Source organism: Streptomyces sp. NPDC088124 (assembly GCF_040685895.1).
Lineage (GTDB): Bacteria > Actinomycetota > Actinomycetes > Streptomycetales > Streptomycetaceae > Streptomyces.
Genome location: NZ_JBFBJB010000010.1, coordinates 57672 through 115342, shown reverse-complemented (window position 1 = coordinate 115342; position 57671 = coordinate 57672). Strand labels below are relative to the sequence as shown.

Sequence of the window (57671 nt, the reverse complement as noted above, 5' to 3'; positions counted from 1 at the left end):
GCGACGAGCCGGGCCGTATGCCGCTCGTCCAGTTCGCGCTGACCGAACTGTGGCGGCGGCGCAGCCGCGCCATGCTCACGCACGCGGCCTACGACGACCTGGGCGGGGTCGCGGGCGCCCTCGTCGGCTACGCGGACGACGCCTACGCCGAGCTGTCGAAAACCGCACAGGGCCGCGCCCGGCGGCTCTTCGTCCAACTCGCCCGCCCGGGGGACGGCGACACCTTCACCCGCAGGCCCACCCGCACGGCCGATCTCGCCCCGGAACTCGTCGCGCTCGCACGCGACCTCGCTCGGGGCAAGCTCGTCGTCCTCTCCCACGCACCGGGCGACGACGAACACGAGGAGATCGTCGACCTGGCGCACGAGGCCCTGACCGTCCACTGGTCCCTGCTCCGGGGCTGGCTCGTCGACTCCCGCGACTTCCGCCTCCGGCAGGAACAGGTACGCGCCGACCTGAACCGCTGGCAGTCCCAGCAGCGCGAGCCCGCCCGCCTGCTCAGCGGCACGGACCTGGCCGAGGCGGAGCGCCTGCTGGACGCGCACCCCGAACCGGACGACATCTCCCCGGCCGAACGGGAGTACATCCACCTCAGCGGCAGACATACCCGCCGGGGCGCCCGTCGGTGGCGGACCGCGGTGGCGGGGCTGGGCGTACTGACCGTCCTCGCACTCGTCCTGACATTCACCACCTATCAGAACCTCCAGCGGGCGGAGAAGCAGCTCCGCGCCCAGGCGGCCGGTCTGCTCGCCCGGGCGGCGGAGGACCGCCCGCCCAACGCCCCTGGTACGGCCTTGCAGTTGGCCTTGGCGGCCTGGCACGCACAGGACACCCCGGGGACCCGGCAGGCACTGATGAACCAGTATGTGCGGAGCCAGGACGTCACGGGGACCTATCCGTCCCTGTGGCGGGGCAGGATCGACAGTCTGAGCGCGAGCGCTGACGGCCGGGTGCTGGTGGTGGAATCGGAGGTGTCGGGCGAGCAGTCGGTGCTGACCGTGGTCACGGGTGCTCCGGGGGAGAAGCGCCGAGCGAGGGAACTCGTCCATGTTCCCAAGGGTGATCCCCGGGTCGCGGTGAGCCCCGACGGGCGCTTCGTCGCCGCCACGGTCGGCACAGGGGGTGTCCGCCTGTGGCGTACGGGCGAGGGCGGCCCGAAGCAACCCGCGGCCCTGACGGGCAGCCCCTACACCGTCGACGGAGGGGTGACCACGCGGCTGGACTTCAGCAGCGACAGCAGGCGGCTCCTCTTCGCGGTTGCCCCTGCTCAGGGGTGCGTCACCGCGGGAAACCGGTGCGGTAAAGCGCTCGTGGACGTATGGGAGACCACCTCCGGCCACCGGTCGGGGCCCATTTCCCGGATGGTGCTCGAGAACGACATGAGCGATGTGGCGTTCACCGCCGACGCCGACTCCGTGGCGGTACTCCCTCCGCCGACGAAGGCCGGAGGAATCGTGGAAGTGCGGGACCTCGCCTCCGGGCGCCCGCTGTATTCCAGGAGCGTGACAACTTCCGGGTACGCGCGATTCCGGGAAGGCGGCGACATCGTCGTCCCCGACGAGGACGCGACGGGGAAGGCATGGGAGCTCGGCCGGACGCCAGGGCGTTCGTACGAGGTACCCCGCTCCTTCTTCTCCGACGCCACCGAGCGTTACACCTACGACCACGTGACCGTCGAACCGGGCACAGGTGCGGAGTTGGAATACACGGAGCACCTTCTCATCGATGTACGGAGCGGCCGCACGTACCGGACACGCATTCCCAGCGCGGGCTTCGGATACTGGCCGCAGATCGCGGTCGTCCCGGGTAGGGGAGAGGAACTGACGGTCCTGGCGGCTCTGGGGTCGACTCTGCTGGAGACACGGGCCGAACAGGTCGGCGGCGAGCGCTACCGGCCCGGCCGGCAGGGCAACAGCGTCGATGCGTTGTCTCCGGACGGCAGGCTCTCCGCCCGGGTGGCCGACGACCGGATCGATCTCCTGGACACGTCCCGCCGCGAGCCGCTCCAATCTTTCCGGCTACCGAAACCGGCCGGGTCGGCGGAGTGGACACCGGCATGGACCGCCGACTCCCGGCGACTCGTGGTGTGGGGGAAGAACGGCCGGCTTCTCCGATCGTATGCGGTGGGAAACGCCACGGCGGGATCCGTGCCTCTGACCAATTCACTGCCGGACTTCGGCCAGGTCGACGCCGTGGTCGGCGTCGGCGGCAGTGAGATCGCCGTCGTCTCCGCCGACGCCCTGCTGGCACGTATGGACGCCGCCACCGGGAAGGTGACCACGAGGCCCTTTCCGATCTACCGTGGCGAGGACGACGCCACGGACACCTACTTCGGAGGTATTCAGCTGGCCGCGAGACCGGAGCACCCCGGGCAGGTCGCGGCGGTCACGTTCGGCAACACCATCGGGCACAACGCGGTGCAGCTGTGGGATCTGCGGGGTCCCCGACGCGTCACCGTGCTGCGCGGCATGCCCATCAGTTCTTCTCCGCCTGCCGACCTCTACCCCGCGACGCTCGCTTTCGACCCGGCGGGCACGCACCTCGCGGTCGTCAACACCGATGCCCAGGCGCGCGTCTGGGAGGTTTCGAGCGGGAAGCGGTCCACGCCACCCGTGCCATGGAAACCGGACGACCAGCTCGTCGGCCTGACAGCGGACGGGCGCCTTGCCGTCATTCGTGACAAGCGACTGCATTTCATCGACCCCGAAGACAGCGGCAACAACATTTCGATGCCGGTGGAACTGGGCCTTTATCGCCTGGACGGCCACCGCCTGACGGTCGAATCGAGAGGCGTGAGACAGAACTTCGACCTGCGCCCCGAGGCGCAGTTCCGCGCACTCTGCGACGCCGCCGGCCGGGACTACACCGACGCCGAACGCAAACTGCTGCCCGACGGCACCCCCGACGGGCCACCGTGCTCCTGACATTGTCCGCGTGCGCGGCGGCTTCGTGACCGCACCCCTGTCGCTTTGTCCCCCGGTGTTCAGTTCGACGGATCCAGGGAGCGGAGAAGTCCGAGCAGCCCCTGCGCCGGCTGCAACTGGTCGTCGGTCACGGGGTCCGGGCTGAAGTGCATCAGGCTGTTGCGGAACTGCCGGCACTCCTCAAGGGCCGTCAGGAAGTACTCCTGGTCGATGGCCCAGCCCACAGCGGTCCAGTTCTCGGCCACCTTGAGCAGATGCCCGTACGCTCCGAAGGTCAGATTCGCCGCCGAGTTCACCCGGGAAGCCCGCCGCCCGGGAACCACCGCGCGGATCCGATCGAGCGGGATACACCGGTCGACCACCCGCCGCAGTCGTTGCTCGATCTCCTCGACGAGCACGAACGGACGGACACGGGTTCCGAACTGAACTGTCAGGTCGGCCGCGGTGACCAGACCGCAGACCTTGTGGTCGTGATCCCGTACGAGCACGTACCCGGACTGCTGGACGGTGCCGATCCAGTCCAGCAGGTCGTCCGAGCGGTCGGCCTCCTGGCCCCTGACCGTGGCGGATTCGAGGTTCGCGTGGGGATCGGCCATGTGGGCGCGCCCGATGGACTCCCAGCTGACGACGCCCCGCAGCCGTCCGTCCGCGTCGAGCACGGGCAACTGGCTGTAACCGCGCAGCGCCATGAGGGTCCTGGCGGTCTTGAGGTCGGCCCCCACCCGCACGAACTCGGGCATGCGGTTCGCGGAGTCCAGGTTGCTCACGTGGTAGGCGACGGTCTGTGTCTCGTCTTCGCCGTCGGTCTCCACGGCGCCGGGTGACATCGCGGCGGTGTCCGTGAAGCGGGTCAGGGCGCTGGTTCCCGACGCGTCGGGCTCGGAACCGCCCGCCAGTACGGCGATCCTGCTTTCGAGGCTGCCCTCCGTGAAGGGGGGCACGGTCACCAGACCGCGCTGGTCGAGATCGCTCCTGATCTGCTCGACGGCGGCCGGGTACCGGCGCTGGACACCCCAGACGGCGAGGAAGTCCCGGATGGACAGGGTCAGCGGCTCACCCTCGGGGCGGCGGCGTACCTCTTCGTGCAGTTTGGCCGGTTCCGTGAGGCCGGCCGCGACCTCGTCGGCATCGGGTCGTCCAGGATCGGGTTTGCCGTCGGCCAGGGCGGCCACGCGCTCCGCCGCCCCGAACCTGCTGAGCTCGAACACCGTCAGCCCCTCTCCGAGTTCGCCCCCGGCAACCACTACTACACCCAGGGCTACAAGCACCGTGTCACCGGACTGGACATCGGCAGCCCCGGCCGGCCTGCCTGGCTGTGGTGGCGCGTCTGCCCCGACTGCGGTCACGTCCGTACCCACCGTGCCGAGGAGGACACCTCGCCCTGCCCCCGCTGCCGGTCCGCGGCCATCGGGGACATCGGCTGCCTGCACAAGGTTCTCGTGCCGCGCCGCGTCACCTCCCGGGACGAACGCGACGATGTCCGCGTACGCGACGACAGCGATGAGCGGGAGCGGCGTCACTACACCGTCGTTCCCGCCGTGGACATCGACGCGCACGACATCGAGCAGGCCTGGAAGCACGAACACGCCACCTTCGGATGGGAGTTCACCCGGCAGGCGCACATCCGTCACCTCAACGTGGGAGCCACCCGGGTGGACGGCGGCACGGAGGCTCCCTTCGCCGGGCTGGAGGTCCGCCTCAACCCTTTCTGGGTCTGCGACACGTGCGGATTCGCCGATCCGGACGGCGGACCCGCCGCGCACGATGCCGACGACACGTCGGCACACGCCAAGTACCACCGGCCATGGTGTCCCAAGCGGCGCGCCGGGGCCGACGCCGCGCGACGGGGCGAGCGGGTGCTGCTCGCACACGAACTGCGCACCGACGCACTCCGCGTTCTCATCCCCGCCGTCACCGCACACACCCGGGAACGACTCGCTTCCTTCAAGGCACTGCTGCTGGCCGGTATCGCCCGCAGCTACGGCGGCGATCCCGACCATCTCGCGATCGTCACCGACTCCATGCCCGAGGAGCGCGGTGAGAGCCCGCTCCGCCGCCACTTCCTCGTCCTCTACGACACGCTTCCCGGCGGCACCGGATATCTGCACCGCCTCGCCGGCCAGGACGGTCTCAAAGGTGTCCTGGAGGACGCCCGACAGGTGATCGAGACGTGTGTGTGCGTCGGCCAGGGCCGGCCCGCGTGCCACCGCTGCCTGCTACGGCACGTCACCGGCAGCGAGTACGAACTCGTTTCCCGCGAGCACGCACTCGACATGCTCGGCGACCTGTTCGGCCGTACCACGGACCGCTGGAGCGTCGGACCGGTCGCCACCACGCGGGACATCACCCTGGTGCACCAGGTGGAGAGCGAACTGGAGGCGCTCTTCCGGCGCGGGCTGCTGGAATGGGCGGAACGGGTGGACGACGTCAGCGTGCGTACCGCGCTCACCGCCGACGGCACCAGGGACACCACCCTGCGCTTCACCGCACCCGACGGGACCGTCCGCGGCTGGCAGATGGAGACCCAGAGCCCGCTCGGCTTCACCCGGCCGGACGTGGTCTTCCGCAGTACCGACGACGACCGCCGGGTGGCCGTCTATCTCGACGGTTACCGGTACCACGCCAGCCCCGAGCACCTCACCGCCGAGGCCGACGCGGTGAAGCGCACCCGGCTGCGCGCGGAGGGCTGGCAGGTGTTCCAGCTCACCTGGGACGACGTACAGGCATGGACCGGAAGGACCAGGCCCCAGGCCGAGCCCGTGTGGAAGCCGTACCCGAACACCGCACAGAAGACCGCCATGGACGTCCACCGGGGCATGCACGCCGGAGACACCCGTGATCTGCCGCGGCTGGTGTGGGCCAACCCGGTCGACACCCTGATCGGCTACCTCACCGACCCGGACCCCGACGCGTGGCGGCGCCGCACCCAGAGCGCCCTCGCGGGGTTCGCCGCCGTGTCGGCGACCAGCAGGGCCCTGGCCGACGGCGAGGAGACCGGACGCAGGATCAGCGAGGCGCTGCACGGGCACCGGCTGGCCAAAGGACAGGGGGCCGTCCAGGTCATGGCGACCCGGGACGCGTCGGGCTGCCCGCTCACCATCGCGCTCGACCTGCGCAGGGGACAGAACGGAGCGGCCTGGACGGCACTGACCGTCCTCGACGACAGCGCGGACACGGTCACCGCCGACGAAGCCGCCCACCGCAGGCGCTGGCAGGCATGGCTCTACTGGAGCAACCTGCTCCAGTTCCTCGACGCGGGGGAAGGGGACGGGGTCCAGCTCACGACCGGCATGCTGCCCGGATTCGACCCGGCCGAGCTGGCGGTCACCGGCGGGGCCGGATGGCTCACCTCCCAGCGGAAACACGAACCCGCCGCGGACGGACAGCGGACGGCGGCGGAGCGGGAGAACGCGGGTGGCCGGCGGAACGAGGCGGAGGTACCGGCGGCCGTGCGCGACCCCGCCTGGGACGAGGTCATCGAGTTCCTCGTCGACGATCCCGGTCTGCCCGCCCTCGCCCGGAACCTCGCCCATCGTGGCCTGCCCGCACCGGAGGCCGGCTACGAGCTGGGAGAGCCCGCCTGGCCGGCCGAACTCGCCTGGCCCGCCCAGCGGGTCGGCGTCGTCCTCGGGCACCGTCCGGACCCGGTGACGAAACGGGACATCGACGCCGAACAACGGGACCGGGCCTACCGGGACGCGGGCTGGCAGGTCCGTACCGCGGCGCAATGGGGAGCCGACGAACTCGCCGCGCTGGTGGGCGGCGAGGCGGCCGAGGTGACGCACGATCACGAGGAGAACGAACGATGACGGTCAGCGGCGCCCCGAGGACGGGCGTGACACTGCGCCTGCTGGACAAGGCCGACAAGGAGATCGTGAAGCTGGACCGCGCGGTCCTGGGCGCCTTCTACAAGTTCCAGCACGACTTCCGCCGTAACCCCGACGCCGGCGGCTTCGACCTCAAGCGGCTGGAAGGCCACGACCGGCTCTGGTCCGCACGCGTCAACCGCGAGTGGCGGGCCCTGATGATCCGCCTCGGCGGCGACGACTGGCTGCTCGTCTCGGTCAAGCACCGCGGCCACGTCCACCAGAACCTGGACCGGTTCAACTACGGCATCAACCACATCACCGGCGCCATCGAGTACGTCGACCTCCAGGTCGTCGAGGAGAGCGTGCTGCGTCGCGGACTCACACCGCTCGCCGCGCCCGCCCCGGCTCCGACGCCCCACGCCGCTCCGGAACCGGCCCTGCCGCAGCAGGCGGAAGAGCCCCTCTTCGCCGTGTACACCGACGAACAACTCGCGGACCTCGGCGTCGTCGGATCCCTCATCCCGATCGTCCGGAAACTCACCACGGACGACGAACTGCTCGGTCTCGCCGAGTACGCTCCCCGCCACACCGGGGAAGTCCTCCTCCGCCTGCGCGACGGTGTTCCCTACGAAGCGGTCATGGAACAGGTCGCCGCGCCCGTCGCGGTGGCCGAAGCGGAGCAGGGCCCCGACTCCGACGACTGGCAGGCGGCCGTCGACCGCTCCCAGACGGTGGTGATCACCGACGACGAATTCCTGCAGAGCATTCTGGAGGAGGGCGACTTCGGGCGGTGGAAGATCTTCCTCCACCCCACCCAGGAAAAGCTGGTCCACCGGCGCTACTCCGGCCCGGCCCGGGTCGGCGGCGGGCCGGGGACGGGCAAGACGATCGTCGCCCTCCACCGCGTGTGCCATCTGGTACGCAAGCTCCCTCCCGGCCGCGACAAGCCCCTGCTGCTCACCACGTTCAACCGGAACCTCGCCGCCGACCTGCGGGCCCGGCTCCTCTCACTGGGCGGACCCGACGTGCTGGCCAGGGTCGACATCGCCCATGTCGACCAACTCGCCACCCGTATCGTCAGCGAGGCCGACCCGGGCAACGCGAAGCGGCGGATCGACGACACGGCCGCGCTCCGTGAGTGGAGGGAACTGCTGGTGGAGGCGGGGGAGAACCGCTGGAGCGCAGAGTTCCTCAGCGACGAGTGGAACCAGGTCATCCTCGGCCAGGCCGTGACCTCCCGGAGCGACTACTTCACCGCCCGGCGGGCCGGCCGTGGACGCAGCGTCACACGCGCCGAACGCGCCGGCATCTGGCAGCTCGCCGAACGTTTCACCCAACGGCTGGAGACCAAGGGACTGGAGACGCACCGCCAGGTTGCTGAGCGAGCCGCGCGGCTGGAGATGGCCCGCAAGGCCAGGATCGACAGACGGTCGGAGGAACGCGAGGAGCGCGGCGGCCTGGACAACCTCCACGTCGAGGCCGGTTCCGGAGCCTGGCTGCGCTACCGGTACCGGCACGTCGTGGTCGACGAGGCCCAGGACCTCAGCGCCGCACACTGGAAGATGCTGCGCGCCATGGTGCCGTCCGAACCCGACGACATCTTCCTCGTCGGCGACACGCACCAACGGATCTACGACAACCAGGTCACCCTCGGCAGCCTCGGCGTCCACATCCGCGGCCGGTCCTCCAGGTTGACACTCAGCTATCGCACGACCCGGGAGATCCTTCGCGACGCCATCCGGGTGCTTGGCGACGCCGACTACGACGACCTGGACGGTGACGCCGACACTCTCGCCGGGTACCGTTCGGTCCTCCACGGCCTGACACCCGCGCTGCGCGGTGCGCGGAGCTGGGACGAGGAGATGGACCTGGTTGTGGAGCAGTTGCGGGCCTGGCACGACGTGCCCCGTGAGTCCACGGCGATCTGCGTTCCGACCAACGACATGGTCACCCAGCTCGCAGGCCGCCTCGCGCGAAGCGGCATCACCCCGACGGAGATCACACAGGACGGGCCACGAGGTGACCAGGGCGTTCACATCGGCACCATGTACCGCTTCAAGGGCCTGGAGTACCGCTGTCTGATCATCGCCGGGGTGGCCGAGGGGCTTGTGCCCCGTACCTCCGTGGACGCCTGGGAACGCACGGACCCGAGCAGGCACCAGCGAGAGCTGCACCGGGCGCGCTCGCTGCTCTTCGTCGCGGCGACCCGCGCCCGCGACGCACTCGCCATCACGTGGCACGGTGACCCGAGTCGCTTCCTGGCACCGTTGCTTCCGCCCCGGTGAGAAGGGCGTCCCCGAGGGAAGGTGGAGGCGAGCAGCCGGAAATCTCACACACCGCACACGCGTGAGCACAGATCAGGAAGAATGGGCCGACGATGACTTCCCAGACGTCCGAGACCCCGCACCACTCCGACTACACCCCCTTCACTCACCTCACCACCCCCAACGCACCCCTCTACCGGCAGGTGATGCGCGCCTTCCTCACCGCGAAGGAGCGCTTCGCCGTACATCTGCGGCCCGAGGACGTGCACGTGGCTCTGGACGCGGGGAGCCGGCCCGCCGACGTCGACACGGTGACGCAGGCGCTGGACAGACTCGTGGGGTGGGGGAATCTGCGGGCCGACCCGGACCACGCGCGGGTCACGGCGGTCGAGGACTTCTACCGCAGGCGGTTCATCTACCAGCTCACCCGGGCCGGTGAGGCCACCGAGGCGGCACTGGGGACGTACGACGAGATACTGGGGCGCCGCGGGGAGCTGCAGGCGGTCGCGCTGCACGACATCGTGACCCAGTTGCGGGCGTTGCTGGTGATCGCCGCGGAGGACGAGCCGGACCCGGCCAAGGCGTACGTCGCCCTGTCCGTGCTGACGGCGCGGTTCACCGACCTCGCCGACAACGCCCGTGCCTTCATGGGTTCGCTCCAGCGGACCATCGATCTGCACGACATCGAGGTCGAGGCGTTCCTCGCGTACAAGGACCGGCTGATCCAGTACCTGGAGCGGTTCATCCAGGACCTCATCACGCTCGGCGGGCGGATCGCCCTGCTGATCGGGGAGCTGGAGGAGCAGGGCCGGGTGGGACCGCTGCTGGGTCTTGCCGCCGTCCGGGAGGCCGGGGACGCCGCTCCCGAGGAGGCCGGGCACGCGGAGTCGGTGGCGTACGAGAAGTGGGCGGCCCGGTGGTCCGGTCTCGCCCAGTGGTTCGTGTCGGGGGAGGGACATGAGGCGCAGGCCAGGCTGCTGCGCGGGCGGGCGCTCGGGGCGATCCCCCAGCTCCTCGCCGTTGTCCGGCAGTTGAACGAGCGACGGGCCGGACGGTCCGACCGTTCCACCGACTTCCGTACGCTGGCGCGCTGGTTCGCGCAGGCGCCGGACGACGCGGCACGGCACCGGCTGTGGCGGGTGGCGTTCGGGCTGCACTCCTCGCGGCATCTCACCGTCGACGCCGACACCCTCGCCGAGCGGACAGCCGCACCGGAGCCGGCCTCGACCCCATGGGGCGAGGCGCGTCCGCTGCGGATCAGCCCCCAGCTGCGGCGTACGGGCAGTTACGAGCGGCGGGGCAAGCCGCGCAGAGTGGCCGACCGGGGCGAGGCCAAGCGCAGGCTCGCCGAGATCGCCGAGCGGCAGGCCGGGGAAACCAGGCAGGCGTGGGACCGCCTCGTGACGGGCGGACCGGTGCGGCTGTCCCGGCTGGGCGAACTCGATCCGCTCGCCTTCCAGCTGTTCCTGCGTCTGCTGGGCGACGCGCTCGCCACCTGGCGGCCGGGCATGACGACCACCGTGGCCACCAGCGCGGACGGCTCCATGGAGATCCGGCTGACCGCCCTCGACGCCGGCTCGACGGCCGATGTGCACACCCCCGACGGGGTGTTCAGCGGGCCCGACCATCTGATCGACATCGTCGATCTCACCCAGGGCGAGGAAGGCGGCGGCGGGGGAGCCGGGTCCGACGGGCACCTCCCCGCATCGGGAGAGCCGGGTCCGCCGACAGCCGGGCCGGCCCAGGCACCCGTTCCCGTTGCCCGACAGGCCACCGCTCTCCGGCCCGCCCCGGTCGCCGGCCGTCTCCCGGAACACCGATGACCGGCGGCCTCCTCACCGAGGTCCTCGACGGCCAGCGCCAGGCCGACCTCCGGCGGGCCGCGCGAGCGCTCCTGAAGGAGCCGTTGCTCACCGCCGACGGGCCGTACGGCGACGAGTTCCGGCTGGTGCGCCGGCACGCCGCCGAGCTGCGGGAGTGGTTCGAGCGCAATACGGGCTGGGCGCTGCGCGTGGACGCCGACGCCGCGCGGCTGCGCAAGACACCGGGTACCCTCGGCGACGCCACGTACCCGGCCCGGGAGGCCGCCCGGACCGCCCAGCCCTTCACCCGCCGCCGCTACGTCCTGTTCTGCCTGACGCTGGCCGCACTGGAACGTGGCGAGTCGCAGGTGGCGCTCGGACGCCTCGCCGAACAGGTCGTCGTGGCCGCCGCCGATCCCGAACTGGTCGCCGCCGGGATCATGTTCACGCTGGAACGGCGTGACGAGCGACTCGACCTCGCGGCCGTCGTGCGGCTGCTGCTGCGGCTCGGTGTGCTGCGGCGGGTCGCCGGCGACGAGGAGGCGTACGTCAGCGGCGCGGGTGACGTGCTGTACGACGTGCGCCGGCGTGTACTGGCCGCACTGCCCGCGACGCTGCGCGGGCCCTCCATGGTCGAGGCCGAGGACTTCGAGGGACGCCTGGTGGAGATGACCGCCCGCACCGCGCTCGACAGCGACGAGCTGAGGTTCCGCGCGATCCGCTGGAAGCTGACCCGCGTCCTCCTCGACGATCCGGTGCTCTACTACGACGACCTGACCGACGGCGAACTCTCCTACCTCACCAGGCAGCGCGGGTTCATCACCGCGCGGATCAGCGAACTGACCGGGCTGGTCGCGGAGGTGCGGGCCGAGGGCGTCGCCATGGTGGATCCGCTGGACGACCTGACAGACGTACGGATGCCCGAGCAAGGCACGCACGGTCACATCACCCTGCTGCTGGCCGGGCACCTGGCACGGGCCGGGGGCCCCGTCGAACCGGCGGAGCTGGCGGCCCGCGTACGGGAACTGGCCGTGGAACACGGCGGTTTCTGGTCCAAGTCGGCGAGGGAGCCCGGCTCGGAACCCGAACTCGTGGAGCAGGCGCTGACCAAACTGGTGGCGCTGGGACTCGCCGAACGCACGGAACGGGGCGTCGAGCCCCGCCCCGCGCTCGCCCGGTACGCGGTCGGCGAGCCCGTCGTCAGGGAACCGGGCCCCGTCCGCCACCAGTCCCCCGCGCCGCACGGCCTCACCGTGAAGGACGAGAAGTGAACCAGCCCACGACCGCCCTGCCCATCCCCTCGCCCGGCCGGTGGCGGCCCCTGCGCATCGGGCTCGTCGATCTGTTCCACTACGACACCGAGGAGTTCTGGTTCCGTGACGGCCGACTGCTGTTGCGCGGGAACAACGGCACCGGCAAGTCCAAGGTGCTTGCCCTCACCCTGCCGTTCCTGCTGGACGGCGACCTCGCCGCCCGACGCGTGGAACCCGACGGCGACCCGGGCAAGCGGATGGAGTGGAATCTGCTCCTCGGCGGTGAGCACCCGCACCCCGAACGCCTCGGCTACACCTGGATCGAGTTCGGACGGTTCGACGAAACCACCGGCGAGGGGCATTTCCGTACGCTGCTGTGCGGGCTCAAGGCGGTCGCCGGACGCGGTATCGCCCGCCACTGGTTCGCTCTGACGGACCAGCGGGTCGGCGCCGGACTCGATCTGCTGGACGCGACCGGCACCGCACTGTCCCGGGACCGGCTCGCGGAGGCCATCGGCGGCCGGGGCATGGTGCACGACACGGCGAAGACGTACCGCAGAGCGGTCGACGAGGCTCTCTTCGGGCTCGGGGAGCGGCGCTACGGTGCTCTCGTCGACCTGCTGATCCAGCTACGTCAGCCGCAGCTGTCCAAACGCCCCAGCGAAGCCGTCCTCTCCCGCGCCCTGACCGAGGCGCTGCCACCGATGGACCAGGCGGTCATCGCCGACGCGGCGGAGGCGTTCAGGTCGCTGGACGAGGAGAAGGAGGAGCTGCGGGCGGCCCGCGAGGCCGAGCAGGCGTCTTCGGCGTTCCTGGAGCACTACCGGCGTTACGCCCGCCTCGCCTCCCGGCGCCGCGCCCGTCTGCCCCGTCGGGAACACGCCCGGTACGAGAGTCTCCAGCGGGAACTCGTCAAGGCGCAGGCGGACCGGGACCAGGCCGTGGCCGACCGCGAGGAAGCCCGTGCGAGGGGTGCCGCTCTCGACGAGCGGGCCGCGCGGCTGGCCGCCCAGGATGCCGCGCTGCGGTCCGGGCCCGAGATGCGCGACGCCCGCGCACTCGATCAGGCGGCGGCCGACGCCTCCCGCACCGCCGGGGAAGTGAACCGCGCCGAGACGGACCGGCGGACGGCGGCCGAGGCGCACACCCGGGCCCTGGGCCGGCTCGCCACCGCCGGCAACCGGCTCACCGCGGCAGGGGAAGCCCTCGACGACATCCGGCGCAGGGTGGCCGAGAACGCGGCGGCGGCTCGGGTCGACGTCCCCAGGACGGAGGGCGCGCCCGACGCGGTCCTGCGCAAGGAGGCCGACGAGACGACGGCAAGCAGGCGGCGCGCCGTCGAGCATGTGACGGAACTCGTCACCCGGGCCGAACGGGCCGAGGAGCGGCGCCGGGCGGCACGGCTGCGCGCCGACGAGGCCGACGAGGAGGCTGTGCACAGCGGGGAGCGACTGGCCGAGGCACGGGAGAATGTCGCGGAGGCGCGGCGGGCGCTGGTCACGGCCGTGCGGGAGCAACTCTCCGGGTGTGCGGAGCTGCGGGTGCCCGGGCTGCCGGGGGTCCTGGACGCGGTGCAGGACTGGGCGAGCGGCATGGACGGCCCCCTTCCGGCCCGTACGGCGGCGGCCGAGGCGCATCGCACGGCCGCCTCCCGGCTGGCCGACCGCGCGGCCGGGCTGGCCCACCGCGAGGCGGCGCGGGCCGAGCGGCAGCGACGGGCGGCCGAGGAGCTGGCCGCCCTCGAAACGGGCGGGGAGCGCGGCCCGGTGGCCCCGTACACGCGTACGGCCGGTGCACGGGAGCGGAGCCTCGGCGCGCCGCTGTGGCGGCTCGTCGACTTCCACTCGCACGTCACCGAGGCGGACCGCGCGGGACTGGAGGCCGCTCTGGAAGCCTCGGGGCTCCTCGACGCCTGGGTACGGCCGGACGGTTCCGCGGTCGCGGAGGACGGCCATGACGTGCTGCTGGACCCGGGCGGACCGCTCGGCGCGGCCGGTCTCGACCGCGTGCTCCGCCCGGCCGTCAACCCCGTGGACATGGGCGCCGCCTCCGTGGGGGAGGAGACGGTCGCGCGCCTGCTCGCCTCCATCGGACTGGCCGGCGGGAGCGCCGACCGGTCCGGGGCGGCCTCCTGGGAAGGCGGCGGCCATGACACCTGGGTCGGCGCCGACGGGCGCTTCCGCGTCGGCGCGCTCACCGGAAGCTGGACCAAGGACAGGGCCCAGTACGTGGGGGAGGGAGCACGGGAACAGGCACGCCGCGTCCGGATCGGTGAACTGCGCGCCGAACTCGATGTGCTGACAGAGGAACGGGAGAAGCTGAGCGAGGAGTCCCGCGCCGTGGCCGGGCGCCGCACCATGCTCGACGCCGAACTCGCCGCGGTGCCCGGTGACGACGACCTGCGGCACGCTCACGCGCGCGTCATCGCCGCCGCCGACGCGGTCCACCGCGCCCGTACCCGTCAGGATGAGCGGGCCGCGGACCTGGCCCGGGCGGCGGACCGCGCCGACCGTGCGATCACCGAGCTCACCGGGACCGCGGCCGCCCTCAGCCTCCCCACCGACCCGGCGGGACTGGGCACGGTGGGGCAGGCGCTCGCCGATCACGCCGCGCTCCTGGCCGCGCTGTGGCCCGCGCTGCGCGAACGCGCCGACGCCGAGGGCGCGGTGACCGCCGAGCAGGCGGACACCGGTCGGGCCGAACTCCTCGTGTCCGCACTCGCCGAGCGGGCGGTGGAGGCGGCCCGGACGGCCGCGGCGGCGGATGAACACCTCACGACACTCCGCGCGACCGTCGGAGCCGCCGTCGCCGAGCTCCAGCGGCGACTGGCGGAGACGGCCGAGGCCGTCAGTGCCTGCGGACGCGAACTGCGCCAGGCCCGGACGGACTTCGGTGACGCGGACCGTCGGGCCAGTCACGCCGAGGGACGCATCGAGCGGCTCGCCGAGGACGTCACCGAGGCGACCGCCGCCCGCGAGGAGGCCGTCGCGGCGCTCCAGCGGTTCGCCTCGACGGGGCTGCTCGCCGTCGCGCTGCCCGACATCGCCGTACCGGACGACGACGGCGGGACCTGGGCGGCCACCCCGGCCGTCGCCCTCGCCCGTGCGGTCGAGTCCTCGCTGTCCTCCGTCGACGACTCGGACGCGGCGTGGGAGCGCGTGCAGAAGCGGTTGAGCGAGGAGTTCGGCAGGCTCCAGGACGCGCTGTCGCGGCACGGCCACACCGCCACCGCCCGTCCGAGCGAGGACGGCATGCGGGTCGACATCGTCTACCAGGGCCGCGAACGGGCCGTGCCCGAACTCGCCGAGGCACTCGCCGTCGAGGTCGCCGAACTGACCCGCATCCTGTCCGCACACGAGCGCGACATCCTCCAGACCCACCTGATCACCGAGGTCGCCGGGACGCTCCAGGAACTGATCGGCGCCGCCGAAGGGCGGGTGCTCGCGATGAACAGGGAGCTGGAGGAGCGCCCGACCTCGACGGGGATGAAGCTGAGGCTGGTGTGGCGGGCCTCCCGCCGGGCCCCGCAGGGACTGGCACAGGCCCGTGAACGGCTGCGGCAGTCCGCCGACGCGTGGTCGCCCGAGGACCGGGCCGCGGTCGGCGCGTTCCTCCAGGAACAGATCGCCCGCCGACAGGCCGACGACAGCGCCGGCAGCTGGCTGGAGGACCTCACCGCCGCTCTCGACTACCGGGCCTGGCACGAGTTCGGCGTGGAACGCCACCAGCACGGCAAGTGGGTACCGGCGACCGGGCCCGCCTCGGGCGGAGAACGAGTCCTGGCCGCGTCCGTCCCCCTGTTCGCCGCCGCCTCCTCCCACTACGCGAGCGCGGGCGGCGCCCACGCCCCGCGCCTGGTCACCTTGGACGAGGCGTTCGCCGGCGTCGACGACGACTCGCGCGCCAAGTGCCTGGGCCTGCTGCGTGCCTTCGATCTCGACGTCGTCATGACCAGCGAGCGGGAATGGGCGTGCTACCCGCAGGTTCCCGGCATCGCCATCGCCCAGCTCTCGCGCGTCGATGACATCGCCGCCGTGTTGGTGACGCGGTGGGAGTGGGACGGCAGCGACCGCCGGCGCGGCACGGAGCCGGGTACGCGGGCGCGCACGCGACCGGGCGCGTCCGGGCCGGACGCTTCCGTCGAGGTGCCCGGGCGGACCGCCGCGGAAGACACCGGAGGACAGGAGTCCCTGTGGACGTGAATCATCCGGCGACACCACCGAACCGCGACGGAGGACGGGCGGCGGCGGGTAGCGCGGCCCGGACGGACACCCGGTGCCCGGACGGAGCACCGGACGGGACCGCCGCCCCGGTGGACGCGGCAGCGCCCCCGTCACCCACCGGAGCAGCGACCGGCGTCGACGCCGGGCGTCTCGGCCGTCTGCTCGGTGATCCCGGTCTGGTGTGGCTCGTGGACCGCGCCCGGCGGCGGATGGCCCGCGGCCGGCCTCTCACCGGCTCCGTCACCTTGTCCGACCCCGACGCATCCCAGCGGCGCGCCGTCGACCGCCTGCTGGGGCGGGGGCCGCGGTCCGGTGGTTCGCTGAACGTCCGCCTCGACACGGTGGACACGATTCTGCGTCGCTCCGGTGTCAGCCCCGACGGACTGGCGGCCGCCGTGGTGGCCCTCACCGGCCCGGTCGCACTCCACGCCGAGACACGCGGCAAGGAAGCGCGGGCCTGGGAGGACGCGTACGCCCCGCTCGGCCTCCTCGACGCGGAACTGGCCCACTGGGCCGAGCGGATCCACGGGAACGGTCTCGTTCGGCGCCTCGCACGTACGCCTGAGGCCGCGGCCCTCCTGGTGGAGGCCGCGGTGCGCGCGTTGCGTACGCTGCCCGCGTCACCACCGACATCCCGGGCGACGTTCGCGGCGCAGACCCTTTCGGACGCTCATGCCCTGGACGAGGGGACACCGCTCGCCACGCTTGTCCTGTCCGGTGTCCGTGCCCTCACCGGATTTCCCGACGGTTCCGGCGCACAGTGGCGGCGGGAGGCGTGGGCCTCGGCGGGGCTGCTCAAGGACGACCTGTCGTCGACCGTCCTCACCCTCAACCTCCGCGGTACCCCGTCCCTCGACTGGATGGCCGCTGCGGGGGAACCGGCGGTGCTGACGCTCCGCTCTCTCACCCGTCGCGCACCGGTCGCGGCCGTCGCGACGACGGGAACCGTTCATGTCTGCGAGAACCCGGCCGTGCTGTCCGCCGCCGCCGACACCCTCGGCCCGGCGTGCCCACCGATGGTGTGCCTGCAGGGCCAACCGTCGGCCGCCGCCCTCACCTTGCTGCGCGGCCTGTCCATGGGAGGTGCCGGGCTTCTCTACCACGGGGATTTCGACTGGGGCGGTGTACGGATCGCGTCGTCCCTGGCGCGATGCGTCCCCTGGCGTCCGTGGCGCTACACGGCCGCCCATTACCGGGCAGCGGTGACCACGGTGCCCGATGCTCCGGCCCTGACGGGTCCGCCCGCCGCGACCCCCTGGGACCCGGCCCTGGCGGTCGAGCTCGCCCAGCACGGTGTCCGGGTCGAGGAGGAAGCGGTGCTGGACGACTTGCTCGCGGACCTCGGGCCGGGTGCCGTTGAGTGTGTTCCCGCACGGTGAGGCGGCCGGAGACCGGCCGGTGCCGTCGGCGCTCGGGCGCCGCCGCGGCGACCGCCTGGCGTCGCCGCGACCCGGGCACGGGACGCGCTCACGATCTCGTGGAGCGGGGAACCGAGCCGCTTTCTTCGCCCGCTGGGAGCGCGGTGAGCCCTGGGCCGGCCGCTCACGCCCGCCCCTTCGCGGGTTCCTGACCCGGTGCCCGCGGGATTCGACCTCGGTGTGCGAATATCTATGCGCGGCTGTTGAGGTAGGCGCCGGCGGGTGCCGGCGAGGACAGCGGTGAGATCACTTGAGTCGACAGAAGAGGTGTCCCGTGGCGGTCGTCGGCGAGGAACTGCGGATGATGACGCACGTGGCCCGGCTGTATCACCTTCAGGGCGTGCGGCAGCCGGAGATCGCGGCGCGGCTGGATCTGTCGCAGGCGAAGGTGTCCCGGCTGCTGAAGAAGGCGCAGGACCGGGGCATCGTGCGGATCACCGTGATGCCGCCGTCCGGTACCCACCCGGACCTGGAGGACGGACTGCAGGAGCGGTACGGACTGAAGCTCGCCCTGGTCGTGGACACCGCTCCGGACAATGAGCACATGTTGCTCGGCGATCTCGGTGCGGCGGCGGCCTACTACCTTCAGACCACGTTGCGCTCGGCCGAGACCGTGGGCATTTCGTCGTGGAGCGCCACTCTGCTGGCCATGGTGCGGGCGATGCAGCCGGTCCCGGGACTGAAGGATGTGCGCATCGTCCAGACGGTGGGCGGCATAGGTGATCCGGCCGCGGCGGGGCACGCCTCGCGCATGACCGGGCAACTGGCGCAGTTGGTGAACGGCGAGGCCGTCTATCTGCAGGCGCCCGGTGTGGCCGGGGCGGCGGAGAGCGCCGAAGCGCTGCGCGAGGACCCGTTCGTGTCCGCGACCCTGGGGGAGCTGGGCGACCTGGACGTGGTGCTGGTCGGCATCGGAGAGATCACCCCGTCCAGCACGCTCGCCCGCAGCGGCAACGCCTTCTCCGAGGAGGAGCGCGCCGGACTGGCCGAGCTGGGAGCGGTGGGCGATGTGTGCCTGCGCTTCTACGACGCTCAGGGCCGGCCGGTCGAGTCCGAGCTGGACTCCCGGGTCGTCGGCATCACGCGTGAGCAGCTTGCCGCCGCCCGCCGGAAGATAGGGGTGGCGGGCGGCAGGCGCAAGCACGGGGCCATCCGGGCGGCCGTGGTGGGTGGCCTGGTGGATGTGCTGGTGACGGATCAGGAGACGGCGGCGGCCTTGATGGCCTGATCGCCGGGGTACGGCCCCGGCCGGTACGGCGTCGACGCCGTACCGGCCGGGAGGGTCGCGGCGGCGCGGCCCACGCGGCCGACACTTCTCACCGCGCCGCCGGCCGGGGCTGTCGCCCAGGCTGCCGAGGACCGGCCCGGCCGGCGCGACGGGCAAAGCTTGACCTGGCCGTCGACGGGCGATATCGCTCCGCCGGCGGGCCGCGGGTGGGTCCTACGGGGCCCTGAGGCGTGACGGGCGCCGGGAACCGCTCACCAGCAGACGTAGCCGCCGTCGACGACCAGGTCGCATCCGGTCACGAAGGACGCGGCGTCGGAGGCGAGGAAGACCGCGGGGCCCGCCATCTCCTCGACCTCGGCGATACGGCCCAGAGGGGTGTCGGCGGCGTACGCCTTGAGACGCTCGGCCACCTCGGGCCGCTTGTTCATCGGCGTCAGGGTGTAGCCGGGGCTGATCGAGTTGACCCGGACGCCGCGGTCGGCCCACTCCGTGGCCAGGCTCTTGGTGAGGTGCATGACGCCCGCTTTGGAGGCGTTGTAGTGGGCCTGCAGCAGTCCGCGGTTGGCGATGGTGCCGGACATGGAGGCGATGTTGATGATCGATCCGCCGCCTTGGGCGAGCATCACGCGGGCCTCGGCCTGGGCGCTGAGGAAGACGCCGGTGAGGTTGATGTCGACGACGCGGCGGAAGTCCTCCGCGGGCATGTCCTCGGCGGCGGTGGCGTCGGCCACGCCCGCACAGTTGACCGCGGTACGGATCGGGCCGAGCGTCTCGACGGCGGTGCGCACGGCCTCGGCCAGGGAATCGGGGGAGGTGACGTCTCCCGCGATGCCGATGCTCCTGCCGTGCGCCGTGCTGATCAGTTCGGCGGTGGCCCGGGCGGCGTCGGCGTCGCGGTCGAAGCAGGCGACGTCGGCGCCGCAGGCGGCGAAGCCCAGGGCGATGGCCCGGCCGATGCCGCTGCCCGCGCCGGTGATGAACGCGGGCTTGCCTTTGAGGGAGAACGCCTCGGCGGTGAAGGTCATGGTGCGGCCCTTTCGGAGTTGCGGCTCTTTCGAGGTGGTGGAGCGGTGGGGTGGGCCGGCACCGCGTCCGGGTCGGTGGAGGCCCACGGGAGGCGGGGTGCGAGGCCGGTACGGCGGTGACTCGTGGGTGGTTCCACGGTCCCGGCCGGTGTCAGGCCCGTTTCCCGCGTGAGCGGGCGACCGCGTCGCGCCAGCCCGCCATGCGGCGGTCGCGCCAGGTGTCGTCCTCGTGCGAGGTGAAGCGGGTGCCCGGGGGAGTGAGAGCGGACAGGTCGGCGTCGTCCCACATGCCGAGCGCGATACCGGCCAGGTGTGCCACGCCGAGGGCGGACACCTCCGGGCGCCCGGACCGGCGCACCGGCCGGCCGATCAGCTCGGCCTGGAGCGCCATGAGGCGGTCGTTGCCCGTCGGGCCGCCGTCCGCGCACAGCTCGGCGACCGTGCCACCGAGGACGGTGTCGAAACGGGAGAGGGTGTCGGCCACCTGGAAGGCCATCGACTCGACCGCGGCGCGGGCCACCTCGGCGGGGCCGGTGTCGAGGTCCATGCCGATCAACAGCGCACGGGCGCCGCGGTCCCAGTACGGGGCGCCCAGCCCGGAGAACGCCGGGACCAGATACACCTCGGTGTCCTCCCTCGCGTCGACCGCCAGGGCGGCGATGCCGGCCGGGTCGGTGCCGAGCAGCCGGGCGGCCCAGCGGATCGCGGTGCCTGCCGAGGCGATGTTCGCCTCCAGGGCGTGGGCGGCGCCGGTGTCCCGGGTGCGACGCCACGCCAGGGTGGCGGTGATGCCTTCGGCGGGCCGGCGGCCGTCCGGGTCGAGGACCATGAGCGAGGCACCGGTGCCGTAGGTGGCCTTGACCGTGCCAGGGCGCCCCTGGCTCTGCGCGAAGAGCGCGGCGTGCGAGTCCCCGAGAACCGCCGCGATCGGCAGGCCGTCCGTGAGGCCGGGGACGTTCCGGGTGTGGCCCAGTTCCTCGCCCGCTCCGTCCGAGGCGGCGATGCGCGGGAGTGCCGCGCGGGGAATGCGGAACAGGTCGAGCAGGCAGGGGTCCCACTCCGCGTCGTCCAGACGCACGAGCTGGGTACGGGAGGCACAGCCGGTCTCGGTGGCGTCGGTGGCGCCACCGGTGAGCCGGTGCAGCAGCCAGGCCTCGACCGTGCCGACGCGCAGCCGGCCGGTGGCGGCCCGCTCGCGGTGCGGGTCGATTCGGTCCAGCAGCCACTCGGCCTTGGTCGCCGAGAACATCGGGTCGACCGGCAGGCCGGTGCGGCCGCTGATCAGCTCGGCCGCGGCCGAGACCGCCAGCCCGGCGCACCGCTCGGCGGTGCGCCGGTCCTGCCAGCTGATGAGCGGAGACAGGGCGGCGCCGGTGTCCGGGTCCCAGACCAGGACGGCCTCACGCTGGACGCTCAGCCCCAGTCCGACGACGCGCGTGCCCGCGGCGGCGGCCCGGGCGGCCAGTTCCCCGGCCACTTCGGTGACGCTGCGCCACAGGTCGGTGGGGTCCTGCTCCACCCACCCGGGCTCGGGGTACCGCTGGCTCAGTGGCCGGTGCGCGGTGGCGACGACCCGTCCGTCCTCCGCGACGAGAAGTCCTTTGGTGCCGCTGGTGCCCTGGTCGAGGGCGAGGACGGTGCCCTGGCCCACGGCACTCATGCCGCCGCTCCACGCCCTGCACCGGTCAGCTCGCGGGCGGAGCGGGTGATGGCCTCGGGGTCGATGCCGAAGTATGCGGACAGGAAGGCAGGGCTGCCGGTCGGGGTGAACTCGTCGCGCACGCCGAGGAGCTTCATCGGCACGGGGTGGTGGACGGCGAGGAACTCCGCCACGGCGCTGCCGAGCCCGCCATGGACGTTGGCCTCCTCGACGGTGACGATGCCGCCGGTCTCGCCCGCCGCCGCGAGCAGCGCCTCCTGGTCCAGCGGCTTGACGGTGGAGAAGTTGAGCACGCGGGCGTCGATCCCCTCGGAGGCCAGCTTTCCGGCGGCGGCCAATGTGGCGGAGACCGTCGTGCCCACGCCGATCAGCGTGACGTCGCCGCCGTCGCGCAGACACGCGGCGCGGCCGGCCTCGAAGGGGACATGGGGGGCCAGGGCCGGCACCTTGGTGCGGCCGATGCGCAGGTAGACGGGCCCGTCGTACTGGTGGGCCCAGAGCAGTGCCTCACGGGTCTCGGCGGGGTCGGCCGGTGCCAGAACGACCATCTCGGGCAGCGTGCGCATCCAGGCGAAGTCCTCCACGCCGTGGTGGGTCGGGCCGAGCTGGCCGTAGGCGAAGCCGGGGCTCATGGCGCACAGCTTGACATTGGTGCGCGAGTAGGCGACGTCCGCCTTGATCTGTTCCAGGGCGCGACCGGTGAGGAAGGGAGCCGCGGCGCAGACGAACGGGATGCGGCCGCCGTTCGCCAGGCCCGCGCCCGCGCCCACCATCAACTGCTCGGCGATGCCGACATTGATCAGCCGGTCCGGGAAGCGCTGCTGGAACTCCTTGAGGTTGGAGGAGCCGACGGAGTCGTTGCAGACGGCCACGGTGCGGGGGTCGCTCTCCGCGAGCTCGATCAGCGTCTCGGCGAACGTCTTGCGGCAGTCGTGCAGTTCGGCGGCTGTGGTGGTGCTCATCGGGAGGTCAGCTCCTTGAGGGCTGCGGCGGTCTGGTCCGTGGTGGGTACCTTGTGGTGCCACTCGACGCGGTTTTCGATGAAGGACACGCCCTTGCCCTTGACCGTGTCGGCGATCAGGCACCGGGGGCGGTCGTCGACCGCCCGCTCCTCGCTCAGGGCCTGGTGGAGAGCCTCGTGGTCGTGGCCGTCCACGGTGCGGACATCGAAGCCGAAGGAGGCCCACTTGGCGTCCAGCGGGTCCAGGCCCGAGGTCTCCTCGGTGGCGGCGCCCTGCTGGAAGCGGTTGCGGTCGACGATCACGGTCAGCCGGCCGAGGCGCTGCTGGGACGCGCTCATCGCCGCCTCCCAGTTGCTTCCCTCCTGCAGCTCGCCATCGCCGGTGACGACGTAGGTGCGCCGGCCGGAGCCGTCGAGCCTGGCGGCGACCGCCATCCCCACGGCGACCGGGAAGCCGTGGCCCAGCGGACCGGTGTTGGTCTCCACCCCGGGCACCTTGCGGCGGTTGGGGTGGCCGTTGAGCGGCGACAGCGGCTCCATGAACGTGGCCAGTTCCGCCTCGGGGAAGAAGCCGGCGTGCGCCAGGGTGGAGTACAGGATGCCCGCGGCGTGGCCCTTGCTGAGGACGAACCGGTCGCGCTCGGCCCACTCGGGCTCCTCGGGACGGACGTCGAGGACCGCGAAGTACAGCACGGTGACGATGTCGGCGGCGGAGTAGTCACCGCCGATGTGGCCCTGCCCGGCCCGGCTGATCATTTCCAGATCGCTGCGGCGGATCGAGTAGGCCAGTTCCCTCAGGCGCGCGGCACGCTCGGTGGGGGACGCCGCACGCAGCTCGCGCCTGATGTCGGCGAGCCGCGCCGTGGCGCCGTGGACTGGTGCGAGTGCCATGATGAATATCCATTCACTTCTGCGTTGCGATTCATTTAGTGAAGCCCGCGAATCCCGATGCGTCAAGGGGACCAGCCACCGGGCACCCGGGGAGGGAGCCGGCGCGCCGTGGAAACCGCGCGCGTCCTGGCCGCGGTCCGGAGGGCCCGGCAACGGACATCCGGGGACGGCCCGTCGTGGTGGACGCTCAGGTTCGCCGCGAGCGGCGGGGGTGGGGGCGCGGGGGCGCAGCCCGGGAGCGCCCGACGGTGCTCGGCGCGGGAGCGTGCCGGTGAGCCGGACGCTTCGTATTCCCGCACCACCCGTGCCGGTCAGGGCGACGACGACGCTGCCGGCCGCCCACGCCGTGTCCGGAGAGGACCGGCGTGGGCAGCCGGCAGCGAGGTCCTGTGTCCGTTGTGACGGTTGTGACGGTCACACCGTGGCGAGATGCATGACGGCGGAGTTCGTCGCCTCCTCCGCCGACAGGATGCCCTGCTGCCGTCCTCGGCTGAGGACCAGCACGCGGTGGGACAGCCCCAGGACCTCGTCGAGGTCGGAGCTGACCACCACGATCGCCATGCCCGACCGGGCCAGGTCCGCGATCACTTCGTAGATGGCGGCCCGCGCACCCACGTCGATGCCGCGGGTGGGCTCGTCGAGGATGATGACCTTGGGCTTGCGCTCCAGCCACTTGGCGATGACGACCTTCTGCTGGTTGCCGCCGGACAGCGTCCGCACCGGTTGTCCGGCCCGTCCCTTGACGGTCATCGTCCTGATCGCCTCGGTGGCGACCTCGGTGACACGCCGCGGCGACAGCCAGCCCTGCCGGGCGACCCGGTCGAGGTTGGGCAGGACCACGTTGTCGCCGATCGAGAGGTCGAGTACGGCACCCTGGCCCTTGCGGTCCTCGGGTACGAGGGCCACTCCCGCCTCGATGGCGTCCCGGGGGCCGCGCAGGCTCAGCACCTGGCCGTCGACCGAGACACTTCCCCCGGTCACCGTGTCGACTCCGGCGATCGCCCGCACGAGTTCCGTGCGCCCGGCGCCGACGATCCCGGCGATGCCGAACACCTCGCCCGCGCGCACGCTGAAGGAGACGTCATGGAAGGCGGGGCCGGAGAGACCCGCCACGCGCAGCACCTCGCGTTCGGCCGGCTCTCCCGTGTCGGGGAAGATCCGCTCCACGCTGCGCCCCACCATCTCCTCGACCAGCTGTGAGACGGGCACCTGCGCGGTCGCATGGGTGGCGACCCTCTGCCCGTCCCGCATCACCACGACGCGGTCGCAGATGCGGGCGATCTCCTCAAGGCGGTGGCTGACATAGATGAAGGACACGCCTTCCGCGCGCAGCGCGTCGATCCGCTCGAAGAGGTGGTCGGTCTCGTCGCCGCCCAGGGCGGCCGTCGGCTCGTCGAGGATGAGCAGCTTCGCGTCGAGCGTCAGGGCTTTGGCGATCTCGACCTGCTGCTGCGCCGCCACGCGCAGGGTACCCACCAGCCGGGTGGGGGAGATGCGCAGCCCGAGACGGTGCAGTTGTTCCTCCGCGCGGCGGTTCATCTCCGCACGGTCGATGCGTCCGCCGCGGGTGAGGAGGCGTCCCAGGAAGACGTTCTCGGCCACCGACAGGTCCGGCAGCAGTCGCATCTCCTGATGGATGAGTCCGATGCCGTGGGTGATGGCGTCCCCCGGCGACTTCGGCTCGTACGGCTGTCCCCGCCAGGTCATGTGCCCGGTGTCGGAGGCGAGCGTGCCGGCGATGATGTTGGCCAGGGTGGACTTTCCGGCGCCGTTCTCGCCGAGCAGCGCCACCACCTCGCCGGGGCGGATGTCGAGGTCGATCCGGTCGAGGGCCTGGGTCGCGCCGAAGCGCTTGGACACATCCCGGACGATCAGGCCCTCGGGTGTCCCGTCCCTCGTGACATGGCTGAGGTTCGTCATGATGCGGTCGCTCCCCGAGGCTCAGGGGTGGGTCTTGATGTACTGGTCGGCCTTCGCGCTGTCGTCCTTGGTCAAAAGGAACGCGGGCTGCAACTGCGTGGCCGGGACCTTCTTGCCGTTGATGACGTCCAGCGCGGTGTCCACCGACATCCGTCCCATCTTCTGGGTCTGCTGGACCATGGTGGCGTCGATGGTGCCGTTGCGGACGGCCTTGAGCCCCGCGACGTCGCCGTCGAAGCCGACGATCAGGCGCTTCTTGCCGTCGGCGCTCTTGACGGCCTGCGCGGCGCCCAGAGCCATCGCGTCTGCCTGGCCCCAGAGGATGTCGATGCCCGGGTGGGCCTGGAGCATGTCCTGGGACACGGTGTACGCCTTGTCCTGCGCCCAGTCGGCGGGCTGCTGCGAGACCACCTTGATCCCGGGCGCCTCTGCGAGCGCCTGGCCGAAGCCCTTCTGCCGGTCCACCTGCGGGGTGGTGCCGATCTGGCCCTGAAGGACGGCGAGTTGGCCCTTGCCGTCCTTCTGCTTGATCACCCACTCGCCGAGCGTCTTGGCGGCGGCGACGCTGTCGGTGGCGATGAAGGACTTGCCCGGCGCGTCCGCCGGGTTGCGGTCGACCGTGATGACGGGGATCTTCGCGCGTTCCGCCGCCTTCACCGGTACGCCGGCGGCCGTGGCGCCCGCGGGAATGTAGACGATCGCGCTGACCTGACGGCTGATGAAGTCCTGTATCTGGTTGACCTGGGTCGCGGCGTCACCCCGGGCATCGGCGACGATGACCTTGACGCCCTTCTTCTTGGCTTCGGCCTCGACGGACGTCTTGATCTGGTTGAAGAAGTCGGCCTGGAGATTGGCGACCGCGAGACCGATCGTCACCGGCTTGCCGTCGGTGGCGGTGGTGGTGGAGTCGGCGCCGGCTCGGTTGCAGGCGGTGGCGCCGAGGGCGAGGGCGGCCACGATGCCGGTGGCCATCCAGCGGTACGGGGACTTCATGATGGCGGTGCTCCTTCGGGAAGCGGTCCCGGCGACTCGGGGAGAGCGTCGGTTCGGTGGAGAGGTGGAGAGGTGGAGAGGGGGACGGGTGGGTCCCTCGGGGTCGGGGTCGGGTCGGGGAGAGAGACGCCCGAGCGGTGGTGACTCGGCGGCCGGGACCTGCGGCAGGCCGGACCGGGCCGGGACGGTCAGCGCGCCTCGCGCCGGCGCAGGACGTCGATCATGACGGCGAGAGCGATCACCAGACCGATGACGATCTGCTGGACGAACGGCGAGACACCGAGCAGGTTGAGCCCGTTGTGCAGGACACCGATGATCAGGACGCCGATCAGGGTTCCGGTGACCGAGCCGACACCGCCGCTCAGGCTCGCGCCGCCGATCACCACGGCGGCGATCGCGTCGAGCTCGTAGCCCGTCCCGGCGCTCGGCTGCGAGGAGTCGAGACGCATCGCGAGGAAGACGCCGGCCAGGCCGACAAGAACGCCGGTCACGGTGTAGACGAGGATCGTCCGCTTCCGCACGCTGATGCCGGCGAGCCTGGCGACCTCCGAGCTGCCGCCGATGGCGTACAGCTCGCGCCCGCCGGTCCGGTAGCGCATGTAGGCCCACCCCGCCATGTACAGCACGACGAGCACGAAGGTGACGATGGTGAAGACGCCGAGGTAGCGGGTGGTGGAGAGGTTGTCGAACCAGTCCGGGTACCCGACGATCTGCTGGCCGTCGGTGATGACGTTGGCCAGGCCGCGGGCGACCGACATCATGGCCAGCGTGGCGATGAAGGGCGGGAGTCTGGTGAAGGTGATGCCCAGTCCGTTGACCAGGCCGCATATTCCGGCGACACCGATCGCGACGAGAGCACTGGGCAACAGCGGCCAGCCCTGGTCGTGGGAGAGCCACCCGAGCACCATGGTCGCCAGCGCCAGTACGGAGCCGACCGAGAGGTCGATGCCGCCCGTGATGATCACGGCGGTCATGCCCAGGGCGAGCAGCCCCAGGATCACCGCCTGATCGACGATGTTCAGCAGATTGTTCTGGGTCAGGAAATACGGTGACGCGATGAAGAAGACGACGCACATGGCGACAAGCCCGAGTGCGGGACCACGGGATCCAGTGAGCAGTCCGGTCGCCCAGGAGGGCGCCTTCAGCCGTCGTTCGTCCGGCTGTGCGTCCACGGGCTTCGCCGCGTTGCTGGTCGTACTCATGACAGTCTCCGGAGAGTAAAAGGTGTGCATCCAGGTCGGGGAGGGGTGGCAGGGACCGCGTTCGGTCACCGACGCTGTCGTGACCCGCGCGACGCGCTAGTTCATGAACATCCCTCCGTCGACGTTGATCGTCTGGCCGGTGATGTACGCCGCCTCCTCGGAGGCGAGGAAGAGAACGAGGCCGGCCACGTCGTCGGCGGTGCCGGCCCGCCCCAGCGGGATGCCCGCGACCCACTCGGCCATGAGCTCGCCCGGCTCGTAGTCACCGAGCAGCCGGCCCCAGGCGCGGTCGTTGTAGTCCCACATGTCGCTGCCGACGATGCCGGGGCAGTAGGCGTTGACGGTGATCCGGTCCTTGGCGAGTTCCTTCGCCAGGCTCTGTGTGAGCCCCACGACCCCGAACTTGCTGGCCGCGTAGTGCGGTGTGTAGACGAAGCCCTGGCGTGCCTGACCCGAGGCCGCGTTGAGGATGCGCCCTCCGCGTCCGTGCTTCCGCATGCCGGCGGCGGCGGCCTGCGCGCACAGGAAGGTGCCGGTGGTGTTGACGGCGAGGACCTTCTGCCAGTCGGCGAGGGTCAGGTCCTCCAGCGGGCTGATGGTGATCACGCCGGCGTTGTTGACCAGGATGTCCACGCCGTCCCCGGTCCGGTCGGCGATGCCGAAGGCACGGGCCACATCGTCCGCCGAGGTGACATCCGCGCGAACGCCGAGCGCGCTGCCGCCGGGGTGCTGGGCGGCGACCTGCTCGGCCGCCTCCTCGACGGCTGCGGACAGGTCGAGCATCAGGACGTCGGCGCCTTCTCCGGCGAACCTCGCGGCCACCCCGAGCCCGATGCCCTGTGCCGCCCCGGTGACGACGACGGTCTTGCCCTCGAACCGACGGGAATGTGTCAAAGCCATGATCGTTCTCCAGGGACGGAAAGGCGCGGAGCGGGCGGTGGGTCCATGGGCGGGGCCGGCTCGCCGACCGGTCCGGAACCGGTCGGGACGCGGTGGCTCCCGGCGCGGGCGACGCCGTGCGTGTTCCTGCGCACCGTCCCTGTCTCCTCCGGCCGGCGGTTCTCGTACGGTGGAGGCGATGCCGCCTTCCCGGAACACGTGGTCCCGGCTGGGTCTGTGGTGAGCATCTGGATCGTCCTCGATCGCTGGGGCCTTGGAATCCCACGGGTCTCGCGCTGACAGCCGGAAGGGCGTGGCGAGCGGGAGAGGGTGGGAACAGCTGGGGCTGTGCAGGTGCGGGGTGTAGGCGACGGCTCGACTGAATAAATATTCAGCAATGAATTGCGACGCTCATCATGCTGTGTGGGTTTCGGCCATGTGTCAATAGGGTGAATCGATGCCTTTGCGGGACCCGTCCTGGTCGCGCGACGCGGTGATCGGTGTCGCGGCGGAGGCGGCGTGAGCGGGGGGACGGGGCCGTTCACCGTCGGTGACCGGGAGTGGCATCGAGTGGCCGGTGAACTCCCGCCGCGAGTACGGTCTTTGGCGCCAGGTGTGGTGCGGCACCGGCGGCGCGGTGCGGTGCCGCGATTTCCCGCCAGGGCGGCGGGTCCGCCGGCGGTGTGCCGCGACGGCGGCGGCGGGCCGCGGACGCGGGGCGAAGAGGAGCTGTGGGCCGCGAGGCGGTACGGTCACGGACGCGCTCGGAGGCGCTCGGGCGCGTGACGCTCCGCGGTCCGGCCGCGCGCCTTCGGGGGCGAGCCGGGCAAGTGGCGGAACGTCTCACGCACCGCACGGGCGCGATCCGGCCCCCGCGCGAGGGTTGCGGCTACGTGCGGAACTGCCTTGAGGGTGTCTTCGGCATGATGCTGGGCACGGAGGTCGACTTCATCGTGCACGAGCCACCATGGCGCCGGTGGCCCCGGCCGTGTCCCGGCTGATCGCGGCGCCGGCGGCGCGATATGTCCGCGATGCTCAGTGCCGCCGCTCCGCGACGGCCACCTGGCTGAAGGTGAACGCCGAGGAGGTCAGGGCGGATCCCAGGGGCGGCGCCCTGTCGGCGCCCTGTCGGCGAGCCGGACGGCCGGAGACGGCCGGAGTACGGAGCGGACGGACATCGTCCGGGTCCGTCGGAGCGTACGGTCCCCACCGTCCGCGACCACGGCTGCGTCCGGCTCCGGCTCCGGGACGCGTCGGCACTGCCGCCGGGGCCCCGATCAGGCCGCGAGGACCTTGGCCTTGGCCTGTTCGAACTCGGCTGCCGTGATCTCGCCGTGGTTCTTGAGATCGGCGAGCCGCGACAGTTCCTCCGCCTGGCTGCCGGTTCCGGCACTCTGGCGTACGTAGGAACGGAACTGCTCCTCGTTCCGGCGGGCCTGCTTCATCTCGCGCTCGCCCATCGACCGCCCGCGGGCGATCAGGTACACGAACACGCCGAGGAAGGGCAGCAGGATGACGAAGATGGTCCATCCTGACTTGCCCCAGCCGCTCAGCTCGTCGTCCCGGAAGATGTCGCCGATGACGCGGAAGAGCAGCATGAACCAGAGCACGCAGAGAAGGATCATCATCATGGTCCAGAACGCGTTCAGCAGCGGGTAGTCCACCGCCAGGTTCAGCATCGAGTCCTTCATAGTCCGCCTCCATGGCACTTCGTCTGCCGCGCCGCCGTACCGGTCGACGCCCGCATGCGGGCGGGGGACAACAGTGAGCGGACGTGGTCCGCGATCTCCGGCCATCGGCACATGAGCAACCACGTGTGTCCCTGCCGCACCTTCGGGAATACCGTGATGTCCCGTTCGCCCCCGGCTTCCGGGTCTGGGCTGATCGGGCGGCTTTCATCCGGCCCATTTCATTGTCGTCTCCCTCGCCGCGCATCGCCAGGTGGGTCGGCGGCCACCGGATACGGGGCCCTGCGGTGGGCATCCTGCGACGCGGCCGCCACGGGGACGCGACAGAGCGCGTATCGCGGGCGTCCAGAACCTTGCCAGCCCGGCGGAAGCCGCCCTATCCTCCGATCGAAAGCGCTTTCTCCCTTCGTGATCCTCGTTCCGGTGGGAGTCAAGTCGCGGCAGACCACCGCGACTTCACGCAGGAGCCGCCACCGATCCGGCACGGGGTCGCACTCAGGACGCCGACGCGTCGTGGAGCGAAGGGTGTACGCCATGACGAAGACGCATCGCGCCGTCCGGCACGGTCTCGGCGGCGACGGCTTCCTGTGACGGGAAGCCGGTCGCGCGGGTTCGGGCCGCGCACGAACGACCGGCTTGATCGCACCGAAGAAGAGCACCCGTAAGGGGGCCGAGCGGGGCCTGGCCGGAGAGATCCGGTGCTGAATTGGCATGGTCATGACATGTTGCGCGCTCGGTATTCCAAGACGACCAAGGAGAGAACGAGCATGAGGAAACCAGTCTCACTGCGCCTCTACGCGGCGCTGGCCACCGCGGCCCTCGCGGCCGCCACCGGTGTGGTGGTCTCGACGCCCACGGACGCGGTCGCGGTCGGCAGCGCCACCGGTTACGCGACCCAGAACGGCGGGACCACCGGCGGGGCGGGCGGAGCGACCGTACGGGCCACCACGGGCACCGCGATCCACCAGGCCCTGTGCGGTCGGGCCAGCAGCAGCACCCCGATCACCATCGAGGTCGAGGGGACCATCAACCACGGCAACACCAGCAAGGTGTCGGGCAGCAGCTGCAACACCGCCGCCGGGGTGATCGAGCTCAAGGAGATCAGCAACGTCACGATCCTGGGGGTCGGCGGCGGAGCCGTCTTCGACCAACTCGGCATCCACATCAGGGACTCCAAGAACATCATCATCCAGAACGTGACCGTGCGGAACGTCAAGAAGTCCGGCTCGCCCACGTCCAACGGGGGCGACGCCATCGGTATGGAGCGCAACGTCCGCAACATCTGGGTCGACCACACCACCCTGGAGGCGTCGGGCGGCGAGTCGGAGGGGTTCGACGGCCTCTTCGACATGAAGGACAACACTCAGTACGTGACCCTGTCCTACAGCATCCTGCGCAACTCCGGCCGCGGCGGTCTCGTCGGATCCAGTGAGACCGAGGTCTCGAACGGCTTCATCTCGTACCACCACAACCGGTACGAGAACATCGACTCCCGCGCGCCCCTGCTGCGGGGCGGCATCGCCCACATGTACAACAACCACTACGTGCGGCTCAACGAATCCGGCATCAACTCCCGTGCCGGGGCCCGGGCCAAGGTGGACAACAACTACTTCAAGGACTCCAAGGACGTCCTCGGCACCTTCTACACCGACACGGTCGGCTACTGGCAGGTCTCCGGCAACACGTTCGACAACGTCACCTGGTCCACCCCCGGCAGCGAGAACAAGCCCGCCGGGCCCAACCCGCAGTCCAACACCACGGTCAGCATCCCGTACTCCTACAGCCTCGACGCGACGGCCTGCGTGCCGAACATCGTGAGCCGGACGGCCGGAGCGGGCAAGGGGCTGCAGGTGTCGAACGGCAGTTGCTAGCGCCGGGAGGAGTGGATTCCGGACACCGCGACGCGGGTCGTGCCGTATCGCCGACGCTCCGGCCGTCCGGCACGGCGCCGGCCGGCCGGAGTCACGGCGGTCACCGCGCGGCGGGCTCATCCGGGGGCAGGCCCGCGCGGTGTCGTCCGGTGACGCATTCGATGAGCGCCTGCCAGCTGTTGACGAGATGGTCGGCGGTGCCCGGGGCCGGCGGTGCGGCGGGGGCGGCCGTGGAGACGTAGAGCAGCAGGGGACCCTCCAGGGCCGCCGCGAGCTGGAGGGTGAGGCTGTCCAGCTCGGGCATGTCCCCGCAGGTCCGGCCGAGGAGCATACGGATGTGGAGCCGGGTCATGTTGACCCCGCTCTCGGGCGTCGGCCCGCCCCGCTCCATCGCGGCCCGTGCGATGACGTGGTGGTGCAGGAGGAAGGGGATACGGGCGCGGCCGTAGGCGATCAGGCGGTCCTTGGGGTCGGCGCCCGGCCCGAGCGGCGGCGGGCCGGACAGCACCTGCTCCTGGAAGCGGCGCTCGTCGTCCTCCAGCAGGGCGCGGAAGATTCCGGCGCGGGTGCCGAAGCGGCGGAAGACGGTGCCCTTGCCCAGCCCGGCGCGTTCGGCCAGGCCGTCCATGGTCAGCCTTTCCGCGCCGTGCTCCGCGAGCATCTCGCGCGCGGTCTCCAGCAGGCGCTCGCGATTGCGCACCGCGTCGGCGCGTTCCCCACGCGGCTTCCCGAAGGGCACTACAGGCCGGTTCACACGGCCAATCTACCCTCTGGAACATAACCGGGGTGAAGTCCGTTTATGCTGGCGGGTGTCGCGCGGCGCCGGACGACACCCGGGCCCGCCGTACCCCGCCATGCCCGCAGCCGCGGACTGCCCGCCTCAAGGAGTCACGTACATGAACCTGTTCCGCCTGGACGCCAGCATCCTGCCCGGTGCCTCCCACAGCGCCCAGCTCGCCGACCTCGCCGAGGCCGAGTGGACCGCCGCACACCCCCAGGGCACGATCACCCGGCGCCACCTGGGCACCGACCCGCTGGCCGCGGACGCCTGGGCCCACGCCACCACCGCCGGGTTCACCCCCGAGGCGGACCACACCCCGGGGCAGCGCGAGGCGCTCGCCCTCGCCGCCGAGCTGGCCGGGGAGCTGGAGAACGCGGACACCGTGATCCTGGCCGTGCCGCTCTACAACTACGGTGTCTCGCAGCACTTCAAGACCTGGGCCGATCTGGTCATCGCGGGCGCGGGGCCCACCGCCCCGCTGCTGAAGGGCACCCCCACCCTTCTGGTCACCACCCTCGGCGGCGGCTACGGCCCCGGCACCCCGCGCGAGGGCTGGGACCACTCCACCCCGTACCTGGAGCGCGTGGTCGGCGACATCTGGGAGGCCGACCTCACCCTCGTCAAGCGTGAGCTGACCCTCGCGGCCACCAACCCGGCCATGGAGAGCCTGCGGGACCTCGCCGAGGAGCAGCACACCCAGGCCCGGGCCGCCGCCCGCGACGCCGGCCGGGTCCTCGCCGGCAACTGACCGTCCTGAACCAGCCTGCTCCTGACAGGGGGGCAGGCTGGTTCAGACCGGCGCCGTGCTCACGTCAGGACGGCGGGCTCCCAGGCGCGGTCGACCACCCGTACCAGACCCAGGTCCGTCAGTTTCACCTGCGGGGAGACCGGCAGCGTCATGGTCGAGAGGGACATGAACGCGTTCCGGTGCGCCCAGCCCCAGCTGTGCAGGGCGTCGCGGATCGCGGCCGCGCCCCGCGAGACCTCTTCGGCGGGGCGGTCGGACAGGACCCCGGCCACCGGCAGCGGCAGATGCACCGGCTCCTGGCCCGCGGCGACCACACAGATCCCGCCGCCCGAGCCGATGACCCGGTTGGCGGCCTCGCGCAGCGCCGCGGGGGTCGTGGCGATCACCGTCAGGTTGTGGCTGTCGTGCGCGTACGTGGTGGCCGCGGCCCCGTCCGACAGGTCGAAGCCGACCACCGGCGCCGTCGCGCGCCGCCCGCTGCGGTGGTGGCGTTCGAAGACGGTCAGTACGGCCGTCCGGCCCTCCCAGCGCACGACGCCGTCCCGTACGGGCAGGACGACCTCGGCCGGTTCGGTGAAGGTGTCCACGGGATTGACCCGCAGGGCCCGGAAGGTGTGCTCGCCGTCCGGCAGGTCCACGGTCCACGCGTGGTCGTCCGCCGTCAGTGGGCCGAGGTGGACGGAGTCGGCGAACGGGTTGCCGGACAGCTCCGCGGGGGCGCTCTCCTCGACCGGCTCACCGCCACAGACGACCGTGACGGGGGTGAAGTCGGCCAGGTCGCGCAGGAGCACCAGGTCCGCGCGCCGGCCGGGCGCCACCACGCCCCGGTCGTCCAGGCCGAGGCGGCGGGCCGGGTGCAGGGTCAGCGCGCGCAGCGCCGTCAGCGGGTCCATCCCGGCGCCGACGGCGACCCGCGCGATGTGGTCGAGGTGGCCGCGCCCGACGATGGCGTCGGCCGCGAGATCATCGGTGACCAGGCAGAAGTCGGGCAGGACGGGCAGCGCGGCGAGGCTGCTCACCAACTCCGGGGTGAGGCACTTCTCCTGGAGCATCAGCAGCATCCCGAGCCGGGCCTTCTCGACCGCGACCTCCGGGGAGTTCTTGGTGTGGTCGGAGTCGATGCCCGCCCACAGGTACTCGCCCAGGTCGTCGCCGGACAGGTTGGGGCAGTGCCCGTCCAGCCGTACGCCCTTGGCACGGGCCGCGGCGACGATCTCGCGCATCCGCTCGCCGCCGTCGACCACGGCCCGGTAGTCCATCACCTCGCCGAGCGTGGTGACGCCCTCCCAGTCCAGCATCTCGGCGATGTCGTCGGCGCCCAGCGCCGCCCCCGCCGTCTCGAACCCCTCCAGGGCCGGTACGCAGGAGGGCACCGCCCACAGCATGGACTGCCGGGCGCCACGGCCCTGTTCGATCATCCACGCCATGGCCGCGCGCCCGGCGACGTTGACGATCTCGTGCGGGTCGGCGAGGACCGTCGTGGTGCCGCGGGGCAGCGTGATCCTGGCGAACTCGCGCGGGGCGAGCAGCGAGCTCTCGATGTGCATGTGCGCGTCGATGTAGCCGGGCGCCACCAGCAGCCCGTCGGCGTCGATGACGCGCGCGGCCTCGATCCGGGTGCCGGGACGGAGCAGGGCGCGGATCAGGTCGCCGGTGATCGCGACGTCGGCGGCGGTCAGTTCCCCGGTGTGTACGGAGACCACGCGGGCTCCGCGGATCAGCAGGTCGCAGTGGCTGGGCGCAGGCATCGAGGGTTCTCTCGTTCGGTCGACCGGCTTCGGTCGACAGCTTCGGTCGACAGCTTCGGTGGGCGGCTTCGGTGGGCGTGACGGCGTCGGCCGCGGCATGCCCGGGGCGCGCGCGGCGGATCAGGCCGGGGCGGCCGGCGGCCCGCTCCCGGGCGCGTCGGCCCCGTACGTACGCAGCAGCCGGGAGATCAGGAAGGCGCGGAAGGCGTCGGCGTCCACCCCGGTGGCCACCTTGGCGTTGGGCGCGAACCCGGTGCGGCCGTGCACATCGGCGATCAGCTTGCCGCGGGAGAACTCACCCCCGCACTCCACCGTCACCCACGCGTCGGTCCACTCGATCAGGTCCGGGCGTACGGCGGCGGCCACCGCCAGCGCGTCGTGGACCGCGCAGGCGTCGACGCCGTGGCGCCGCGCGTACCGCGTGGCCAGGTGGTCGAGCATCCGGCCCGCCGCGCCGGTGACCGGCCCGCCGTCGGCCAGCAGCCGGTCGATGTCGGACCGCGTCGTCAGCGCCGCGCGGGTCACGTCGAGTCCGACGATCCGCAGCGGCACCCCGGCCTCGGTCACGAACCGGGCCGCCTCGGGATCGGCGAAGAAGTTGAACTCGGCCGACGGCGTGACATTGCCCGGGGCGAAGGCCGCCCCGCCCATCACCACGATCTCCTTGATCGAGGGGGCGGCCTCCGGGTGGGCGTGCAGCAGCGCCGCGACATTGGTGAGCGGCGCGGTGGCGATCAGCGTGAGGCCCCCGGGCCGACAGGCGCGCAACCGCGCCGCGAGCCAGGCGACGGCGTGGTCCGGGTGCGCCGCCCGCGCCGACGGAGGCAGCCGGACGCCGCCGAGTCCGCCCTCGCCGTGCACGGGTTCGTCCGGGACCCGGACGGCGCGGGCGAGGGGGCCCGCATGGCCGCGCGCCACCGGCAGGTCCGGCTGTGCGCCGATCAGATCGCAGAGGCGCAGCGCGTTGTCGACGACCTGTCCGATGCCCACGTTCCCGGCGACGGTGGTGATGCCGGTGACGTCGAGTTCGGGTGAGGCGAAGGCCAGCAGGAGGGCGACGGCGTCGTCGATGCCGGGATCGCAGTCGATGACGACGGGCTCCGGGCGGGGCGCCTCAGGGGGCGCCGCCTCCGGGAGGGCGGTCCCGGAGCGGGGTGTCTCGGAGCGGCCCGCCTCAGGGCCAGGCGTTTCGGAGCGGGGCGTCCGCGGGTGGCTCATCCGGACACCTCGCGCTGGAAGCGGTCGACCCACTTGTCGTTGTTCTCGGCGGCCAGCTTCAGATCGGGGGTGGTGAAGCCGTTCGCCGCCGGGTCGGCGGCCGCCTCGCCCACCACCTCGGTGATCGCCGCCGGGATCGTGGCGTCCTTGTTGACCGGCTTGTCGTGGAAGGTGGCCGCGGCCTTCTCCTGGACCTCCTTCGACAGCAGGTAGTCGATGAACTTCTCCGCGCCCGCCTTGTTGTGGGCGCCCTTCACCAGCTGCGCGGTGTTGGAGACCACGTAACGCCCCTTGTCGAGGGGCGCCCAGGCGATCGGCTTGCCCGCCGTGACCGAGTCGATGGCGAAGAGGTCGAGGGCCGGGGCCATCTCCACCTCGCCCCGGTCGAGCAGGCTGACGAGTTCGGTGCTGCGGTTGAAGTACTTCAGTACGTTGGGGGAGTTGGCGGCGAGCTTCTCGAACGCCGTGTCGGTGTCCCCGGGGCCGGAGCCGTACGTCGCCGCGGTGCTGTAGAGGAAGGGCACCCCGGCGCTGGTCGAGATGTCGGGGAGGGCGATCCGCCCCTTGTTCCCGGCGTCCCACAGGTCCTTGATGCCGGGTGCCTTGTCGACCTTGTCGGTGCGGTAGAGCATGCCGAGCAACTGGTAGGTGTACGCGGGGGCGTAGCCGTCCTCGTCCTTGGCGAAATCGTGGATCTTCGCCAGGTTGGGCAGGGCCGACGCGTCGACCTTGTCGAACAGCCCCTGCTCGCGGCCCATCCGGGCGAACAGGTCGGAGATCATGACGACGTCGACCGTCGGGTTGGAGCGGTTGATCCTGAGCTTGGTGAGCCGCTCGGCGTTGGCTCCGCTCTCGATCTCGACCTCGATGCCGGTCTCCTTCTCGAACGGCTTGACGATGTTCTTCTCGAACAGGTCGGCGCCGAAACCGAAGGTGGAGACGGTCAGCTTCTTGGGATCCTGCTCTCCGGCGGCGGAGCCGGCGCAGCCGGCGAGTGGCAGGATCAGCAGGGTGGCGGCGGTGGTGACGGCGAGTCGCCTCATGGCGTGGGAGTCTCCTGGCTCTGGGGGAGGTCCGCGGCGTGCGTCGCGGGGAGGTCTACGGCGTGCGTCGCGGGGAGGTCCCCGGCGGGCTCGGCGGGCTTGGCGGGTTCGGCGGGCAGGTCCACGGCGTGTTCGGCGGGGAGGTGCAGGCGCACCCGCCGCCCGGCGCTCAGCCCGAAGTCGGTGCTGGTGGCCAGGACGGTGCGGCCCTGGGACGCGGCGGTGACGACACAGTCGGTGCCGCGGAACCGTACGGCGGTCAGGGTGGCGTCGACCGTGGTGCCGCCGGCGGGTGCCGGGGCCTCGGCGGCCAGCACCCCGACGTGCTCCGGGCGGATGGTGACCGTACGGCCGTCCGGCAGCTCGACGAAGTTGTCGTAGCCGAGGAATTCGGCGACGAAGCGGCTCGCGGGGGCGCGGAACACCTCGCGCGGGGCGCCCTGCTGGGCGACGGTCCCCTGGTTGAGGATGACCATGCTGTCGGCCAGCTCCAGCGCCTCCTCCTGGTCATGGGTGACGAGGATCGCGGTGAGCCCGGTCTCCTGCTGGATACGGGCGAGCTCCTGGCGCATCTGGATCCGCAGCCGCGCGTCGAGGTTGGACAGCGGCTCGTCCAGGAGCAGGACGGAGGGGCGTACGGCGATGGCGCGGGCGAGCGCGATGCGCTGCTGCTGGCCGCCGGAGAGCTGCTTCGGCTTGCGGCCGGAGAGGTGGGAGAGGCCGACCATCTCCAGCGCCTCGCCCGTCCGGGTGCGCCGCTCGTCGTCCGGGACGCCTCGCATCTTCAGTCCGAAGGCGACGTTCTTCTCCACGGTCATGTGCGGGAAGAGCGCGTACGACTGGAAGACCATGCCGATGTTGCGGCGCTCGGCCGGGAGCCGGGTGGCGTCCTCGCCCTCCAGCAGGATGCGGCCGGCGGTGGGCTCCAGGAACCCGGCGATCATGCGCAGGGTGGTGGTCTTGCCGCAGCCGCTGGGACCGATGAGCGCGGTGAACTCCCCGCGGCGCACGGTCAGATCGAGGTCCCGGACCGCCGCGGTCCCGCCGAACTCCCGGTGGACCGATTCGAGTTGAACCACTGGCTTCATCGAAGTACTCCTGTCGCTCCCGTCGCTCCGGTCGCCCTGGGCGCTCCGGTCGCTCCTGTTGTCGCCCGCCGCGCTCATCGGCCGAAGACCTTGTTGAAGCCGACGAGGCGTTCCGTCAGCAGGGCCGCGCCCACCGTGGCGGCGAGCAGCAGGGTGCTCACCGCGGCCACCACCGGGTCGTAGGAGAACTCGACGTAGTTGAGCATCTCGACGGGCAGGGTGGAGATTCCCGGTCCCTTGAGCAGCAGCGAGAGCGGGACGTTGTTGAACGAGGTGAGGAAGGACAGCACGGACGCCGAGACGATGCCCGGTGCCATCACGGGCAGGGTGATCGAGAAGAACGTCCGCAGGGGCCCGGCGCCGAGGCCGCGGGCCGCCTCCTCCAGGGCCGGGTCCGAGAGCGCCAGCGAGGCGCCTGTGACCCGGACCGCGTACGGCAGCAGCAGGACGGTGTGGCCGATCAGCAGCGCGCCCAGCGCGGTGATCCGCAGGGTCACCATGAGCTGCTGGAAGAGGGCGAAACCCAGGACGAGTTCGGGGACGATGGCGGGGGAGAGGAAGAGGTTCTCCACCGCCTTGCGGCCCCGGAAGCGGTGGCGCTGCACGGCCAGGGCCACCGGGATGCCCAGCACCAGCGCCAGCAGGGTCGCCACCGCGGCCACCAGCAGACTGGTCAGCAGCCCCTGCTGGAAGGCGGCGTTGGAGAGCGCCTGCTCGAACCAGCGGGTGGAGAGCCCGGACGGCGGGAACTCGACGGTGTCCCCGGACGAGAAGCCGATGGCGACGACGAGCAGGATCGGGCCGAGCAGAAAGGCCATGGCCAGGGTGGCCAGGAGGGTGAGTACGGGGCGTCGGCGTGTCACGACGCGGCCACCTTGTTTCACGACGTGGCCACCTTCGCCGATATCCGGCCCGAGGCCCAGCCGACCACGAGCACCAGTACGGTCATGAGCAGGGCGACGGCGCCGGCCCCGTTCCAGTCGAGTTTCACGTTCGCGTAGTCGTACAGCAGGGTCGCCAGGGTCCGGTTACGGGAGCCGCCGAGCAGCAGCGGCGTGGTGAAGGCGGTGACCGCCCCGGCGAACACCAGCGTCGCCCCGACCAGGACGCCGGGCACCGCGAGCGGCAGCACGATCTGCCGGAAGGCCCGGCCGGGGCTCGCGCCGAGGCCGCGGGCGGCGTCCTCCAGACCGGGATCGATGTGCGACAGCGAGCTGTACGAGGTCAGGATCATCAGCGGCATGAAGAGCTGGGTGAGACCGGCGACCAGGGCGAACTCCGTGTACAGCAGCTCCGGCGGGCTGTCGGTGAGCCCGGTCGCCAGGACGACCTCGCTGATGATGCCGTTGCGGCCGAGGATGACCAGCCAGGAGAAGGTCCGTACGACCGTGCTGAGCAGCAGCGGGAAGACCGCGAGCGCGAGCAGCAGCCCCTGGCGGCTCTTCGGGGCGCGGGAGATGAGATAGGCCGTCGGGAAGCCGAAGAGCAGACAGACGACGGTGACGGTGACGGCCACGCGCACGGTCCGGGCGAGGACGCCCAGGACGTAGCCGTCGGTGAGCAGCGAGCCCAGGGTGCCGACGACATCGGGGTCCTCGGCGGCGGGCGGCGCGAAGAGCGTCGTGACGAAGGGGAACGCGAAGCCGAAGGCCAGCAGGGCCAGGCCGGGCGCGAGCAGCAGCCCCAAGGTGGCCTTCCGGGACACGGCCACGCCTCCTCTCTGGATTTCTGTCGGATGGTTCCGATGTTTCTGCCGGATGTTTCTGTTCGGAGTTTCCTACAACCGGTTGCTGCAACCGGTTGCAGCAACCGGCAGTGGGGGACGATACTCACGCTGGAATCGAGGCGTCAACGCGCTCGTGTAAAGATCTCGTTACGCACACCCTGGGGGCGGAGATGGTGAGGCTGTCGGACGTGGCACGCGCGGCGGGGGTGTCCACGGCGACCGCGTCCCGCGCGCTGAGCAGGCCCGGCATGGTCGCGGCCGGCACGCGCGAGCGGGTACGGGCCGCCGCCGAGGCCATGGGGTTCGAGTTCAACGCCAGCGCTCGCGCGCTGACCACCGGCCGGACCGGTCTGACCGGCGTCCTCGTCCCGAGCCTCGCCAACCCCTACTTCGCCCCCATCGTGACCGGGGTGCAGCGGGCGCTGTCGCAGCACGGCGACAACATCCTGCTCGCCGTCTCGGAGGGCTCCCGGAGCAGCGAGGAGAAGCTGGCGGGGAAGCTCGCCTCGCGCGTCGACGGGCTGGTCTTCATAGCTCCCGTGAGTCCGGACCCGGTGATCAGGGCCTTCACCGCGAAGCTGCCGGCCGTCACCGTGGACCGTACGGTGCCCTCGGTGCCCGGCGTCCTGATCGACACCCCCGGCGGCGTCGCGGACATCGTGACGCACCTGGCGGGCCTCGGCCACCGGTCCATCGCCTATGTGGGCGGCCCGGAGGGCTCGTGGATGGCCGAACGCCGCACCGCCGCCGTCGAGGAGGCGGCCGACCGGGGCGGTGTCGACCTCACGGTCCTCGGCCCCGTCGCCCCCCGGATCGACGCGGGACTGGCGGTCGCCGAACACATCGCCGCCGAACGGGCCGTCACCGCCGTGGTCGCGTACAGCAGTTACCTGCTGATCGGCCTGCGCCTGGGGCTGCGCGACGCCGGGGTGCGGGTCCCCGGCGACATCAGTCTGGCCGCGTCGGACGATCTGACCGCGATCAGTACGGACCGGCCCGACACCACGGCGCTGCGCGTCCCCCTCGAAGAGGCGGGTACCGAGGCGGTACGTCTGCTCCAGGAGCCGAACCCGCCCAAGCGCGCCCGCCGGGTGCGCGTCGCCACCGAACTGATCGTCGGCGTCTCCACGGCGCCGGTCGCCGGGGACGCCGAGGCCGTGGACGGCGGCGCGGTGTGACCGGCCCGGTGTGACGCGGTGCTTCGGGGGTGCGACCGGCCCGGTGTGACCGTCCGGGTCAGCTCGCGGAGAGGCTCTGCTCCGCCCAGATCGTCTTGCCGGTGTACGTCTGGCGGGTGCCCCAGCCCTGGGTGAGCTGCGCGACGAGGAGCAGTCCGCGGCCGCCCTCGTCGGAGGTACGGGCCCGGCGCAGGTGAGGTGTGGTGCTGCTGCCGTCGGAGACCTCGATGACGAGGTCGCTGTCGCGGATCAGCCGGAGCCTGACGGGGGCGTCGCCGTACCGGACGGCGTTGGTGACCAGCTCGCTGACGACCAGTTCGGTCACGAACGCCGCCTCGTCCAGGCCCCAGGCGGCCAGTTGACGGCAGGCGTTCTTCCGGGTCTCCGCGACGGCGGCGGCGTCGTGCGGCACCTCCCAGGTGGCGACGTGGGCCGCGTCCAGGGCACGGGTACGGGCCATCAGCAGGGCCACGTCGTCGGCCGGGCGGTCCGGGAGGAGCGCGCGGAGCACGGCGTCGCAGGTGGCGTCCAGGGACGGGGCGGGACGGGCCAGCACCTCGCGCAGCGTGCCGAGGCTCTCGTCGATGTCGCGGTCACGGGACTCCACGAGACCGTCGGTGTACAGCACCAGGACGGACCCCTCGGGCAGCTCCAGCTCCGTGGTCTCGAAGGGCAGGCCGCCGAGGCCCAGCGGCGGGCCCGCGGGGACGTCGAGGAACTCCACGGCGCCCCCCGCGGTCACCAGCGCGGGCGGGAGATGGCCGGCGCGCGCCAGGGAGCAGCGCCGGGAGACCGGGTCGTAGACGGCGTACAGGCATGTCGCGCCGGTGTCGCCGGTGGCACCGGCGCCGTCCTCGCCGTCCGCCTCGGCGGAGAGGTGGATGACGAGGTCGTCCAGATGGGTCAGGAGTTCGTCGGGCGGGAGGTCGACGTCGGCCAGGGTGCGGACGGCGGTGCGCAGCCGGCCCATGGCGGCCGAGGCCTGGACGCCATGGCCGACCACGTCGCCGACGACGAGGGCGACCCGGGCGCCGGAGAGGGGGATCACGTCGAACCAGTCGCCGCCGACACCCGCCTGTGTGCTGGCGGGCAGATAGCGGGACGCGACCTCGACGGCGGCCTGCCGGGGCGGCCGGGCCGGCAGGAGACTGCTCTGGAGGGTGAGGGAGGTCCGGCGCTCGCGGGCGTAGCGGCGGGCGTTGTCGACGCACACCGCGGCCCTGGCGGTGATCTCCTCGCCCAGGAGCAGGTCGTCCGGGGTGAAGGACTCCGCGCGCCGGTGGCGGCTGAAGACGGCCACGCCGAGGGTGATGCCGCGGGCCCGCATCGGCACGGCCAGCACCGAGTGGATGCCGTACCGCCGCACCCGGTCGGCCCGCTCCGGGTCCTCGCGCTCCCACCCGGCCAGCCCGCGGTCGGTCAGCTCCCGGATCAGCGGCCGGCCCGTGGCCAGGCACTCCGCCACGGGCGAGGTGGCCGGGTACGTGGCCACCGCGCCGCGCGGGATCACGGCCTCGGGACAGCCCGCCAGTACGGAGCGGACGGCGACCCGGCGCAGCACGACGGGGCCGCTCGGGGCACCGGCGCGCAGGTCGCCGCCGCCTTCGATGGAGGGGAGCAGGTCGACGGTGACGAAGTCGGCGAGCTGCGGGACGGCCACGTCGGCCAGCTCCTCCGCGGTCCGGGCGAGGTCCAGGGTGCTGCCGATCCGCATGCTGGCGTCGTTGAGCAGCACCAGCCGCTCCCTGGCCAGGTGTTCCTCGGTCATGTCCCGCGCCGAGAGGAGTACGCCCCGCAGCGTTCCCGCGGTGTCCCGCACCGGGACGAGGGAGAGCGCCCAGACGCTCTCCCGTTCGTGGCCCGCCAGCCGCAGCGCCACCCGCCCCTGCTGCGGCGCGCCGGTCGCCAGCACCCGGCGCATGAGCTGTTCCGTCCGGTCGCCCTGCGGATCCGCCACGATCTCCGAGACGCGCAGGCCCCGCATCGCCTCCTCGGGCAGCCCCATCACGCGTTCCATGTCCTGGTTCGCCAGCCGCAGCCGCAGACCGGTGTCGTAGAACGCCATCGTGGCCGGTGACTGGGCGAACGCCCACAGCGCCAGCGCCTCGGCGGGCAGCGGCGTCGGCGGGCCGACGAGCGCGGAGACCAGGAGCCATCCGCCACCACCACCGCCGTCACCGCCGTCACCGCCGTCACCGGTGACGCCTCCGTCCCTTTCGTGCCCTCCGTCGCCGCCCGCGTGGTCCGGCATCCGGTGGTGGGCCAGCAGGCTCACCGGGAGGGCGTGGCCGTCCCGGTGGCGGAGCGTCACCGTCCCGTTCCACCGCGGCAGCGTCCGCAGGGCGCGCACCGTCCCCGGGTGCGGTTCCGTGGCCAGCAGCCCGGCCGCGGCCCGTCCGACGACCTCGGAGGACCGGTAGCCGAGCAGCCGCCGCGCTCCCTCGTTCCAGCCGGTGACGATCCCGCGCGGATCCAGGGTGACCCTCGCCGTGGCGCTTTCCGCGGCGGGATCCTCCAGCCACGCCGCCCGGTCGCCACCGGCGGCCTCCGATCGCGTCATCGTGCACAACCGCCCTCGCCTCGGTCCTTCCACCATGGGCCCGTGGCCCGGGCAGGAGCAAACGAGGGCGGCGGGCGTCGACGGGGAGGGGCATCGGCGGCGGCGGGAGCCGAAGGTTAATCCGTCACCGCAGACCCATTGACCCCGTGGGGCCCACCTCTCTAGCCTCTCTAACCTCCGTTCTTGTACATGGACGACGTCTTTATATGGAGACAAAGCGCTGATCCCCGCTCCGCCGTGAGGCGCGGTCCGCCCGCCCGCGTTCGCACCCCTTGCTCCACCGCACGGTTCATCCGCTTGCCCGGTGCACAGTTCGGTGCACAGTTCAAAGGGGAACTGACCCATGCCACTTGTCGTCGTAGGGATCAGCGTCCTGGTCCTGCTCTTCCTCATGACACGGCTCAAGCTGAACGGTTTCGCCGCCCTCCTGCTCGTCGCCGTCGGGGTCGCCGTCGTCCAGGGCATTCCCCTCACGGAGATCGCGGACGTCCTCTCCGAGGGCATCGGCGGACAGATCGGCGACACGATGCTCACCATCGGGCTCGGCGCGATGGTCGGCCGGGTGATGGGGGACTCCGGGGCCGCCCAGCGCATCGCCACCAGACTCCTCGCCGTCTGCGGCACCCGCGGGGTGCAGGTGGCGATGGTGGCGACGGCCATGCTCATCGGCGTCACGATGTTCTACGAGGTCGCCTTCGTCATCATCGTGCCGGTCGTCTTCACGCTCGTACGCGTCACCCGGGCCAACCTCCTGTGGGTCGGGCTGCCGATGTCCATCGCCCTGTCCACCATGCACAGCTTCCTGCCGCCGCACCCGGGGCCGACCGCGGTGGCCTCGACCTTCCACGCCTCGGTCGGACTGACCCTGTTCTACGGTCTGTTCATCGCCGTGCCGATCGGCGCGGTCATCGCCCTGGTGTGGCCGCGGCTCGCGTTCGTCCGGGCCATGAACCCCTCCGTGCCCAAGGGCCTGGTGAGCGAACGCGTCTTCGAGGAAGAGGAGATGCCGGGCACGGCCTGGTCGCTGGCGGTCGCCCTGCTGCCCGTCGTGCTGATCGCGGGTGCCGCGGTCACCGACATGGCCACCTCGGCGCAGACCCCGCTCACCCACTTCGTCGCCTTCATCGGCTCGGCCCCGATCGCCCTGCTGCTGACGCTGCTCGTGGCGATCTGGGCGTTCGGGCCGCGGATCGGCCGGAGCCTGTCGGAGGTCAGCGCCTCGTGCCGGGGAGCGGCGCAGGCGATGGCGATGATCCTGCTGGTGATCGGGGCCGGCGGGGCCTTCAAGCAGGTCCTCGTCGACGGCGGCATATCGGACTACATCAAGGACGTCACCGACGGCTGGTCCATCTCGCCGGTCGTCCTCGCCTGGCTCGTGGCCGTGATCCTCAGGGTCGCCCTGGGGTCGGCGACGGTCGCCGTCGTCACCGCGTCCGGCGTGGTGCTGCCGCTGCTCGCGGGCAGCGGGGTACCGCCCGAGATCATGGTGCTGGCCGTCTCCTGCGGCTCGATCGCCTTCTCGCACGTCAACGACCCGGGCTTCTGGATGTTCAAGGAGTACTTCAACCTGTCGGTCATCGAGGCGATCAAGGCACGTACCACCTATACGACCGTGCTCTCCGTCCTCGGACTCGGCGGTGTGCTCCTCCTGGAACGCGTCCTGGACATCCTCAACATCTGACATCTGACATCTGACGTCTGCCCCTGTCCTCTGCCTCTGTCCTCTGCCACCTGTTCTCTGCCGCCGGCCCCCGCCCGCGCTCCCGGAACCGCCCCGCACCATCCGCACCCTGGAAGGACTCGCCCCATGAGCCAGCCCGTCGTCACCGGCTTCTCCGTGTATCCGGTGGCAGGCCGTGACTCCATGGCACTCAACCTCTCCGGCGCCCACGCCCCGTACTTCACCCGCAACGTCCTGGTGGTCCAGGACTCCGAGGGCCGGACCGGCGTGGGCGAGGTGCCGGGTGGCGAGCGCATCACCCGTACGCTGCGCGAGGCCCAACCCCTCGTCGTCGGAAGCCGGTTGGGCGACCACAAGCGGGTACTGCGGGCCCTGGGGGAGCGGTTCGGCGGCCGGGACGCGGGTGGGCGCGGGGAGCAGACCTTCGACCTGCGCACCACGGTGCACGCGGTGACGGCCGTCGAATCGGCGCTCCTCGACCTGCTGGGCCAGCACCTGGAGGTGCCGGTGGCCGCGCTGCTCGGGGACGGCAAACAGCGTGACGCGGTACGGGTCCTCGGCTACCTCTTCTACGTCGGCGACCCCGGCAGGACCGATCTGGAGTACGTCCGGGAACCCGGCGCGGACGTCGAGTGGTACCGCGTCCGCCGCGAGGAGGCGCTGACCCCGGAGTCGATCGTCCGGCAGGCGGAGGCGACGTACGAGCGGTACGGCTTCCGGGACTTCAAGCTCAAGGGCGGTGTCCTGCCGGGGGCGGAGGAGGTCAAGGCCGTACGCGCGCTGAAGGAACGCTTCCCCGGGGCGCGGATCACCCTCGACCCCAACGGGGCCTGGTCGCTGCGGGAAGCGGTCGAGCTGTGCCGGCCGCTGGTGGGTACGCTCGCGTACGCCGAGGACCCGTGCGGAGCCGAGGACGGGTTCTCGGGCCGGGAGATCCTGGCGGAGTTCCGCCGGGCCACCGGCCTGCCCACCGCGACCAACATGGTCGCCACGGACTGGCGCCAGCTCACCCACGCGATGGCGCTGCAGTCGGTCTCCATCCCGCTCGCCGACCCGCACTTCTGGACCATGCAGGGGTCGGTGCGGGTGGCCCAGCTCTGCCATGCGACGGGACTGACGTGGGGCTGCCACTCCAACAACCACTTCGACATCTCGCTGGCGATGATGGCCCACTGCGGGGCCGCCGCCCCGGGGGAGTACAACGCCCTGGACACCCACTGGATCTGGCAGGAGGGCCTGGAGCGGCTGACCGTGGAGCCCCCGCGCATCGTCGCCGGCGAGGTCGCCGTCGACGACACCCCGGGGCTCGGCGTCGAACTCGACATGGACCGCCTTCTCGCCGCCCACGAGCTGTATGCGGAGAAGAACCTCTCCGGCCGGGACGACGCCGCCGCGATGCGATTTCTGGTACGGGACTGGGAGTTCGACAGCAAGCGTCCCTGCTTGGTGAGATGAGGCATTGCCGCGATCATGTCCCGCATTTTGCCGCGGGGGAACGCGGCTGCGGTGCGAAGGCGTACCAAGGCGCGACAGGCCGTCAGAAGAATGAATCGCCCGGTGAATTCGGAGGCGCTCCGGTTCAATTCCCGTCGGGCGTTCCCAGTTGTCGGGGAGTGGGGTGGGAGGGCGATGGATCCTCCCGCCACCGGTGACCGATAAGGGTGTTTTGTCTGTATTTCCCGTTAAGTGAAGTTGAGTGGCGTTAGGGGCACTTGTAGCCTCTGACGCCTTTTGCCTGTCCGATTATTCCGTTACGTTCGTGACCTGTGTCACCCCCGTCTCGGCAGGTGGGCGTGGCGAGGCGGACGCTTTCTCTCCCAGGAGAGGAAAGTTGAGTTCCCGGGAGGCTCCCGAAAGGGCGATTGACCCGAAAATTCGGAACTTGTGCCGTCCTGATATCTCGCTTACGTTCTCGTCCATCCGGATGGAACGCCCAATCCTGCCGCTGTCCGGAGACCCACACACCTATCCGTCACAAGGCAGGAGCGGGGGACCCAGGTAAGTCGCCGGTCCGGATTTCCGGAACGGCTCGGGGTGAAGCCGTACGCACCGCCGTACGGCCGGGCATCTCCAGCCCGAACCCGACAGCTCACCTCGCAGGCGACGGAGAGGAATTCGTCGTGCCCAGAAACGCCAAGCACCGCCGCCCCAGAACCGGCTCGCTCGCCCGTCGCCTCGTCGCGGTCGGCACCGGGGGCGCGGCTCTCGCGATTCCGCTGGTCACCGCGGCCACCGCCCACGCGGCGCCCGCGACGGTGGAACACGTCCGTGCGGCCAAGGCCGCGGAGGCTCCCGCCGCCACACCGAAGACCACCGCCACGACCTATGTCGTGGTCGAGGGCGACTCCCTGTCGAAGATCGCGCAGGCCTACTCCATCAGCGGCGGCTGGCAGAAGCTCTACGAGGACAACCGGAGCGCCGTCGGCGCCAACCCGTCCCTCGTGCACCCCGGCCTCAAGCTGACCCTCAACGGGAAGAAGGCGGCCGCCCCGGCGACCACCGCCACGGAGACGAGCACGAAGACGAGCACGGAGTCCGCCGGGAGCGGCTCGGTCGAGCAGGCCGTCGCCAAGACGTACACCGACAACCTGGACGGCTGGATCCGCGAGGCGCTGGACATCATGGCCCAGCACGGGATCCCCGGCAGCTACGAGGGCATCCACCGCAACATCATGCGTGAGTCCTCGGGCGACCCGAACGCCATCAACAACTGGGACATCAACGCCCAGAACGGCGTCCCGTCCAAGGGCCTGCTCCAGGTCATCGCCCCGACGTTCCAGGCGTACCACGTGCCCGGTACGGCGATGGACGCCTACGACCCGGTCGCCAACATCACGGCCGCGTGCAACTACGCCGCCGACCGGTACGGCTCGATCGACAACGTGAACGGTCCCTACTGACCGGACCCGCGTCGCCCGGCGGGTGACGAACGCACCGGGCCCCGGCCCCGCCGTCCTGCGACGGCGGGGCCGGGGCCCGTTCGCGTACGTGTCACACGTATCGCACGGGTCACACCCGCCGCGCTCGTAGCTCCCGTACGCCCGCCACCGCCAGCACGAGCGCCGTGGCGCCCAGGGACCAGAGGAGCTGCGGGCGGGCCGCGTCGTCGAGGAGCATCAGCACGAACACCGTCGCCATCGCGGCGAGCGTCACCCACGTCAGGCCGGGGAACAGCCACATCCGCAGGACCAGGCGCTCCGGCGCCTCCCGCTCGACGCGCGGGCGCAGCCGCAGCTGCGAGACGGCGATCATCGCCCAGACGAAGAGCAGCACCGCGCCGACCGCGTTGAGCATGTACAGGAAGACCGAGTCGGGCCACTTCAGATTGAGCAGGACGGAGACGAACCCGAACGCCACCGACGCCAGCACCGCCCGCCGGGGCACGCCCGACCCGCTCACCTTCAGCAGGGCCTTCGGCGCCTCGCCCCGCTCGGCCAGCGAGAAGACCATCCGGGAGGAGCCGTACAGGTTGGCGTTGAGCGCCGAGAGCAGCGCCACGAACACCACGATGTTCATGATCTGCCCGGCCGACGGGATACCGATCGCGTCGAGGACCGTGACGTACGGGCTGAGCCCCGCCTTCTGCGCCGTCCAGGGCAGCACGGCCACGATGACCGCCATCGAGCCGACGTAGAAGAACAGGATCCGGTAGACCGCGCTGCGCACCGCGCGGGCCACCGAGCGCACCGGGTCGTCGGACTCGGCCGCCGCGATCGTGACGACCTCCAGACCGCCGAAGGCGAAGATCACGGCGAGCACCCCGGAGGTCACGCCCTGCCAGCCGTTGGGGAGGAAGCCGCCCTGCCCGGTGAGGTTGGCGAGACCGGCCGGGCGGGTGTCGGGCAGGACACCGAAGACCGCGAGGAGCCCCAGGACCAGGAACGCGACGATCGCGAAGACCTTCAGGGCGGCGAAGCAGAACTCGAACTCGCCGAAGTTCTTCACGGCGGCGAGGTTCGCGCCCGTGAAGACGACCATGAAGACCAGGACCCACGCCCACTGCGGTACGGAGGGCAGCCAGCCGTTGGCGATCCGCGCCGCCCCCGTCGCCTCCACGGCGAGCACGACGACGAGCAGGAACCAGTACAGCCAGCCGACGCTGAAACCCGCCCACCGGCCGAGCGCGCGCTCGGCGTGCACGGAGAACGACCCCGACGCGGGCAGCGCCGTCGACATCTCGCCCAGCATCCGCATCACGCACATCGCGAGCGCGCCCGCGATCAGGTACGAGACGACGATCCCGGGTCCGGCCAGCGCGATCCCGGCGCCGGAGCCGACGAAGAGCCCGGCGCCGATGACGCCGCCGAGCCCGAGCATGGTGAGATGGCGCTGCTTGAGCCCGCCGGCCAGCGGTTCGGCGGATTCGGCGGCCGGTGTGGCGGCGGGGCGGGGGGTGAGTCGGTCGTGCATGGGGAGAGCTCAGACTGCTTTCGGGGCCGGTGAGGGGGACGCGGTGGTGCGGTCCTCGCAGTCTCCCCGGACGCCCCCCGTCCAGGCAAAACGTTTCCGGACGCGACGACCGGCGCGCCCGCCCCGGGGCCCCGGGGCCCCGTCCGCCCCCCGGGTGCGGCGGCGGACGGGGCCGGACCTAGCCGGACCTAGCCGGACGGAGCCGGATGGAGCCGGACGGAGCCAGGACGGGGCGGGCTGTGCCGGAACGGGCCTACGCGTCGAGCGGCGGCCGGTGGGTCGGCGAGCCGGCGATGCTGCCGCCGGTCCGGGTGACCGAGGCGTCGAACTCGGTGATCGTGAGCTGGAAACCGACCGGGCGGCGGGCGGCGATCGGCTCCAGGTGCTTCTCCGCCGCCGCGAAGAGCTCGTCCGCTATCCGGCTCCTGAGCTCCTCGGGGCGGCCGGGCGCGATCGTCAGCCTGATCTGCACATGGCCATTGGCGGGCCCGCTCTCCGGACGGTCGCCGACCCGGGCGGCGGTCGCCGGCATGGCGAGCGTGCGGGTGCCCCAGCGGGGGAAGACGCCCAGGCCGAGCGCGGTCTCGTGCAGGACGTCGAGGAGCGTCTCGACGTCCAGGTCCTCGGCCAGGTTCGGGGTGTACTCGACGATGATGTGCGGCACCTTCGGATCTCGCTTTCGTGCGGCCGTACGGGAGACGCCGGGGCCCCGGCGCTACCGCGAGTCTGCCCGGACCGCGTACCGGGCCGCCGCCCCGACCACGTACCGGACCCTCACCCCGCCGCGTACCGGACCGCTCAGGCGAACTTGTCGCTGACGGCGTCGTAGATCGCCTTCGCCCCCGCGCCGAGGTAGGGACCCGCCAGCCAGGTCTGGGCGCTCGGGCCGATCGACGTGTTGCTCACCAGCGCGGGCTGCCCCTGCGCGTCCTCGATGAACCAGCCGCCGCCGGAGGAGCCCCCGGTCATCGTGCAGCCGACCCGGAACAGTGACGGCTGGTCGTCCCGGACCGAGAGCCGGCCGGGGCGGCCCTGGCAGGAGAACATCCGCTCACCGTCGAAGGGCGGCGCGGCCGGATACCCCCAGAGGCTCATCCCCGCGATCTTCGTCGCCGACGGCGCGTCGAACATGACGCGGGACGCGCCGCCGACCGTCTCCTCCAGCGAGGCGTAGTCGCTGCCCGCCGGCTTCTTCACATGCAGCACGGCGAAGTCGAACGGCGAACCGCTGCCGCCCGACGGGGTCCCCTCGGAGATCCACTGGGGCGAGGTCTGCGCCCAGTCCGCCCACCAGATGCCGAACGGCGAGAGCTCGCTCTTGCCCACCCCGATCAGCTCCTCGCTCGACAGCCCCTTGTCGTTGTAGGACGGTACGAAGACGATGTTGCGGAACCAGCCGCCCTTCGCCCCCGCGTGCACACAGTGCCCCGCCGTCCACACCAGGTTCGAGGCGCCGGGGCTGGCCGGGTCGGACACCACCGTCGCGGAGCAGACCGAGGGACCCTCGGGGGTGTCGAAGAAGAGCTTGCCGACCACCGGGGCGCTGTCGCGGTACGAGACGGGTACCGGCCGCGCGGCGACGGGCTCCGGCTCCGGGTCGGAGACGCCCGCGTCCTCGAAGTTCCCGTCCACCGGCCGGTCCGGGCTGGTGCCCTGGAGCATCCGGCCCGGAAGCCACAGCCCCTCGATGACCGGGTTGAAGAACGCGGCGGCCTCCCGCGCCCAGTCCGAGGCGTCCCAGTCGCGCCAGCCGCCCTCACGCCACCCCTCCGGCGCGTCGGAGCCGACGGACCCCGCGGGCCCGGTGCCTCCCGCGGACCCGGCGGACCCGGCGGACCCGGCGCCCGCGCTCCCGGTGGGCGCCGAGCAGGCGGTGGCGCTGATCGCCAGTAGGGCGAGCATGCAGGCCATGAGCATCACCGGGCGGTGCCTGGAGCGCATGGATCGTTCCTCCGGTCCTTCAAATGCGTCGAACGCTGTGCGCACGGGGCCCGGGGAAGTACGGAGTCCGGCGACAACCTGTCTTGAGGAGGTAGTACGTGGGGGCGCCCGCCCCGGTTCAAGACACCGTGCCGCAGGCCCGCTTCAGGAGGCGGGCGGCTCCCCCGCGGGGGAGGACGCCGGGCGCGGGAACGAAGGACGGGACTCCTCCAGCCGTACGAACGCGATCCGTTCGCCGGCCGCCCGGTACGCCGCGTGGCGGGCGGCCGCGTCCGCGTCGGGGCCGGCGTCGGCCTCCGGGTCGAGGCCCAGGAACGAGCAGAGCGTCCGCGCCGCGCGGGGCCGGGCGCGCGCGTACCGCTCCATGATCAGACCGCACTCCTCCGGAGCCGGGAAGCGGGCCGTGACCGCGTGGTAGCGGCGGCCGGTCTGGATGGTCACCTGGGGGGTGTGCCGCAGGTTCCGGTACCACTGCGCCGACGCGCCCGAGCCGGAGGTGACGGTCCAGCTCCGCGGCGCCGTGTTCTGCTCGACGACCCCGATCACGACCTGGCGCGACTGCCCCGTGAACCGGCCCGTGTGGATGAGCAGCAGCATCCGCCGGCCGAACAGCGGTCCGAGGCCCGCGCGATAGAGGAGGATCGGCAGTCCCTCGACCTTCCGCCGCCATCCGGTGGGGGGCGTCACGCCCGGCGGCGGGGACGGCTGCTTCACAGCCCTGCACCTCCTGGCACCGCAGAGGCCGGATGACGGCGTCGATTCGATAACGACGAGACGTTCATGGAGCTTTCGCGATGCTTTGACAACAGAACCTTTGCATAGTCTAAACATGGGCGAGGCGGGAGCGGACATGCTGCGGGAGGACCGACCGGAAGGCCGGTCCGGCACCCGGCCCGGCGGGAAGCCGGGCACGGGACCCGGCGCGAGACCCGGCGGCGCCCCGGCCGTTGCCACCGCCGCGTTTCCGGGCGTGAACGCGGGCGCCCGCACCGGGGCGGGGGACGGCGCGCCGACCGGCCGCGGCACCCCGGGCGAGGACCTCTCCACCCCCGTTGTGCTGGGCGTTCTCCCGTTCGCCGCGCTCGCCGTCGTCGCGCTGGTGGAGCTGATCGCCGGGCCCAAGATCGGCTTCCTGCCGCTCTTCTCGCTCGGCCCCGCCTTCGCCGGACTCGTGGGCGGCTGGCGGCGCACCGCCTTCATCGGCGTCCTCGCCCTCGTGTGCTGTCTCACACTCGGGCTGTACGACGGGCTGCTGCAGAGCCGCCGCGGCTACACGGCGTTCGCCTCGGTCGCCGGGGTGACGGCGGCGAGCCTGGTCGCCGTCGGGATGCGGCAGCGCCGCGAGGCCGAACTCGCCAGCGTCCGCTCGATCGCGGAGGTGGCCCAGCGCGCGCTGCTCCGCCCCGTACCGGGCACGGCGGGGCCGCTGCGCGTCGCCGTCTCGTACACCTCGGCGGTGGCGGAGGCGCGGATCGGGGGCGACCTGTACGAGGTGGCCGTCGGCGCCGGGCGCGTCCGCGTGATCGTCGGAGACGTCCAGGGCAAGGGGCTCGAAGCGGTGGAGACCGTCGCGGTCGTCCTCGGTGCCTTCCGGGAGGCGGCGCACGACGAGCCCGAACTGACCGGTGTCGGCGCCCGGGTGGAGCGCGCCATGAGCAGGGAGCTGGACGGCGAGAAGTTCGTCACCGCGCTGATCGCCGAGATCGGCGAGGACGGTGGCGCCGTCTTCCTCAACTACGGGCATCCGCCGCCCATGGTGCTCCGCGCGGACGGCGTGGTGGAGTTCCCCGAGCCCGACCAGTACGCGCTGCCCCTCGGCCTGGAGGCGCATGGCACCGAGGGCCCCCGGCCCTTCCACGTGGAGTTCGCCCCCGGCGACCAACTCCTCCTCTACACCGACGGGGTGACGGAGGCGCGCGACGCGGCCGGGACCTTCTACCCGCTCGGAGAGCGGGCCGCGCTCCTCGCCGGCCCCGACCCGGCGGCGGCGCTGGAGGCGCTGCGCAGGGATCTCGTACGCCATGTGGCGGGGCCGCTGCACGACGACGCCGCCACCCTGCTGCTCCGGTACGCACCGGAGCAGCGGGAGCGGCAGGATCAGCGGGAGGAGCAGTTGCGGCCGGAGCGGCCGGAGCGGCCGGAGTTCAGCGGGCCGGCTCCTTCGTGACGCGGTCCGGCATCGGCGCGGGGGGTGTGCCAGTCGCCGCTCGGTCTCGCGACGTCACCGGGTGTCCCCTCCGTAGAAGGCGGGCCGCTTCTCCAGGGCGTCCACCCGCACGATCCCGCCGGACTCCAGGGCCTGGACGAGCGCGCCGGTGATGACGGTCGCGGCGTAGCCGTCCCACGCCGAGGGGCCGGTGGGCTCGGCGCCGTTCGCGACGGACTCGGCCCACTCGCGGAACTCGGTGTCGAAGGCGTTCTCGAAGCGGCCCTGCCAGTCCTGGAGGATCCCGGTGGAGTTACGGCCCGCCGTGCGGACGGAGACGGCCGCCGGGTCGGGGAGGCGGACCAGCCCGTCCTCGCCGACGGTCTCGCACTGGATGTCGTACCCGTACTGGCAGTTGACGAAGACCTCCAGATCGATCCGGACGCCCTCGGCGGTCTCGAAGAGCATGATCTGCGGGTCCTGGAGGTGCGCGTGCCGCTTGCCGGTCCGGCGCGGCGTCACCACCTGTACGGAGCGGATCTCGTCGTCCAGCAGCCAGCGCAGCACGTCGATCTCGTGGACGGCGGTGTCCTGCGCGGCCATCGCCGAGGTGTAGGAGGCCGGGGCGGTCGCGTTGCGGTGGGCGCAGTGCACCATCAGCGGGACACCGATGGCGCCCGACTCGATGACCTTCTTCATCTCGCGGTAGCCGGCGTCGTAGCGGCGCATGAAGCCGACCTGGACGAGCCGGGAGCCGTGGGCGGTCTCCGCCTCGATGATCTTCAGACAGTCCTCGGCCTCCGTGGCGAGCGGCTTCTCGCAGAAGACCGGCTTGCCCGCGGCGATGGCGCCGAGGACGTGCTCGGCGTGGGTCGGCCCCCACGAGGTGACGACGACGGCGTCCACGTCGGGCGCGTCGATGACCTCGTGCCCGGTGGCCAGTGCGCGGGCGCCGACGGTGGCGGCGACCTCCTCGGCCCGCGCCGTGTCGATGTCGAACACCGCCGTGACCCGGGTGCCGGTGATCACATGGGTGAGCCGGCGGATGTGGTCCTGGCCGATCATGCCGGTACCGATCACACCGATGCGCACAGTCATTGGGGGTTGACCTTTCACAGGAAGCGGGAGGCAGGAGGCAGGGAAGCAGGGGGCAGGGGGCAGGAGGCAGGGGGAGGGGGGCAAGGAGGCGTCAGAGGTAGTGGCGCTGGGAGCGTTTCGCGTCGCGGTACGTCCCGTACGCGCGCCGGGTCGACTCCAGCTCGGAGACCTCGCTGACCGGGACGTCCCACCAGGCGCTGCCGGGCGGGTTCGGCCCGTACAGGTCCGTCTCGACATGGACGACGGTCGTCCGGTCCGAGTCCCGGGCCTTGGCCATCGCCCGGCCGAACTCCTCGGCGGTGGTGGCGGAGAGGACGTCCGCGCCGAGCGAGGCGGCGTTGGCGGCCAGGTCGACCGGCAGGACCTCGCCGTCGAGCTGCCCGCTCGCACGGTCCCGGTAGCGGTAGCGCGTACCGAAGCGCTGCGAGCCCAGCGACTCCGAGAGCGCGCCGATCGAGGCGAATCCGTGGTTCTGGACGATCACGATGATGACCTTGATCCGCTCGGAGACCAGGGTGACGATCTCCTGGGCCATCATCAGATACGAGCCGTCACCGACCAGGACGACGACCTCACGGCTCGGATCGGCCATCTTCGCGCCGAGCCCGGCGGCCACCTCGTACCCCATGCAGGAATACGCGTACTCGACGTGGTAGGCCTTCGGGTCGCGGGCGCGCCACAGCATCTGGAGGTCGCCGGGGAGCGAGCCCGCCGCGTTGATCACGACGTCCCGGTCGTCGAGCGACCGGCGCAGCGTGCCGAGGATCGCGGTCTGCGCGGGCAGCGGCCCGTGCCCGGTGGAGAGGCACTCGTCCGCCGTACGCCGCCACTCCCCGGCCAGCTCCGCCACCCGCTGCCGGTAGGCGTCGTCGGTCCCCCAGCCGTCCAGCTCCCGCTCCAGCGCCTGGAGTCCCAGCCGGGCGTCGGCGACCAGTGGCTCGGCGGAGTGCTTCACCGCGTCGAGCCGGGCCACGTTCAGGTTGACGAACCGCACGTCCGGGTCGCCGAACACGGTGTGGCTCGCGGTGGTGAAGTCGCTGTAGCGCGTGCCGACGCCGAGGACGACATCCGCCTCGGCCGCCAGCGCGTTGGCCGCCGTCGTCCCGGTCGAGCCGAGGCCGCCGACCGCGCCCGGGTGGTCCCAGGGCAGCGCGCCCTTGCCCGCGTGGGTGTCCGCGACCGGGATGCCGGTGGCCTCGGCGAAGTCGCGCAGCGCGCTCCCGGCGCCGGAGTACACCACCCCGCCGCCCGCGACGAGCAGCGGCCTGCGCGCGGTGCGCAGCAGTGCGGCGGCGCGCCCCAGCGCGGCGGGCTCCGGCACGGGCCGGCCGATGTGCCAGACGCGGCGCCGGAAGAACGCCACCGGCCAGTCGTACGCCTCGGCCTGCACGTCCTGCGGCAGACAGAGCGTCACCGCGCCCGTCTCCACCGGGTCGGTGAGCACCCGCATCGCGGCGAGAACGGCGGGCACGAGCTGTTCGGGCCGGCTGATCCGGTCGAAGTACTTGGACACCGGGCGGAAGGCGTCGTTGACGGAGACGTCGCCGCCCCGGGTGTCCTCCAGCTGCTGGAGGACGGGGTCGGCGGCGCGGGTGGCGAACATGTCGCTGGGCAGCAGCAGCACCGGCAGCCGGTTGGTGGTGGCCAGCGCCGCGCCCGTGATCATGTTGGTGGAGCCGGGGCCGGTGGACGCGGTGCAGGCGTACGCGGAGAGCCGGTCGCGCATCTTCGCGAAGGCCACCGCGGCGTGCACCATGCCCTGTTCGTTGCGGGCCAGATGGTAGGGGAGGTCCGCCTCGCCGGTACGGTCCGCCTGGAGCAGCGCCTGCCCGAGGCCCGCCACGTTGCCGTGCCCGAAGATGCCCCAGACGCCGGGGATCAGCCGCTGCTCCTCGCCGTCGCGCTCGCTGTACTGGTTCGCCAGGAACCGTACGAGCGCCTGCGCGGTGGTGAGCCGTACGGTCTCCGTCGCCATCACAGCTCCTCGGGGGTGCCGGTGCCGAACGGCAGCCGGGGGTCGGTGGCCTGATCCTCCCAGGTGGCGCGGACCCAGCCGTGGGCCGGATCGTCGCAGATCAGCCAGGCGCGGTCCGGGCCGGGGCCCGCCATGACGTTCAGGTAGTAGAGGTCGTAGCCGGGGGCGGCGATCGAGGGGCCGTGCCAGCCGTGCGGGATCAGCACCGTGTCCCCGCTGCGCACCTCGGCAAGTACATCAAGGGGCCGCTCCGCCGTCCCGTACACCCGCTGGTAGCCGAGGCCGGGGCCGGCCGGGCCCGGCGCCACCTCGAAGTAGT

General features: G+C 71.9%; 39 protein-coding genes, 1 pseudogene and 1 riboswitch (2 of these 41 cut by a window edge). Of the genes and pseudogenes, 15 read left to right on the top strand and 25 right to left on the bottom strand.

The window, feature by feature from the left end; genetic code table 11:
• Positions 1–2924, top strand: partial view of a hypothetical protein gene (locus AB0P17_RS10810; protein ID WP_365809603.1) — the 3' portion only. It extends 1306 nt beyond the left edge of the window; only the last 2924 of its 4230 coding nucleotides appear in the window; its start codon lies beyond the left edge, outside the window; the stop codon is at positions 2922–2924.
• A gap of 59 nt (positions 2925–2983) precedes the next feature.
• On the opposite strand, the gene AB0P17_RS10805 is transcribed toward AB0P17_RS10810, so the two are convergent.
• The gene (locus AB0P17_RS10805) at positions 2984–4096 is read right to left on the bottom strand and encodes a CBS domain-containing protein (protein WP_365809601.1); all 1113 of its coding nucleotides are present in this window, start codon (positions 4094–4096) and stop codon (positions 2984–2986) included.
• Between AB0P17_RS10805 and AB0P17_RS10800 the strand changes: the two genes are divergently transcribed.
• The 7 genes from AB0P17_RS10800 (at position 4007) to AB0P17_RS10770 (ending at position 18921) form a co-directional block, all read left to right on the top strand.
• Positions 4007–6733 carry a DUF1998 domain-containing protein gene (locus tag AB0P17_RS10800; protein WP_365809599.1) on the top strand — a complete coding sequence of 909 codons (2727 nt, stop codon included), beginning with the start codon at positions 4007–4009 and terminating at the stop codon, positions 6731–6733. The two genes, AB0P17_RS10805 and AB0P17_RS10800, sit on opposite strands and share 90 nt — an antisense overlap.
• Positions 6730–9018: a UvrD-helicase domain-containing protein gene (locus AB0P17_RS10795; RefSeq protein ID WP_365809597.1), complete on the top strand. Its 2289-nt coding sequence runs from the start codon at positions 6730–6732 to the stop codon at positions 9016–9018. The genes AB0P17_RS10800 and AB0P17_RS10795 overlap by 4 nt, the downstream gene beginning before the upstream one ends.
• A gap of 92 nt (positions 9019–9110) precedes the next feature.
• On the top strand, positions 9111–10820 hold the full coding sequence (locus AB0P17_RS10790; protein ID WP_365809595.1) for a TIGR02677 family protein: 1710 nt from the start codon (positions 9111–9113) through the stop codon (positions 10818–10820).
• Complete coding sequence (locus AB0P17_RS10785; protein ID WP_365809594.1) at positions 10817–12070, top strand: TIGR02678 family protein; 1254 nt, start codon at positions 10817–10819, stop codon at positions 12068–12070. Before AB0P17_RS10790 ends, AB0P17_RS10785 begins: the two co-directional genes overlap by 4 nt.
• On the top strand, positions 12067–16254 hold the full coding sequence (locus AB0P17_RS10780) for a TIGR02680 family protein (RefSeq protein WP_365809592.1): 4188 nt from the start codon (positions 12067–12069) through the stop codon (positions 16252–16254). The genes AB0P17_RS10785 and AB0P17_RS10780 overlap by 4 nt, the downstream gene beginning before the upstream one ends.
• Positions 16245–17654: a TIGR02679 family protein gene (locus AB0P17_RS10775; RefSeq protein WP_365809591.1), complete on the top strand. Its 1410-nt coding sequence runs from the start codon at positions 16245–16247 to the stop codon at positions 17652–17654. Before AB0P17_RS10780 ends, AB0P17_RS10775 begins: the two co-directional genes overlap by 10 nt.
• A 313-nt stretch (positions 17655–17967) precedes the next feature.
• Complete coding sequence (locus AB0P17_RS10770; RefSeq protein WP_365809589.1) at positions 17968–18921, top strand: sugar-binding transcriptional regulator; 954 nt, start codon at positions 17968–17970, stop codon at positions 18919–18921.
• A 251-nt stretch (positions 18922–19172) separates the two neighbouring features.
• Here AB0P17_RS10770 and AB0P17_RS10765 read toward each other — a convergent pair whose 3' ends face one another.
• The 9 genes from AB0P17_RS10765 to AB0P17_RS10725 form a co-directional block, all read right to left on the bottom strand.
• Positions 19173–19946 carry an SDR family oxidoreductase gene (locus tag AB0P17_RS10765; RefSeq protein ID WP_365809587.1) on the bottom strand — a complete coding sequence of 258 codons (774 nt, stop codon included), beginning with the start codon at positions 19944–19946 and terminating at the stop codon, positions 19173–19175.
• Positions 19947–20097: 151 nt separating this feature from the next.
• Positions 20098–21606, bottom strand: coding sequence for an FGGY family carbohydrate kinase (locus AB0P17_RS10760; RefSeq protein WP_365809586.1), 1509 nt, complete (start codon positions 21604–21606; stop codon positions 20098–20100).
• Entirely contained in the window at positions 21603–22568 is a 966-nt protein-coding gene (locus AB0P17_RS10755; RefSeq protein WP_365809584.1) for a transketolase C-terminal domain-containing protein, read from the bottom strand. Before AB0P17_RS10755 ends, AB0P17_RS10760 begins: the two co-directional genes overlap by 4 nt.
• Positions 22565–23458, bottom strand: a complete 894-nt coding sequence (locus tag AB0P17_RS10750) for a transketolase (protein WP_365809582.1) — start codon at positions 23456–23458, stop codon at positions 22565–22567. Before AB0P17_RS10750 ends, AB0P17_RS10755 begins: the two co-directional genes overlap by 4 nt.
• Before the next feature lie 414 nt (positions 23459–23872).
• Positions 23873–25378 (bottom strand): sugar ABC transporter ATP-binding protein, encoded by a 1506-nt coding sequence (locus AB0P17_RS10745; RefSeq protein ID WP_365809580.1) that lies wholly within the window; start codon positions 25376–25378, stop codon positions 23873–23875.
• Positions 25379–25399: 21 nt separating this feature from the next.
• A complete protein-coding gene (locus AB0P17_RS10740) occupies positions 25400–26371 on the bottom strand; it encodes a sugar ABC transporter substrate-binding protein (protein ID WP_365809578.1) in 972 nt (323 codons plus the stop codon).
• Between the two features lie 188 nt (positions 26372–26559).
• Complete coding sequence (locus AB0P17_RS10735; protein ID WP_365809576.1) at positions 26560–27573, bottom strand: ABC transporter permease; 1014 nt, start codon at positions 27571–27573, stop codon at positions 26560–26562.
• Positions 27574–27669: 96 nt separating this feature from the next.
• A complete protein-coding gene (locus AB0P17_RS10730) occupies positions 27670–28473 on the bottom strand; it encodes an SDR family oxidoreductase (RefSeq protein ID WP_365809575.1) in 804 nt (267 codons plus the stop codon).
• Between the two features lie 1256 nt (positions 28474–29729).
• Entirely contained in the window at positions 29730–30143 is a 414-nt protein-coding gene (locus AB0P17_RS10725; RefSeq protein WP_365809573.1) for an SHOCT domain-containing protein, read from the bottom strand.
• Positions 30144–30907: 764 nt separating this feature from the next.
• Between AB0P17_RS10725 and AB0P17_RS10720 the strand changes: the two are divergent.
• Positions 30908–32008: pseudogene (locus AB0P17_RS10720) on the top strand (pectate lyase); the annotation flags it as partial.
• 103 nt (positions 32009–32111) lie between these two features.
• Here the strand turns inward: AB0P17_RS10720 and AB0P17_RS10715 are convergent.
• Complete coding sequence (locus AB0P17_RS10715; protein WP_365809571.1) at positions 32112–32765, bottom strand: helix-turn-helix domain-containing protein; 654 nt, start codon at positions 32763–32765, stop codon at positions 32112–32114.
• Between the two features lie 142 nt (positions 32766–32907).
• Here AB0P17_RS10715 and AB0P17_RS10710 point away from each other — a divergent pair, with 142 nt between their 5' ends.
• Positions 32908–33540: an NAD(P)H-dependent oxidoreductase gene (locus AB0P17_RS10710; RefSeq protein WP_365809569.1), complete on the top strand. Its 633-nt coding sequence runs from the start codon at positions 32908–32910 to the stop codon at positions 33538–33540.
• 59 nt (positions 33541–33599) lie between these two features.
• Here the strand turns inward: AB0P17_RS10710 and AB0P17_RS10705 are convergent, their stop codons facing one another.
• From AB0P17_RS10705 to AB0P17_RS10680, 6 genes are all read right to left on the bottom strand, one after another.
• Positions 33600–35288: an adenine deaminase C-terminal domain-containing protein gene (locus tag AB0P17_RS10705; protein ID WP_365809567.1), complete on the bottom strand. Its 1689-nt coding sequence runs from the start codon at positions 35286–35288 to the stop codon at positions 33600–33602.
• A 120-nt stretch (positions 35289–35408) separates the two neighbouring features.
• Complete coding sequence (locus AB0P17_RS10700; protein ID WP_365809565.1) at positions 35409–36506, bottom strand: nucleoside hydrolase; 1098 nt, start codon at positions 36504–36506, stop codon at positions 35409–35411.
• Complete coding sequence (locus AB0P17_RS10695; RefSeq protein ID WP_365809564.1) at positions 36503–37549, bottom strand: ABC transporter substrate-binding protein; 1047 nt, start codon at positions 37547–37549, stop codon at positions 36503–36505. The genes AB0P17_RS10700 and AB0P17_RS10695 overlap by 4 nt, the downstream gene beginning before the upstream one ends.
• The gene (locus tag AB0P17_RS10690) at positions 37546–38637 is read right to left on the bottom strand and encodes an ABC transporter ATP-binding protein (RefSeq protein ID WP_365809562.1); all 1092 of its coding nucleotides are present in this window, start codon (positions 38635–38637) and stop codon (positions 37546–37548) included. The genes AB0P17_RS10695 and AB0P17_RS10690 overlap by 4 nt, the downstream gene beginning before the upstream one ends.
• Positions 38638–38711: 74 nt before the next feature.
• The gene (locus AB0P17_RS10685) at positions 38712–39500 is read right to left on the bottom strand and encodes an ABC transporter permease (protein WP_365809560.1); all 789 of its coding nucleotides are present in this window, start codon (positions 39498–39500) and stop codon (positions 38712–38714) included.
• Positions 39501–39517: 17 nt separating this feature from the next.
• Positions 39518–40342 carry an ABC transporter permease gene (locus AB0P17_RS10680; RefSeq protein WP_365809558.1) on the bottom strand — a complete coding sequence of 275 codons (825 nt, stop codon included), beginning with the start codon at positions 40340–40342 and terminating at the stop codon, positions 39518–39520.
• A gap of 191 nt (positions 40343–40533) precedes the next feature.
• Between AB0P17_RS10680 and AB0P17_RS10675 the strand changes: the two genes are divergently transcribed.
• On the top strand, positions 40534–41541 hold the full coding sequence (locus tag AB0P17_RS10675; protein WP_365809556.1) for a LacI family DNA-binding transcriptional regulator: 1008 nt from the start codon (positions 40534–40536) through the stop codon (positions 41539–41541).
• Positions 41542–41599: 58 nt separating this feature from the next.
• On the opposite strand, the gene AB0P17_RS10670 is transcribed toward AB0P17_RS10675, so the two are convergent.
• The gene (locus tag AB0P17_RS10670; RefSeq protein WP_365809554.1) at positions 41600–44101 is read right to left on the bottom strand and encodes a SpoIIE family protein phosphatase; all 2502 of its coding nucleotides are present in this window, start codon (positions 44099–44101) and stop codon (positions 41600–41602) included.
• A gap of 343 nt (positions 44102–44444) precedes the next feature.
• On the opposite strand from AB0P17_RS10670, the gene AB0P17_RS10665 reads away from it, so the two are divergent.
• From AB0P17_RS10665 to AB0P17_RS10655, 3 genes are all read left to right on the top strand, one after another.
• Positions 44445–45782 carry a gluconate:H+ symporter gene (locus AB0P17_RS10665; protein ID WP_365809552.1) on the top strand — a complete coding sequence of 446 codons (1338 nt, stop codon included), beginning with the start codon at positions 44445–44447 and terminating at the stop codon, positions 45780–45782.
• 126 nt (positions 45783–45908) lie between these two features.
• Positions 45909–47237, top strand: coding sequence for an enolase C-terminal domain-like protein (locus AB0P17_RS10660; protein ID WP_365809551.1), 1329 nt, complete (start codon positions 45909–45911; stop codon positions 47235–47237).
• Between the two features lie 497 nt (positions 47238–47734).
• A riboswitch (cyclic di-AMP (ydaO/yuaA leader) is annotated at positions 47735–47898 on the top strand.
• Between the two features lie 4 nt (positions 47899–47902).
• Positions 47903–48682, top strand: a complete 780-nt coding sequence (locus tag AB0P17_RS10655) for a LysM peptidoglycan-binding domain-containing protein (protein ID WP_365809549.1) — start codon at positions 47903–47905, stop codon at positions 48680–48682.
• Between the two features lie 109 nt (positions 48683–48791).
• Here AB0P17_RS10655 and AB0P17_RS10650 read toward each other — a convergent pair whose 3' ends face one another.
• The 4 genes from AB0P17_RS10650 to AB0P17_RS10635 all read right to left on the bottom strand — a co-directional run bounded on the left by AB0P17_RS10650 (position 48792) and on the right by AB0P17_RS10635 (position 52847).
• Entirely contained in the window at positions 48792–50192 is a 1401-nt protein-coding gene (locus AB0P17_RS10650) for an amino acid permease (protein ID WP_365809547.1), read from the bottom strand.
• A gap of 253 nt (positions 50193–50445) precedes the next feature.
• Positions 50446–50856, bottom strand: coding sequence for a hypothetical protein (locus AB0P17_RS10645; RefSeq protein WP_365809544.1), 411 nt, complete (start codon positions 50854–50856; stop codon positions 50446–50448).
• A 134-nt stretch (positions 50857–50990) separates the two neighbouring features.
• Positions 50991–52133 carry a hypothetical protein gene (locus AB0P17_RS10640; protein ID WP_365809542.1) on the bottom strand — a complete coding sequence of 381 codons (1143 nt, stop codon included), beginning with the start codon at positions 52131–52133 and terminating at the stop codon, positions 50991–50993.
• Positions 52134–52277: 144 nt separating this feature from the next.
• Positions 52278–52847 carry a nitroreductase family deazaflavin-dependent oxidoreductase gene (locus tag AB0P17_RS10635; protein ID WP_365809541.1) on the bottom strand — a complete coding sequence of 190 codons (570 nt, stop codon included), beginning with the start codon at positions 52845–52847 and terminating at the stop codon, positions 52278–52280.
• A 115-nt stretch (positions 52848–52962) separates the two neighbouring features.
• Between AB0P17_RS10635 and AB0P17_RS10630 the strand changes: the two genes are divergently transcribed.
• A complete protein-coding gene (locus AB0P17_RS10630) occupies positions 52963–54300 on the top strand; it encodes a PP2C family protein-serine/threonine phosphatase (RefSeq protein ID WP_365809538.1) in 1338 nt (445 codons plus the stop codon).
• 54 nt (positions 54301–54354) lie between these two features.
• Here the strand turns inward: AB0P17_RS10630 and AB0P17_RS10625 are convergent, their stop codons facing one another.
• From AB0P17_RS10625 to iolB, 3 genes are all read right to left on the bottom strand, one after another.
• Positions 54355–55377, bottom strand: coding sequence for a Gfo/Idh/MocA family oxidoreductase (locus AB0P17_RS10625; RefSeq protein WP_365809536.1), 1023 nt, complete (start codon positions 55375–55377; stop codon positions 54355–54357).
• Between the two features lie 91 nt (positions 55378–55468).
• Entirely contained in the window at positions 55469–57352 is a 1884-nt protein-coding gene (gene iolD, locus AB0P17_RS10620; RefSeq protein ID WP_365809534.1) for a 3D-(3,5/4)-trihydroxycyclohexane-1,2-dione acylhydrolase (decyclizing), read from the bottom strand.
• On the bottom strand, positions 57352–57671 hold the end of the coding sequence (iolB, locus tag AB0P17_RS10615) for a 5-deoxy-glucuronate isomerase (protein WP_365809533.1). 583 nt of this gene lie beyond the right edge of the window; only the last 320 of its 903 coding nucleotides appear in the window; its start codon lies beyond the right edge, outside the window; it ends in the stop codon at positions 57352–57354. The genes iolD and iolB overlap by 1 nt, the downstream gene beginning before the upstream one ends.

Coding starts and splice junctions, on each gene's coding strand:
- AB0P17_RS10650 (WP_365809547.1), bottom strand. CDS start 50,192: ATGCACGACCGACTCACCCCCCGCCCCGCCGCCACACCGGCCGCCGAA.
- AB0P17_RS10630 (WP_365809538.1), top strand. CDS start 52,963: ATGGGCGAGGCGGGAGCGGACATGCTGCGGGAGGACCGACCGGAAGGC.
- AB0P17_RS10730 (WP_365809575.1), bottom strand. CDS start 28,473: ATGGCTTTGACACATTCCCGTCGGTTCGAGGGCAAGACCGTCGTCGTC.
- AB0P17_RS10700 (WP_365809565.1), bottom strand. CDS start 36,506: ATGAGCCACCCGCGGACGCCCCGCTCCGAAACGCCTGGCCCTGAGGCG.
- AB0P17_RS10760 (WP_365809586.1), bottom strand. CDS start 21,606: ATGAGTGCCGTGGGCCAGGGCACCGTCCTCGCCCTCGACCAGGGCACC.
- iolD (WP_365809534.1), bottom strand. CDS start 57,352: ATGGCGACGGAGACCGTACGGCTCACCACCGCGCAGGCGCTCGTACGG.
- AB0P17_RS10790 (WP_365809595.1), top strand. CDS start 9,111: ATGACTTCCCAGACGTCCGAGACCCCGCACCACTCCGACTACACCCCC.
- AB0P17_RS10640 (WP_365809542.1), bottom strand. CDS start 52,133: ATGCGCTCCAGGCACCGCCCGGTGATGCTCATGGCCTGCATGCTCGCC.
- AB0P17_RS10750 (WP_365809582.1), bottom strand. CDS start 23,458: ATGGCACTCGCACCAGTCCACGGCGCCACGGCGCGGCTCGCCGACATC.
- AB0P17_RS10740 (WP_365809578.1), bottom strand. CDS start 26,371: ATGAAGTCCCCGTACCGCTGGATGGCCACCGGCATCGTGGCCGCCCTC.
- AB0P17_RS10625 (WP_365809536.1), bottom strand. CDS start 55,377: ATGACTGTGCGCATCGGTGTGATCGGTACCGGCATGATCGGCCAGGAC.
- AB0P17_RS10755 (WP_365809584.1), bottom strand. CDS start 22,568: ATGAGCACCACCACAGCCGCCGAACTGCACGACTGCCGCAAGACGTTC.
- AB0P17_RS10695 (WP_365809564.1), bottom strand. CDS start 37,549: ATGAGGCGACTCGCCGTCACCACCGCCGCCACCCTGCTGATCCTGCCA.
- AB0P17_RS10745 (WP_365809580.1), bottom strand. CDS start 25,378: ATGACGAACCTCAGCCATGTCACGAGGGACGGGACACCCGAGGGCCTG.
- AB0P17_RS10665 (WP_365809552.1), top strand. CDS start 44,445: ATGCCACTTGTCGTCGTAGGGATCAGCGTCCTGGTCCTGCTCTTCCTC.
- AB0P17_RS10725 (WP_365809573.1), bottom strand. CDS start 30,143: ATGAAGGACTCGATGCTGAACCTGGCGGTGGACTACCCGCTGCTGAAC.
- AB0P17_RS10785 (WP_365809594.1), top strand. CDS start 10,817: ATGACCGGCGGCCTCCTCACCGAGGTCCTCGACGGCCAGCGCCAGGCC.
- AB0P17_RS10670 (WP_365809554.1), bottom strand. CDS start 44,101: ATGACGCGATCGGAGGCCGCCGGTGGCGACCGGGCGGCGTGGCTGGAG.
- AB0P17_RS10765 (WP_365809587.1), bottom strand. CDS start 19,946: ATGACCTTCACCGCCGAGGCGTTCTCCCTCAAAGGCAAGCCCGCGTTC.
- AB0P17_RS10675 (WP_365809556.1), top strand. CDS start 40,534: ATGGTGAGGCTGTCGGACGTGGCACGCGCGGCGGGGGTGTCCACGGCG.
- AB0P17_RS10690 (WP_365809562.1), bottom strand. CDS start 38,637: ATGAAGCCAGTGGTTCAACTCGAATCGGTCCACCGGGAGTTCGGCGGG.
- AB0P17_RS10795 (WP_365809597.1), top strand. CDS start 6,730: ATGACGGTCAGCGGCGCCCCGAGGACGGGCGTGACACTGCGCCTGCTG.
- AB0P17_RS10735 (WP_365809576.1), bottom strand. CDS start 27,573: ATGAGTACGACCAGCAACGCGGCGAAGCCCGTGGACGCACAGCCGGAC.
- AB0P17_RS10710 (WP_365809569.1), top strand. CDS start 32,908: ATGAACCTGTTCCGCCTGGACGCCAGCATCCTGCCCGGTGCCTCCCAC.
- AB0P17_RS10660 (WP_365809551.1), top strand. CDS start 45,909: ATGAGCCAGCCCGTCGTCACCGGCTTCTCCGTGTATCCGGTGGCAGGC.
- AB0P17_RS10705 (WP_365809567.1), bottom strand. CDS start 35,288: ATGCCTGCGCCCAGCCACTGCGACCTGCTGATCCGCGGAGCCCGCGTG.